The following is a 43013-nucleotide window of genomic DNA, read 5'->3' on the forward strand; positions in this document are numbered from 1 at the left end:
GCGATGGCGCTGGCGCTGAAGGCGGTGCCGGATGCCAATGCCTCATGGACCGAAAGCGCCATGGTCAAGCACAAGCATGCCGATGTCGGCGTCGCCGTATCGATCCCCGGCGGCCTGATCACGCCGATCATCCGCAAGGCCGACGAAAAGACGCTGTCCACCATCTCCAACGAGATGAAGGATCTGGCCAGCCGCGCCCGCAGCCGCAAGCTGAAGCCGGAAGAGTATCAGGGCGGCACCACGGCGGTGTCGAACCTCGGCATGTTCGGCATCAAGGACTTTGCCGCTGTCATCAACCCGCCGCATGCGACCATTCTGGCCGTTGGTGCCGGCGAGGAGCGGGCAGTGGTCAAGAATGGCGAGATCAGAATAGCCACCGTGATGTCGGTGACGCTGTCGACCGATCATCGCGCCGTCGACGGTGCGCTGGGTGCCGAACTGCTCGTCGCCTTCAAGCGACTGATCGAGAATCCGATGGGCATGCTGGTCTAGGAAGGGAGAGGGCGGTGCGGATAGTCTTCACCAGCCTCTTCGCTTTCATCATTTTCGGATTCGCCGGTGGTCTGGTCTCTCAGCTGCTTGCGGTCGCAAGCCATGCGCAGGAAGAATATATTCTTGCGCGGCTTTTTTCCGACGCACCGACGATCATCAACTGGCGGGCCCTTTGCGCGATTGTCCTGTTCGTGCTGATCAGGCTCGGCCTCATCGGCTGGACGTTCTCGCAGCCGATCAGAAGACGCGGTTTGATCAACGCACAGGTGGGCGCATGAAGACGGTTCTTTGCTACGGCGACTCGCTGACCTGGGGCTACAATGCCGAAGGTGGCCGCCATGCGCTGGAAGACCGGTGGCCGAGCGTGCTGCAGGCTGCGTTAGGCGCCGGCGTGCAAGTGATTGCCGATGGCCTCAACGGCCGCACCACGGCCTTCGACGATCATCTGGCCGGTGCGGACCGCAACGGTGCAAAACTGTTACCAACCGTCCTTACGACCCATGCGCCGATCGACCTGATCGTCTTCTTGCTCGGCGCCAACGACATGAAGCCGTGGATCCACGGCAATCCGGTCGCGGCCAAGCAAGGCATCCAGCGGCTGATCGACATCGTGCGCGGCCACGACTATCCGTTCGACTGGCCGGCGCCGCAGATCCTGATCGTTTCGCCGCCTGCGGTCAGCCGCACCGACAACGCCGAATTCAAGGAAATGTTCGCCGGCGGTGACGAGGCTTCGACGCGGCTGGCGCCGCTCTATGCCGCTCTCGCCGATGAGGCCGGCTGCGGCTTCTTCGACGCCGGCTCCGTGGCGCAAACCACCCCGCTCGACGGCGTCCACCTCGATGCCGAAAACACGCGAGAAATCGGCGAAGCGCTGACGCCGGTCGTGCGCGTCATGCTGGAATTGTGAAGGAGAAGTACCGTGGCTGAGAACTACGACGTCATCATCATTGGCTCCGGCCCCGGCGGTTACATCGCTGCCATTCGTGCAGCCCAGCTGGGCCTCAAGACGGCGATCGTCGAGCGCGAGCATCTCGCGGGCATCTGTTCGAACTGGGGTTGTATCCCGACCAAGGCGCTGCTGCGTTCCGCTGAAGTGATGCACTATGCCGAGCATGCGAAAAACTACGGGCTGAAGATTGAAGGCACCGTCAGGGCGGACCTGAAAGCTGTCGTCGACCGTTCGCGCGGCATTGCGCAACGCATGAACGCCGGTGTCGGCTTCCTGATGAAGAAGAACAAGGTCGATGTCATCTGGGGCGAAGCCAAGCTGACGAAAGCCAACGAGATCGTCGTCGCCAAATCTTCCAAGAAGCCGATGGAGCCGCAGGCGCCGCTGCCGAAGAACACCAAGGGCGAGGGCACTTACACTGCCAAGCACATCATTATCGCCACGGGGGCCAGGCCGCGCGCACTGCCTGGCATCGAGCCTGACGGCAAACTCATTTGGACGTATTTCGAGGCGATGGTGCCGCCGGAGATGCCGAAGTCGCTTCTGGTCATGGGATCGGGTGCCATCGGCATCGAATTCGCCTCATTCTACCGCACCATGGGTGTGGACGTGACCGTGGTTGAGGTTTTGCCGGCCGTCATGCCGGTCGAGGACGCCGAGATTTCCGCTTTCGCCAAAAAGCAGTTCGAAAAGCAGGGCATGAAGATTCTGCTCGAGGCGAAAGTGGCGAAAGTCGAGAAGGGCGCGAACTCGATTACCGCGCATGTTGAGCTCAAGGACGGCAAGGTCGAGAAGATCACCGCCGACCGGATGATCTCTGCTGTCGGCGTGCAGGGCAATATCGAAAATCTCGGTCTCGAAGCCCTCGGCGTGAAGACGGAACGAGGCTGCATCGTCATCGACGGCTATGGAAAGACCAATGTGGCGGGGCTCTACGCCATCGGTGATGTCGCCGGCCCGCCGATGCTGGCCCACAAGGCGGAGCACGAAGCAGTCATCTGCGTCGAGAAGATCGCTGGCTTGCCTAACGTCCATCCCATGGACAAACTGAAGATTCCTGGCTGCACATACTGCAATCCGCAGGTCGCCTCGGTTGGCCTGACGGAGGCCAAGGCCAAGGCCGAGGGCAAGGACATCCGTGTTGGACGCTTCCCGTTCGTCGCCAATGGCAAGGCCATCGCGCTTGGCGAGGATCAGGGGCTGGTCAAGACCATCTTCGACAAGAAGACTGGTCAGTTGCTCGGCGCGCACATGGTCGGCGCCGAAGTGACCGAATTGATCCAGGGCTTTGTCGTGGCGATGAACCTGGAGACAACCGAGGAAGAGCTGATGCACACCATTTTCCCGCACCCGACGCTGTCGGAGATGATGAAGGAAAGCGTGCTCGACGCCTATGGCCGCGCGCTAAACGCGTGATAAATTGAAAGCGCTGGTACAGATGGAACCCGGCGGCAAGGTACTTCGTTTGCGGATGCATTTTCACCCATCACACAAGGAGAAGGCATATGCACCTGAATGGCGTCGGCTGGATTGCAGCCATCATCATCGGTGGCCTGGCAGGCTGGTTCGCCGAAATGTTCATGAAGAGCAATACCGGCATCTTCATGAACATTGTTATGGGCATCGTTGGCGCGGTCGTGCTGAACGCCATTCTGCAGGCTATCAATTTTGGCCCGTTCGGCGTCGGCTGGATTGCGTATCTGATCACGGGCTTTATCGGTGCCTGCCTGCTGATCTGGGTCGGACGCCTGGTGCGCCGTTAGTCGATATCATTCCCGCTATGCGACAAAGGCTGTTGCGGCATGCGCCGCGGCGGCCTTTTTCTTTGTGTTGAAAAGTCTTAGATGACGTTATGACAGCGGACGCCTGACGGGCGGTCGCGAATGAACCAGGTTCCCCGATGGTCACTGTCCTCGATACGATCGCCAACGCCCCGCGCCCGCGGCATCCGGAAAAGGCACACAAGCCTGACCAGGACGTGCTGCGCAAGCCCGACTGGATCCGCGTCAAGGCGCCAATGTCGAAGGGCTATGCCGAAACGCGCGAAATCGTGAAATCGCACAAGCTGGTGACGGTCTGCGAAGAGGCCGGCTGCCCCAACATCGGCGAGTGCTGGGAAAAGAAGCACGCCACCTTCATGATCATGGGCGAGATCTGCACGCGCGCCTGCGCCTTCTGCAACGTCGCCACCGGCATTCCGACAGCACTCGATCCCGATGAGCCGGCCCGCGTCGCACACGCCGTCAAGCAGATGGGCCTGACCCATGTCGTCATCACCTCGGTCGACCGCGACGATCTCGCCGATGGCGGTGCGCAACATTTCGCCGAGGTCATCCGCGCCATCAGGGCGGCAACGCCGTCGACGACGATCGAAATCCTGACGCCCGACTTCCTGCGCAAGGACGGCGCGCTGGAGATCGTTGTGGCGGCCAAGCCCGACGTCTTCAACCACAATCTGGAGACCGTGCCGTCGAACTATCTGACGGTTCGGCCGGGCGCCCGCTATTTCCACTCGATCCGGCTGTTGCAGCGGGTCAAAGAACTCGATCCGTCGATCTTCACCAAATCCGGCATCATGGTCGGCCTGGGCGAAGAGCGGAACGAAATCCTGCAGCTGATGGACGATCTGCGTTCGGCCAATGTCGACTTCATGACCATCGGCCAGTACCTGCAGCCGTCGAAGAAGCACCATCCGGTGATCCGTTTCGTCACGCCGGAGGAATTCAAGTCCTTCGAGACGATCGGCCGGACCAAGGGTTTCCTGCTGGTGGCGTCGAGCCCGCTGACGCGCTCGTCGCATCATGCCGGCGACGATTTCGCCCGGTTGCGCGCGGCACGGGAAGCGCTTCTCAAGAAATCAGCTTAACTAGCTGGTTTCATGCCAAAATTCGAAGCCACCCGTCGCGTATCCCACACACCGGAGCAGATGTTCGCGCTGGTCGCCGATGTCGAATCCTATCCACAATTCCTGCCGCTTTGCGAAGCGCTGACGGTTCGCTCGCGCAAGGAGCGTGACGGACGCACTGTGCTCCTCGCCGACATGAGCATTGGCTACAAGGCGATCCGCGAAACCTTCACGACGCAGGTGTTGCTGAAGCCCGATGAGAACACCATCGACGTGAAGTACATAGACGGCCCGTTCAAATATCTGAGCAATGTCTGGCGTTTCGAACCGGACGGCGCCGGCTGCGCCGTCCGCTTCTTCATCGACTACGAGTTCAAGAGCCGCATTCTGGGCGCGGTGATGGGCACCATGTTCGACCGCGCCTTCCGCATGTTCGCCGAGGCGTTCGAGAAGCGCGCGGATGTCATTTATGGTGCAGCACCCTCGGCCTGAGGCTGGTCAAGCGCACGCAAACCCAATTCCAGTGCGTGCCGTACGGTTTCCTGGCGGATGAAATCGCGCCCCTTGTCGGGAAACAGTTTGTGCTCGGCGGTCACGCTCTGGCCACCCAGCCCGACGCCGAACCAGACCAGGCCGACAGGTTTTTCCGCAGAACCGCCGCCAGGTCCGGCAATGCCGGTGACCGCCAGGGTCAGTCCGGCGCGCGAACGGGCAAGCGCGCCTGTTGCCATTTCGATCGCCGTCTCGCGCGAAACCGCCCCATGCGCCTCGAGCGTGGCGGGGGAAACACCGAGCATGTCCATCTTGGCTTCGTTGGAATAGGTGATGAAGCCGCGATCGACCACGGCGGAGGATCCGGCGATGTCGGTGAGCGCGGCGATGATCATGCCGCCGGTGCAGCTTTCCGCCGTCGCCAGCATGATGCCGCGCTTCTGGCAGGCTTGCAGCAGGGCATTTGCCAGATCGGTGTTGCTCATTCCGGCACCTCGCCGGGAAACACCACGCTGGCGGTGGCAATCGCCGCAATGCCTTCCTCGCGCCCGACAAAACCGAGCTTCTCATTGGTTGTCGCCTTGATCGAGATACGATCCGGTGAAATTGCCAGCATCTGCGAAAGGGTTGCGGTCATCGCCTCGCGATGCGGGCCGACGCGCGGCGCTTCGCAGATCAGCGTGATATCGGCATTGGCGATGCGGCCGCCGCGTTCGCGCACCAGTTTTGCCGCATGTTCGACGAAGATCCGGGACGCAGCGCCCTTCCACTGCGGATCGGAGGGCGGAAAATGGGTGCCGATGTCGCCGGCGCCGCAAGTCGCCAGCAGCGCATCTGTCAGGGCGTGCAGGCCGACATCGGCGTCTGAATGGCCGGACAGTTTCTTGTCATGAGGAATGGCGACGCCACACAGGGTGACATGGTCGCCGGGCTCGAAGGCGTGGACGTCGTAGCCATTGCCGGTACGGATGTCGGGAAAGCGCACGCGTTCGCCGGAAAGCCGCTGGTCCGCCATCGTAATATCCCGTGCCCAGGTGAGTTTGACATTGTCCGGCGAGCCCGGAACGATCTTGACCGGAATATGCGCCCATTCGGCGATTGCGGCGTCGTCGGTAAAATCCATTTTCCCCAGATGATGGGCCTTCTCATGCGCGGCAAGGATGGGCCAGAAGGGAAAGCCCTGTGGCGTTTGCGCCGCGTGAAGGCCGCTGCGCGAAACGGTTTCCTCAACCACGCCGGCGGCCGACTCGCGCTTCAGCGTGTCGGCGACGGGCAAAGCGGGCAACGCTCCCTCCCGCTCGCCGATGGCGGCGATGGTGCGGTCAATCAACTCCGCATCGACGAACGGACGCACGGCGTCGTGGATCAGAACCTGCGCCGGCGCGTAGCCTCTCAGCGCAAGCAATCCGAGCCTGACGGACTCCTGCCTGGTCGCCCCACCCATGACGGCTGTGACTCGCTCAGCGTTGGCGCCCGCCGCCTGCCGGAACAGCTCGTGGTCGTCGGCATGGATGGCGACGACAATCTCGCTGGTCTGCGGGTGCGCCAGAAAAATCTCCAACGTGTGTGCGATGACGGCAAAGCCACCAATGTGTTGATATTGCTTCGGCCCGTTGGCCTGTCCAGCGCGCGCGCCACGGCCGGCTGCAACGATCACCACCGCGACCTTGCCATCAGCACTCGAAACGTGATTTTCACTTGCGTCAGTCATTGCGGATTGGTCCTAGCGCACGATCCCGAAAAGTGTAATCGGTTTTCGGAAAGATCGTGCGCCAAGTATGAAATTCCAAAGCGTCCTTTGCGCGTCCTGAGGGACGCGCGGCGCTTTGGCCGCAGCCAGTCCCGAAGGCCAGCATTTTCCCAATTGCGCCTTAATGTGGCGTCATTCCGCGTTGCACATTGCCGCGGTTCTGGCTAGAGAATGTGCAACGAATGAACATGCTTGGTTTTTGTGCATGGTTAACTTGACCAAATTGGCCGCGCCGCTTGACGTCGGCGGCGTGAAAATCCGCAATCGCGTGTTCCTCGCGCCGATGTCGGGCATTACGGACGAGCCGTTCCGGCAGCGTGCTCACGCGCATGGCGCGGGCCTGGTCGTGTCCGAAATGGTGGCCAGCGGCGAGCTTGCCAAGGGCAGGGCCGGCTTCAACCTGCGCATACGCCACTCCGGCCTGCCCGTCCATATGGTCCAGCTTGCTGGCCGCGATGCGGCGCACATGGCGGAAGGCGCGCGAATTGCCGCCGGCGAGGGCGCCGACATCATCGACATCAACATGGGCTGCCCGGCAAAGAAGGTCACCGGTGGCTATGCCGGTTCCGCATTGATGCTGGATCTCGACCATGCACTGTCGCTGATCGACGCTGTTGTCGGCGCGGTCGAGGTACCGGTGACGGTCAAGATGCGGCTGGGCTGGGACGAAGGCGAACTCAACGCGCCGATGCTGGCGCGCCGCGCCGAGCAGGCCGGCGTCAGGATGGTGACCGTGCACGGCCGCACGCGCTGCCAGTTCTATCAGGGCAAGGCCGACTGGCGCGCCATCGCCCGCGTCAAGGAAGCCGTGTCCATCCCGGTCGTCGCCAATGGCGATGTTTCTTCGCCAGAGGAAGCCGCTGCCATTCTCGAGCAGTCCGGCGCCGACGCTGTGATGGTCGGGCGCGCGCACTATGGCGCGCCCTGGATCGCCGGCGGCATCGCTGCTGCAGCGGCGGGCGAGGCTGCGACCAACGTCCCGCAGAGCCCGACGGCACGGGCCGACTATGTAGTCTCCCACTATGAGGACATGCTGGCGCTCTACGGCGTCGAGAGCGGCCTGCGCCAGGCGCGCAAGCATCTCGGCTGGTATCTCGATCGTCGTGCCGGCGGTGTCGCTGACGATAGTCGAAAGGCCATACTGACCGCATTCGAGCCCGCGCGCGTCATTGCCTTGCTGCAGGATGTGTTTTCGCGCGATCCGCAACCCTTGAACCTGCGGAGCGCCGCATGAACGCCGCCGCCGGCCAGGGCGCTGAAATGGCGGATGCCGCCCAGATCGTGCTCAACACCATCCGTCGTCCGGTGATCATGATCAGCGATGAGGGGTACATCACCTATGCCAACGCCGATGCCGAGGATTTCTTCCGCTCGAGTGCGACGATGCTGGCGCGCAACACGCTGTCAAAACTCATTCCCTTTGGCAGCCCGCTGCTGACGCTTGTCGACCAGGTGCGCGAGCGTCGGGCCCCGGTCAACGAGTACCGCGTCGACGTGTCGTCGCCGCGCCTCGGCATCGAGAAGGTCGTCGACCTCTATGTCGCGCCGGTGCCGGAATATCCGGGCTCCGTCGTGGTGATGTTCCAGGAACGGTCGATGGCCGACAAGATCGACCGGCAGATGACGCATCGCGGCGCGGCGCGCTCGGTCACCGGCCTGGCGGCCATGCTTGCCCATGAGATCAAGAACCCGCTCTCCGGCATCCGGGGTGCTGCCCAGTTGCTCGAACTGTCCGCTTCCGACGAGGACCGCGCGCTGACGCGGCTGATCACCGACGAGACGGACCGCATCGTGTCGCTGGTCGATCGCATGGAGGTGTTTTCCGACGAGCGGCCGATCGATCGCTATCCCGTCAACATCCATGTCGTGCTCGACCATGTGAAGGCGATTGCTAAGAACGGTTTTGCCAAGAGAATCAAGATAATGGAGGATTATGATCCTTCATTGCCTCCGGTGTTTGCCAACCGCGACCAGCTCATCCAGGTGTTCCTCAACCTGGTCAAGAACGCCGCCGAGGCGATCGGCAGCGACCCGCAGGGCGAGATCGTGCTGTCGACCGCCTTCCGGCCCGGCATCCGTGTTTCCGTGCCGGGTACGCAGGATCGCGTATCGCTGCCGCTGGAGTTCTGCGTGCGCGACAATGGCTCCGGCGTCTCGGAAGATATTTTGCCGATCCTGTTTGACCCGTTCATCACCACCAAGCCGAATGGCTCTGGGTTGGGTCTTGCGCTGGTCGCCAAGATCGTCGGCGAGCATGGCGGCATCATCGAATGCGAATCGACGCCGCGCGGGACCACATTCCGCATCCTGATGCCGGCCTGGAAAGAAGCGCCATACGGCGCCAATGAAGACGGTGAAGGAGACCGCAAATGACCGTTCGCGGCAATATTCTCGTCGCCGACGACGATGCGGCGATCCGCACCGTACTCAACCAGGCGCTTTCGCGCGTCGGCCACGAGGTGCGCGTCACCTCCAACGCTTCGACGCTGTGGCGATGGGTGGCGGCGGGCGAGGGCGATCTGGTCATCACCGATGTGGTGATGCCGGATGAAAACGCCTTCGACATGCTGCCGCGCATCAAGAAGGCGCGGCCGGAACTGCCGGTCATCGTCATGAGCGCCCAGAACACCTTCATGACGGCGATCCGCGCGTCCGAAACCGGAGCCTATGAATATCTGCCCAAGCCGTTCGACTTGACCGAGTTGCTCAACATCGTCAACCGGGCGCTTTCCGAGCCGCGGCGGCCGAAGATCGATGTGCGGCCGGAAGAGCAGCCCGACGCGATGCCGCTGGTCGGCCGCTCTGCAGCCATGCAGGACATCTATCGCATGCTGGCGCGCATGATGCAGACCGATCTGACGGTGATGATCTCGGGCGAATCCGGCACCGGCAAGGAGCTGGTGGCGCGCGCGCTGCATGAATATGGCCGCCGTCGTGGCGGGCCGTTCGTCGCCATCAACATGGCGGCGATCCCGCGCGATCTGATCGAATCGGAACTGTTCGGCCACGAGAAGGGCGCCTTCACCGGCGCGCAGAACCGCTCGACCGGCCGCTTCGAACAGGCCGAAGGCGGTACGCTGTTCCTCGACGAGATCGGCGACATGCCGATGGAAGCACAGACGCGCTTGCTGCGCGTCCTGCAGCAGGGCGAGTACACGACGGTTGGCGGACGCACGCCGATCAAGACCGACGTGCGCATCGTCGCCGCCACCAACAAGGATCTGCGCACGCTGATCAACCAGGGGCTCTTCCGCGAGGATCTTTTCTATCGCCTCAACGTCGTGCCGCTGAGGCTGCCCGCGCTGCGCGAGCGCTCCGAGGATGTGCCCGATCTCGTCCGCCATTTCTTCAAGCTCGGCGAGATGGAAGGCCTGCAGACCAAGCGCATCTCGTCCGGCGGCATCGAACTGATGAAGCGCTATCCGTGGCCGGGCAATGTGCGCGAATTGGAAAATCTGGTTCGCAGGCTGGCAGCGCTCTATTCGCAGGACGAGATTTCCGCCGAGATCATCGAGGCGGAACTCAAGACCGGCGAACGCCCGGTGGTGCCGGGTGGCGGCAACCTCATTCCCGACGACCTGTCGATCGGCCAGGCGGTCGAGCACTTCCTGCAGCGCTATTTCGCCTCGTTTGCCGGCGATTTACCACCTGCCGGGCTTTATCAGCGCATCCTGTCCGAGGTCGAGTTTCCGCTCGTCCTGGCCTCGATGACGGCAACCCGCGGCAATCAGATCAAGGCCGCGGAATTGTTGGGGCTCAACCGCAACACTCTGCGCAAGAAGATTCGCGAACTCGGCGTCAACGTCTACAAATCATCGCGGCAGGGCTGAGCCCTGATCTGAGCGTCGGGCTCTTTTCGGGGGACGGCTCGCGAAAGATTTCCGTCTCGGTCACACTTGTTGCATAATCGCCACAATGCGTTGCATACATCCGACGCATTCATGGCTCTAGACGGCGACATGGCTCCGCAGGCACCGACAACAAACCAACCGCTTTTCAGCGAACCCGGCACGCGTGACGGGCGCCGGCTGCTTGCGCTGCCGGGCGTGGTCGCGGTCGTGGGGGCGTTGGTGACGGCGGCGATCTCGTTCACCATCCTTGTCGGCGCGACGCCGATCACACCCAACGAATCGACGACGCTGGCGCTGATCGCCCTCAACGCGGCTTTCGTCCTGTTCCTTATCGCGCTGGTCGGACGTGAAGTGCACCGCATCCTCATGGCACGCCGGCACGGCAAGGCTGCCTCGCGGCTGCACGTGCGCATCGTCGCCATGTTCGCTCTGGTCGCCGCCATTCCCGCCATCATGGTGGCGATCATCGCGTCGATCACGCTCGACATCGGCCTCGACCGCTGGTTCGAGATCCGCACCAAGACGATCGTCAATTCGTCGCTGTCGATCGCCGACGCCTATGTCCAGGAAAATGCCCGCAATCTCCAGGGCACGACACTGTCGATGGCCTATGATCTCGATGCGTCGCGCACACTCTACGGCCTTGATCGCACTGGATTTCTCGACCTGATGACCAAGGAGGCCGTGGGCCGGTCGCTGGCCCATGCGGCGCTGATCAAGCCGGACGGCTCTTTTGTCATGAGCGCCAAGACCGATACGGATTTCGCCATGCCCGAGCCGCCGGAAGGCGCCGTGTCCAGCGCTGCCGACGGCAAGCCGGTGCTGATCGAGCCGAAAACGCGCAACATCATGGGCGCCATCGTGAAACTGCGCGAGATCGAAGGGCTCTATCTCTACACCATTCGCCTCGTTGATCCCGAAGTGATCAAGGCGCGGCAGATCGTCAGGTCCAACACCGACGAATATCGCGGCCTGGAAGACAACCGCCGCACCTCGCAGGTGGCCTTCGCGCTGCCCTATCTGTCGCTGACGCTGATCATCATCCTGTCCGCCATCTGGACCGGCATTGCGGTTGCCGACCGTCTGGTGCGGCCCATTCGCCAGCTTATCGGTGCCGCCGACGAGGTGGCGACCGGCAATCTCGACGTTGCGGTTCCCGTCAGGCCATCCGACGGCGATGTCGCTTCGCTCGGCGATACGTTCAACAAGATGCTTCTGGAGCTGAAATCACAGCGCAACGAGATCCTGTCGGCCAAGGACCTGATCGACGAACGGCGCCGCTTCTCGGAAGCCGTGCTTGCCGGCGTCACCGCAGGCGTCATCGGCGTCGATCCCTACGGCATCGTTACCATCGTCAACCGCTCGGCCGAGGCGATGCTGGCCATCTCCGCCAGCGCCGCCCTTGGACAGAACCTTTCCGCCGTGCTCCCGCATGTCGGCCGCGTCTTCGAGATCGGCCGCAAGTCCGGCAAGCCTGTCTATCGCGAGCAGGTGACCTTCTACCGCGCCGGCGCCGAACGGACCTTCAACGTGCAGATCACCATCGAGGCCGGCGATGACGGCTCGGAGGAAAAATCCTATGTCGTGACGGTCGACGACATCACCGACCTGGTTCAGGCACAGCGCTCCTCCGCCTGGGCCGACGTGGCGCGGCGCATCGCCCATGAGATCAAGAATCCGCTGACGCCGATTCAGCTGTCCGCCGAGCGCATCAAGCGACGCTTCGGCAAGGTCATCACCGAGGACCGCGAGATTTTCGATCAATGCACCGACACCATCATCCGGCAGGTCGAGGACATCGGCCGCATGGTCGACGAATTCTCCGCTTTCGCGCGCATGCCGAAGCCCGAGATGAAAGCCATCGATCTGCGCGAATCGTTGCGCGAGGCCTCGTTCCTGGTTGAAGTCAGCCGCGCCGACATTGCTTTCGAGCGCGTATTCGGCAACGAGCCGCTCAAGGGCACTTTCGACAGCCGGCTGATGGCGCAGGCTTTCGGCAATGTGATCAAGAACGCCGCCGAAGCGATCGACGGACTGGAACAGAAGGACGGTTCGCACGGCATAATCCGGATTCAAGCCGGGCGCCAGAATGGAGCGATTCGCATCGACGTCATCGACAATGGCAAAGGCCTGCCGCGTGAGAATCGCCAACGGCTGCTCGAGCCCTATATGACCACACGCGAGAAGGGCACCGGGCTCGGTCTCGCTATCGTCAAGAAGATCGTGGAGGACCATGGTGGCAGGCTGGAACTTCATGATGCCCCTGCCGATTTCCACAATGGGCGCGGCGCGATGATCAGCATCATCCTACCGCCTGCGGCCGCTGCGTCTCCACCACGCAGCGAGAGCAGGTCGGAAAACGAAAGAGAAACTGAAAAGGTCGGTAATGGCGTCTGATATTCTCATCGTCGATGACGAGGAAGACATCCGTGAACTCGTCGCGGGCATCCTGAGCGACGAAGGTCACGAAACCCGCACGGCATTCGATGCCGACAGCGCGCTGGCGGCGATTGCCGACCGGGCGCCGCGGCTGATTTTCCTCGACATCTGGCTGCAGGGCTCGCGCCTGGACGGGCTGGCTTTGCTCGACGAGATCAAGACGATGCACCCGACCTTGCCCGTGGTGATGATTTCCGGCCACGGCAACATCGAAACGGCGGTCTCCGCCATCCGGCGCGGCGCCTATGACTTCATCGAAAAACCGTTCAAGGCCGACAGGCTGATCCTCATTGCCGAGCGTGCGCTCGAGACCTCGAAATTGCGGCGCGAGGTTTCCGACCTCAAGCTGCGCAGCGGCGAAACTTTCGACCTAATCGGCATGTCGTCGGCGATGAGCCAGTTGCGCCAGACCATCGAGCGCGTCGCCCCGACCAACAGTCGCGTGATGATCATCGGCCCGTCGGGCTCGGGCAAGGAACTGGCCGCGCGCGCCATCCACACGCTGTCGGCACGCAAGACCGCACCGTTCGTGACGCTGAGCGCCGCCAACATCACGCCCGAGCGCATGGAGATCGAGCTGTTCGGCACCGAATCGAACGGCGTCGAGCGCAAGGTCGGCGCACTCGAGGAGGCTCATCGCGGCATCCTCTACATCGATGAGGTGGCCGACATGCCGCGCGAGACGCAGAACAAGATCCTGCGCGTGCTGGTCGAGCAGCAGTTCGAGCGGGTAGGGGGCACCAAGCGGGTCAAGGTCGATGTCCGCATCATTTCCTCAACCTCGCAGAACCTCGAGGCGATGATCGCCGACGGCCGTTTCCGCGAGGATCTTTATCATCGCCTGGCGGTGGTTCCGGTCATGGTTCCGGGACTGGCCGAGCGGCGCGAGGACATTCCCTATCTCGTCGACAATTTCATGAAGCAGATCGCGCGCCAGGCCGGCATCAAGCCGCGCCGCATCGGCGACGACGCGCTGGCCGTCCTGCAGGCGCACAATTGGCCGGGCAACGTTCGCCAGCTGCGCAACAATGTCGAGCGCCTGATGATCCTGGCGCGCGGTGATGACGTCGATGCGCCGATCACCGCGGACCTGTTGCCGGCCGAGATTGGCGATGTCATGCCACGCACCCCGAATCAATCCGATCAGCACATCATGGCGCTGCCGCTACGCGAGGCGCGTGAGCAGTTCGAGAAGGACTATCTCATCGCCCAGATCAACCGCTTCGGCGGCAACATCTCGAAAACCGCCGAGTTCATCGGCATGGAGCGCTCCGCTCTGCACCGCAAGCTGAAGTCGCTGGGCGTCTGACACGCAGCGCCGAGCCAGCCGGCCTGTACCAAGCATTTGCCGGTTACGGCGGCGGCGGAATCGCATAAGAAAGCCCCAAGAATTTCCTAGAGGTTGCCCATGCCGCGCATTGCCTATGTCAACGGGCGCTATGTCACGCACGCCGACGCCGCCGTGCATATCGAGGATCGCGGCTATCAGTTCGCCGACGGCGTCTACGAGGTGTGCGAAGTAGCGCGCGGCTTCATCGTCGACATGCCGCGCCACCTGGCCCGGCTGAACCGCTCGCTGACCGAATTGTCGATCGCCTGGCCAGTCACCTCTCACGTGCTGCCGCTCATCCTGCGCGAGGTGGTCAACCGCAATCATGTCGCCAACGGCCTGGTCTATGTCCAGGTGACGCGCGGCGTTGCCAGCCGCGACTTTGTCTTCCCTTCCGCCGACACCAAGCCGTCCCTGGTAGTGACCGCCAGGAAAGCCGATCCGGCGGCTGGAGCAAAGCGAGCCGAGACCGGTATCGCTGTCATCACCGTGCCGGAGAACCGCTGGGATCGCGTCGACATCAAGAGCGTCGGACTGCTGCCCAATGTATTGGCCAAGCAGAAGGCCAAGGAAGCGGGCGCCCAGGAAGCCTGGTTCGTCGACGGCGACGGCATGGTCAAGGAAGGCGGATCGTCCAACGCCTGGATCGTCACCAGGGACGGCGTCCTGGTTACCAGGCCGGCCGAGCATGGCATCCTGCGCGGCATCACCCGCACGACCATGTTTGAAGTGGCTGCCAAGCTCGGCCTGAAGATCGAGGAGCGCGGCTTTTCCGTCGCCGAGGCCAAGGCGGCACGCGAGGCGTTCATCAGTTCCGCAACGACAATTGCCATGCCGGTCGTGGCCATCGACGGCGATACGGTCGCCAATGGACACCCCGGCTCAATAACACTTTCGTTGCGGCAGGCCTTTTTTGACATTGCGGAAAAAAGTCCAGCCTGATAACCGCACAGGTGGAATGAACATCAATATATCTCGTTCTGCTTGTCGTTACTGACGACGAGACGGTGTTTGCGAGCTTGACATGCGCCCGTTAATTTGGCGCATTGGCTTGCAAATCGAAGGGGATCGGCGAAAGACAAGAACAATGGCGGAACGATCGCAAAACCTTCAGGACCTGTTCCTGAATTCAGTTCGCAAGAGCAAGAACCCACTCACCATCTTCCTCATCAACGGCGTCAAGCTGACCGGCGTGGTCACTTCGTTCGACAATTTCTGTGTGCTGCTGCGCCGTGACGGTCACTCCCAGCTCGTCTACAAGCACGCCATTTCCACGATCATGCCGAGCCAGCCGGTTCAGATGTTCGATGGCGAGGAAAGTCAGGGCGCCTGATTGGCACGTGAGAAAGACGCGGACGCCACTGTTCGCGGAAAACCAGCGCATCATCCCGGGACGGAAGCCAAGGGCCCGACCCGGGCCGTTGTCATTGTGCCCGTCCTGACCCGCCACCAGCGCAACGACGACGAGACCAACCGCCCACGGCTGATGCGTTCGGCTGACGCTCGCCACGACGAGGCCGTCGGTCTTGCCCGCGCCATCAATCTTGACCTGATCCACACGGCGGTGGTCACCGTCAATGATCCGCGCCCGGCGACGCTGCTGGGCAGCGGCAAGGTGGCCGAGTTCGCCGAAATCGTCAAAGAGGGTCACGCGGAGGTGGTCGTCGTCGACCATCCGCTGACCCCGGTGCAGCAGCGCAATCTCGAGAAAGAGCTGAACGCCAAGGTGCTGGACCGCACCGGGCTGATCCTTGAGATTTTTGGCGAGCGCGCGCGCACCAAGGAAGGCACGCTGCAGGTCGAGCTCGCCCATCTCAACTACCAGAAGGGCCGTCTAGTACGCAGCTGGACCCACCTTGAGCGCCAGCGCGGCGGCGCCGGCTTCCTCGGCGGCCCCGGCGAAACGCAGATCGAATCGGATCGGCGACAGCTGCAGGAAAAGATCATCAAGCTGAAGCACGAGTTGGAAACGGTGCGCCGCACGCGCGACCTGCACCGAGCCAAGCGCAGGAAGGTGCCGTTCCCGGTGGTGGCGATTGTCGGCTATACCAACGCCGGCAAGTCGACGCTGTTCAACCGACTGACCGGAGCGGATGTGCTGGCGCAGGACATGCTGTTCGCCACGCTCGATCCAACGCTGCGCCGCGTGCGCCTGCCGCATGGCACGCCGATCATCCTTTCGGACACGGTCGGCTTCATCTCGGACCTGCCGACGCATCTGGTCGCGGCTTTCCGCGCCACCCTGGAAGAGGTGGTCGAGGCCGATCTCGTCATCCACCTGCGCGACATTTCAGATCCCGATACCGCGGCGCAAGCCGAGGATGTCGAGCGTATCCTCGCCGACCTCGGTGTCGATGCCGGCGACGCCAAACGGGTCATAGAAGTGTGGAACAAGATCGACAGGCTCGACGAGGGCAACAGGAGCCGGCTGCTCGCCGATGGCGCCGACGCCAGCAAGGCGCCGCCCATTGCGGTGTCGGCGGTGACCGGCGAGGGAATCGATGCGCTGAAGGCGATCATCGAAACGCGGATGGCGGGTGAGCTTGAAGACCTGACGGTGACGATCGAGCCGGCACAGTTCGGCCTTGTCGACTGGCTTTATCGCAATGGCGATGTCCTTTCCCGAAGCGACAATGATGACGGTAGCGTCACCATCTCGCTCAAGGCAACACAAAGCGCCCGCGAAGAGATCGAAAGCAGATTGCGTCGCAAAAACAACGGCTAATGCATGTCGCCCAAAAGTGGTCCCGGTTTTGGGACTACGACATGCATAGACAAATCCAAAAGCAGGCTACTTCGCGGTTTTTGCTTCCTGCCACAGCGCTTCCATCTCGGCCAGATCAGCCTTTTCCAGCGTACTGCCGGACTTTTCCAGGGCCTGTTCGACATAATGGAAGCGTGAGCGGAATTTCTCGTTGGTGCCGCTCAGCGCTGCTTCCGAATCGAGCTTGAGGTGACGGCCGAGATTGACGACGGCAAACAGCATGTCGCCGAACTCGTCCTTGATCGAGGCTGTGTCGCCCTTGGCCAATGCCTCGCGCAGCTCGCCGATCTCTTCCTGGATCTTGTCGAGTATGGGCGCCGCCTCGCTCCAGTCGAAGCCGACGCGGGCGGCCTTCTCCTGAAGTTTCAGCGCCCGGGTCAGGGCGGGCAGGGCGACCGGCACGCTGTCCAGAAACCCCTTGCCGTTGTCTTCCGGGTCGAGACCGCGGGCGAGGCGGGCGCTTCGCTTCTCAGCCTTCTCTTCGGCCTTGATCTTTTCCCACATGCCCTTGGCCATGCCGGCGCTGCGGGCTTTTTCGTCGCCGAAGACATGCGGATGGCGACGGATCATCTTCGTTGTGATGGCTTGCACCACGTCAGGGAAGGCAAATTCGCCGGCTTCCTTGGCCATCTGGGCATGATAGACGACCTGCAGCAGAAGATCGCCGAGTTCGTCGCGCAGATCGTCGAGGTCGCCGCGCGCGATGGCGTCGGCCACCTCATAGGCTTCCTCGATCGTATAGGGCGCGATGGTCGAGAAATCCTGTTCGATGTCCCAAGGGCAGCCGGTCTTGGGCGCCCGCAGCGCCGCCATGATTTCGATCAGGCGCGAAATATCTTTCGATGGCGTCATGTGGTGGATGGTATCGCGCCGCCGGCCGCGCGGCCAACGCTGTCAGCCGGCGAGGGGGGCTTGTCCACAGGTGCTGGATACCCAGCCTGTCAGTCGAGCACAGAAACGATCGCCTTGGCGAGTTCGTCCATGCCGTCCTCGGGCAGACCGGCGACATTGATACGGCTGTCGCCGACCATGTAGACGCCGTGCTCGGCGCGCAGCCGCTCGACCTGCGCTTCCGTGAGGCCAAGGCGGGAAAACATGCCGCGATGGCTGGCAACGAAATCGAAGCGGTCGGAATTGGACTGCCGGCGCAACGCCTCGGCGAACTGGACGCGAAGCCTGAGCATGCGCAGGCGCATCTCTTCAAGCTCAGCCTCCCAGTCCGCACGCAAGGCGGCATCTTCCAGCACGATGCGCACCGCGGCAGCGCCATGGTCCGGCGGCATCGAATACATGGCGCGCGCCGCCGACAGCATCTGGCTCATCGCCACATCCGCCTGTGCGCCGTCCTTGGCCAGGATCATCGCCGCGCCGACACGGTCGCGGTAGACGGCGAAATTCTTCGAGCAGCTCGACGCGACGACCATTTCCGGAACTTTCGCGGCCAGCAGGCGCAAGCCGAGGGCGTCGGCCTCAAGGCCATCGCCAAAGCCTTGATAGGCGATGTCGACAAACGGCAGCAGCTCGCGCTCGACGACCAGATCGGTAACGGCAGCCCACTGGGCCGCATCCAGATTGGCGCCGGTCGGGTTGTGGCAGCAGCCATGCAGCAGCACGACGTCGCCGCTCTTTGCCGTCCGCAGCGCTGCCAGCATGTCGTCGGAACGAACGGCGCCCGAGGCCGCATCGAAATAGGGGTATTCGCGGATCTGCAGGCCGGCGGCGCGCATCACCGGCATGTGGTTCGGCCATGTCGGGTCCGACAGCCAGATGGTTGCATCGGAGCGTGTCCGCTTCAGCAGTTCCGCCACCAGCCGCAGCGCGCCGGAGCCGCCAGGCGCCTGTGCGGCGCGGATGCGCGTCATGTCGGCACCCGGACCGAAGGCGAGCTTGGCCATCACAGTGGTGAATCCGGTATCGCCGGCAAGGCCAAGATAGGTCTTGGTGTCCTGACCCTGTAGCAGCCGCTTTTCGGCTTCGCGCACCGCGCGCATGACCGGTGTCTTGCCGTCGCGATCCTTGTAGACGCCGACGCCGAGGTCGACCTTGTCGGGGCGCGGGTCGGCGCGATAAAGGCCTATCAGGGCCAGGATCTTGTCGGCTGGGGCGGGCTGCAAGGCTTCAAACATCGATACGGCTCCAATGGCGGCGGAGTGATACGCAAATCGGCCGCGTTTCGCCAGCGCTTTTCCTGCCGCCTCAGCCGATGCAAAGCTTGATGCCGGTGTCAGCAGCGGTTCAAAGGATGAGCAGAAGCGAACGATGTGCTCCAGCGAACCCAGCGAAAAATTTGGCAGGGCAGGGATTAAAATCCCCACATGCTCCGTAAACAGGACATGAAACCGTCGATGCCGCGCTTTGACATCATAGGACAGCTCGGTTCGCTGCGCCGCTACGCGCGCTCGCTGACGCGCGACAGCACGGACGCCGAGGATCTCGTGCAGGACGCGCTGGTGCGTGCCTATGAGCGGCGCGGCACCTTCCGCTCCGGTGGAAATCTGCGCGCTTGGCTGCTGTCGATCGTCCACAACGCCTTCATCGACAAAATGCGGTCCCGCAGGTCCGAAGCGGCGCGCGTCGAACAGGCCGGATACCTTGCCGAGGGCAGCACACCGGCGCCGCAGGAACATTCGGTGCGCCTGGCGCAGGTACGCGAAGCCTTTTTCAGCCTGCCGGAAGAACAGCGTTCAGCGCTGCACCTCGTTGCCATCGAAGGCCTTTCCTACAGCCAAGCCGCCGATGCAAGCGGCGTGCCGCTGGGTACGCTGATGTCACGCATTGGCAGGGCGCGCGCCGCACTGCGCGAGATGGAGGCGGCTCCCGCGAAGGCGAAAAACCATCTCAAGATCGTTGGAGGCCCGTCATGACAGCAACTGTCGATCCCGTGACGGATATCGACCTCGACGCCTATGTCGACGACCAGGTCGACGTCACCCGCCGCATCGAGGTCGAGGCTTTTCTGTCCGCTCGGCCGGAGGCCGCGGCACGCGTGATGTCGGATCTCAGAACCCGCGATGAACTGCGCGTGGCGCTTGCCGGCTCCAAGGGCATGGCGCGGCCCGCGACCGCCGATGCCGCGCGACGGCTGGAGAGGGCGCTTGCGCGCGGCCACATCTTCGGTGTGTTGCAGCGTGCTGCGGCGGTCGCCGCCTTCGTGGCCGCCGGTTGGCTGGCGAACGGCATAATCGGGCCGATGTCGGTGACCAAGGTCGTCGCCTCGCCGCAGTCGCCTGCCTATGTCGACGAGGCGGTGCGGGCCCACAGGACGACGCTGGTGCGCGAGAGCATGCCCTCGCAGCCGGAAGCGCCCAATTACAACGCCGGCGAGATCCGCGCCGCGACCGCCATCGTCATGCCGTCACTGCCGGCGGACTGGAAGGTCCGCGACGTGCAGATCTATCCGTCGCGCTTTGGCCCGAGCGTCGAGATGGCGGTCGAGACGAAGGACATGGGACTGGTGTCGCTGTTTGCGATCCGGCCCGGAACCTTCGACGTCGTCAAGCCGACCATCGCGCCATCGGGCGATATTTCCTCGGCTTATTTCCAGGTCGGCGAGGTCGCCTATGCGGTGGTCGGACGGAGCGAGGTCCACGACCTCGATCGCGCCGCCGAGACGCTCGCCAGAACGTTGTACTGACCGATCCACAAGGAGAACGCAAATGAACACCCCCAATCTGGGATACCGCGTCGGCGCCGGCGCCCAAACCGGAGCCATCTTCGACGAGGGCCTGCGCCAGCACATGCTGCGCGTCTACAACTACATGGGCGTTGGCCTGGTGGTCACCGGCCTGGTCGCCTTCATGATATCGTCGACGCCGGCGCTCTACGTGCCAATCTTCTCCAGCCCGCTGAAATGGGTGGTGATGCTGGCGCCGCTCGCCTTCGTCATGCTGTTCTCGTTCAAGATGCAGACCATGTCGGCGGCCAGCGCCCAGGCGATGTTCTGGGCTTTCTGCGCGGTCATGGGCCTGTCGCTCGCCTCCGTGTTCCTGGTCTTCACCGGAACCAGCATCGCGCGCACCTTCTTCATCGCCGCCACCATGTTCGGCGCCACCAGCCTCTACGGCTACACGACCAAGCGCGACCTGACCCAGTTCTCGTCGTTCATGATCATGGGCCTGATCGGCGTGGTGATCGCCAGCATCGTCAACATCTTCCTCGGCTCGACCGCGCTGCAGTTCGCCATCTCGGTGATCGGCATTGGCGTGTTCATCGGCCTGACCGCCTGGGACACGCAGACGATCAAGGAACAGTATGCCGAGAACTTCGACGCTGAATCGCGCCAGAAGCTCGCCGTCTTCGGCGCCTTCTCGCTCTATCTGAACTTCATCAACATCTTCCAGCTGTTGCTGAATTTCACCGGCGAACGCGAGTAATCCGGACCGTAGCAGGCAACGCTACGCATCTTGCCGTGGCCGGAGGGCAACCTCGGGCCACGGTTTTCTATTTGAGGCAGCACCTTTCATGCTGTGCCGTGGATCATTCATCGCGGCTGACCGAGACGCGATGTAGATCTGCCGCTCTTGAGTTCACACGTCGCCTTTTGCTAGCCTGCCGGCCACGCCCCACTCGCGAGGACGCATGGAACAGGACAGCCTGACGCTTCACGGTGACGGCATCTCGGCGACTGTCGTCGGGCAGGGCGCCGAACTGGTCTCCCTGCGCGGTGCCGACGGCACAGAGTTTCTGTGGCAGGCCGGCCCGGAATGGCGGCGTCACTCGCCGGTGCTGTTCCCGATCGTCGGGCGGCTGAAGGGCGACCAGTTGCATCATCAAGGCCAGACCTATCCGATGACGCAGCATGGGTTCGCGCGCGACAAGCCGTTTGCCTGGGCGCAGAGGGAGCCAGGGGCCTGCACGCTGGTCCTCACCGACGACGCCGATACCCGTGCGCACTACCCCTTCGCCTTTCGCCTGGCGGTGACCTACACATTGGACCGCCGTCAGCTTGATGTGACATTCGACATCACCAACACCGGCGATGAGCTGCTGCCGGCATCGATCGGGGCGCACCCGGCGTTCAATTGGCCCTTGCTGCAGGATCTGGCCAAGACGGATTGCCGGCTGACCTTTGCCGATGACGAGCCGGCGCCGATCCGCCGGCTGAAGGACGGCCTGCTGCTGAAAACACCACAGCCGACGCCTGTCGAAGGCAAAACTCTAGCGCTCTCCGAACGGTTGTTTGACGAGGACGCCGTGATCATGGACCAGCCAGCCAGCACCAGTGTGCGTTATGCCGCTGAGCGTGGTCCGGCCCTGGAGATGTCGTGGCAGGGATTTCGGGAATTGGGCATCTGGTCAAAGCCGGGTGGCGCGCCATTCCTGTGCATCGAACCCTGGCACGGCATCGCAAGCCCGGTGGATTTCGACGGCGATTTTGTCGACAAGCCGGGCCTGATGCTGATCGCACCTGCAGCAAAGCGCGTGCTGAGCTATCAGATACGGCTGCTGTGACGCCCTTGATCGGCAGATCCGCCCACACCGACGGTGCCCGATGAAGCTGTATTTCAGCCGCAATCCCAATCCTCGACTCGTGGTCGCTGTGGCACGCTATCTCGATGCGAAAGTCGACTTTGAATTCGCCTCGCCATTCGCTCCAGGGCAAGCGGAGAAATATCGCCCGCTAAATCCCAATCTCTCGCTGCCCATCCTTGTGGAAGATGGGAAAAGTCTTTGGGAGGCAGACGCCATAGCCTGCCGGCTGTCACGCGATGCGCATTCGGATTTCTGGCGCACCGGCGATGACGAACCCGAGATGATCCGGTGGCTCAGCTGGGGCAAGGAGCACTTCGCATTCGCTTGCGACACGGTGCATTTCGAACGTGGGACCAAACAGCGGTACGGCATAGGCCCGATCGATCAGGAGCGGGTGGAAGAGGGGCTAAGACATTTCCGCACGGCCGCTGCAATACTGGAGGCCGTGCTTGCCGAGCGGCAATGGCTGGTAGGGAATTCGGTTTCCTTTGCCGACTTCCGAATGGCGACCTTTCTGCCGTTCAACGATGTCGCCAGATTGCCGCTCGATGATTATCCCGCTGTCAGGCGCTGGTATCGTCGGCTTGAAGAGATCGACGCCTGGCGCGATCCGTTCAAAGGGTTGGATGCACCTGAATTGCCGCCGGTGCCGCGAGCGGCAGTTGCGGATCAGGGGTGAGGGGAACGCGAAGCGCCGCGCAGGAGGTCGCGGCCTACCAAGGCAATGACGTGCGGGAGATCGAATGAAAATTTATGTGCTGAACGTGGTGGAAGGACAGGAATGGGTCCTTCCTCGACAGGCGGACGACTACCAGCTGTTCTCGAGCCTGTGCGGCCAGAAGCAGACACGATGGCATCCGCCCCAGATGGAAATCCTGCGCCAACACGACGACGGCACGCTCCGGCACTATTCAGATTTTCCATGGCTTGGCGAGCACGTACTCATCCTGCGGGCGAGGGCGTTGAAGTTGCTTCGGCCAACCCTCGAACCGTACGGTGAATTCCTGTCGCTTCGTTCTGACCAGGCCATATCGCTCTGCGCTTGACGAAGAACGCTCAAAGATCGTTCGCTTCGACGATGGCGGGATAATGGTGATCGAAAGCCTCGTCCTTCGACCGGACGCAATCGGCGGTACCGAGATATTCAAGCTGCCCGAGCGTGCCGGCAGAGTACGAATATCCGAAATCTATCTGCAGGAGACGATCGTGCGCCGGATCGGGGAGCTTGGGCTCAAGGGCATTGCTTTCAACATGGTCTGGAGCGACGAGCCGGTCGGACAAGACAGGATCGAATATCCCTGTGTGGCAAAGGACATTTCACCCGCAAGCTCGCTCAACCGCCTTTGGGCCGGTCTACGGCGAAGAGCAGGGTTGTGATTTCAAACCTGCCGGACGACGGTGCCGATCACGTTGACGAGAAGGCGCGCGGCGGTCAGGGCTGACAGGCCGTCAATGTCGGCGGGGGGATAGAACTCCACCAGGTCGAATCCTGCGATCCTGGCCCGCCTGCCAAGGCCGGCGACCAGGTCGATCACCTGCGTGTAGGTGAGGCCGCCGGGCGTCCGCGCCGCCACGCCCGGCATGATGCTTGGATCGAGGCTGTCGCAGTCGAAGGTGACGACGACCCGCGCGCCTTCCGGAATATGCCGCAGTGCGGCTTCGACGCCCTGGGCGTGGACCTCGCGGGCGGTCACGAAGCGGCTGCCATAGCGCCGCGCCGCTTCGATTTCGGTGAGGCGCGCGCTGCCGACGCTGCGCAGGCCGACCTGCACGATGCCGGCGACATGCGGCATCTCACTCGCCCGGCGCATCGGGCTCGAATAGCCGTAGCGTTCGCCATCCACCTCGTCGCGCCAGTCGATATGGGCGTCGATCTGCAGGACCCAGACCGGCCCGTGATCGGCAAAGCTGGCGAGGAACGGAATGGTCGCAGAACAGTCGCCGCCGAGCAGGATCGGCACAGACGGCAACGCCAGGATGTCGCGCATTTTCGCCTCGATCCGACCCCGGTTGCCGGCATTGTCATGCATCGTGGTCGGGACGTCGCCGGCGTCGATGCAAGAGACCGGCTTGCCGTCGAACAGCGGGCCGCCGAGATCGAAATCCCAATGCTCGATGAGCGCGGCATCGTCCTGGCTCGCAGCGCGGATGGCGTCGGCGGCCAAGGCATGGCCGCTGCTGTCCTTGCCGGGATAGGTGCTGCCGTGGCCGGCTCCGAAGATCACCGCACGGGGCACCCGGCCGTCTGCGAGGCGGTCGGGTAAGCCGAGAAAGGGAGGCGAGGGGGGCATTTCTTGATAGGTCCTGATGATGGTTTAGCTGAAATTTCGGTGTTGCCGGCACCTATCGACCGGCCGCCTGGTGCCCTTCATCGGGCATTCCCGGCCGCCGGGAAAATGCTTCATGATTGCGCAAAGGTGAGGGTGCTATTCCTTCACCGCGCCGGTCATCGAGGAAACGTAGTGCTCGACAAAGAACGAATAGAGCACCACGACCGGCAAGGAGCCGATCAGCGCTCCCGCCATCAGTGCCCCCCATTCATAGACGTCGGAGCGGACAAGCTCCGTGAGCACCCCGACCGGTACTGTCTTGTTTTCGGACGATTGGATGAACGTCAGGGCATAGATGAACTCGTTCCATGAGAGGGTGAATGCGAATATGCCGGCTGAGATCAGGCCGGGCACCGACAGTGGCAGTACGATCTTGGTGAGGATCTGCCACCGGCTCGCCCCGTCAATCAGCGCGCATTCTTCCAGTTCGAACGGGATGGAACGGAAGTACCCCATCAGAAGCCAGGTGCAGAACGGGATCAGGAAGGTTGGGTAGGTGAGGATGAGCGCAAAGGGCGTGTCGTAGAGCCCAAGGTTGAACACCATCACAGACAGCGGGATGAACAGGATCGAAGGCGGCACAAGATAGGCCAGGAAGACTGCGAGACCGACCTGACGTGCCCCGGAAAACCGTAGCCGTTCGATCGCATAGGCCGCGAAAACTGCAGCCAGCAGCGACAGGAACGTGGCGGCTGTCGAGATGATGACCGTGTTGAGCAGCCAGCCCGGATAAGACGTGTCGAAGAGGAGATAGCGGATGTGCTCCAAGGTCGGGTGCACGACCCAGAACGGATTGAAATTTGCATAGTCGGTCATTTCGAGATTGGGCTTAACAGCCGTGATCGTCATCCAGTAAAACGGAAACAGCAGCACGATGACGAACACCAGCAACGGCAGATAGACCGTCACCACGCGGCGCGGCAGACTCTGAAGGTAACCCATGCCGCCTTCGTCGAGTTCCGGACGTTTCTTTTTTGCAATCGCGGTCATTGTCAGTCTCCGCCGCCCTGCTGCCATTTGCGGCGTTGCAGGCCGAAATAGCTGAACAGGATCGCTGCAAGCAGGAATGGGATCATGGCGACCGCGATTGCAGCGCCCTCGCCAAGCTGGCCTCCGGAAATGCCGCGCTGAAACGACAATGTCGCCATCAGATGGGTAGCATTCACCGGTCCGCCGCGGGTCAGCACATAGATCAACTGGAAATCGGTGAAGGTGAACAGCACGGAGAAGGTCATGGTGATGGCGATGATCGGCGTCAGCAGCGGCAGCGTCACATAGCGGAACAATTGCCAGCGGCTGGCACCGTCAAGCGTCGCGGCCTCGTAGAGCGACTGCGGAATCGTCTGCAAGCCTGCAAGCAGTGTGATCGCCACGAAAGGAATGCCGCGCCAGACATTGGCGGCGATGACCGACGCCCGCGCGTTCGTCGGATCGCCGAGGAAATTGATGCGATGGTCAATAAGGCCCATCTGCTGCAGCGCCCAGGACAGGATCGAGAACTGCGCATCGTAGATCCACCAGAAGGCGATGGCCGACAGCACCGTCGGCACTACCCACGGCAGCAGGACAATCGCGCGGAAGAACGATTTGAAGGGCAGGTTTTGATTGAGAATGAGAGCCAGCCAGAGGCCAAGCGCGAATTTCAGGATCGAGGCGCTGATCGTGTAGAGCAAGGTGTTGAAGACGGAGAGCCAGAAGACGGCGTCGCTCCAAAGATATTCGTAGTTCTCGAGGCCGATGAAGATGCCGGGGCGGCCGATGCGTGCATCGGTGAAGCCAAGCCAGACGCCGAGGCCGAGCGGATAGGTCAGGAAGACAAGTAGCAGTGCCGCCGCCGGCAGCATGAAGCCGAAGCCAAGCGCGTTCCGGCTTTCGGCCAGTGACGAGAGGCTCCGCGAGAGGATCGACGGACGCGGCTGAACGGCAGCAGAAGGCACGGCCATGGGTTGGCTCCTCACGAAGTCTGGTGCATCGCGACCCGAGTGGCCGCCACGCGAATCCGGAACTTGGCCGGGCAGCGCGCTCGCGGGCTGCCCGGCTGCGCTGTGATCAGACGCGATAGTACCGGTTTGCTCGCTTCTCGGCCTCTTCCATCGCCTCTTGCGGCGTCGCCTGTCCTGTCACGGCCTTGGCGAACATGTCGACCAGGACATAATCGGCCATGGTCGCTGCCGAAGCATAACCGAGCGGCCCGGCATAGCCGTTGGGACGCAGCGTCGCCGAGGCTTTCGCATAAGCGGCATTGTTCGGGTCGGCCGTCCACACCGGATTGTTGTCGAAGGCTTTGAGTGTCTGGCAGCAGTAGCCCGCCGAGGAAGTGATCCAGTCCGACATTTGCGGATCCTCGAACATGAACTGCAGATAGGCTTTGGCCGCGTTGGGGTAGGGCGTGTAGTCGAAAATGACGGCCGTGGTCACCTGGAACAGTTCGACGGATTTGCCGACAGGGCCGATCGGCAGGTTGGTCGTGCGTATGTCCTTGGCGATTTCAGCCAGCTTGGGATCCTTGTCCTTGTTGATCTTGGCCGTGTTGTAGGCGGAAATTCCATTGGCGATCACCCCCAGTTCGCCGGCCAGGAAGGCGCGGTTGTTGTTGACGTCGAGCCAGCTTTCGGTGCCGGGGATGAAGGTCTTGTAGAGCTCCTGCGCGTATTCGATCGCCTTGAGGGTCTCCGGGCTGTTGATCGCCACCTTTCCGCCTTCGTCGACCATCTGACCGCCATGGCTCCAGAGCAGCCAGTGAGCGTAGTTGTTACCGTCGCCGACGCCATGGCCGTGCGTGAAGCCGGCGGGATGTCCCTTCGCCTGCAAGGCCTTGCAGAGTTCGAGGAAGCCTGCGGTGTCCTTCGGAAACTCCGAGAAGCCAGCTTCCTTCACCCAGCTCTCCCGATAGACGATGGCATTGCCGATGGTGGCCAGGGGCAGGCCGAGGAATTTGCCCTCCCGTGTTGCATACTGCTTTGGACCGTCGTGCCAGCCGCCATATTTCGCGCCCAGATACTCACCCAACTCCGACACATCGTGAAGCTTGTCGGGATATTGATGCGGGTCGTCGAACCAGACGAACATGAGGTCCGGACCGGAGCCGACATTGGCGGCGACCGCCGCCTTGGGGCGAATGTCCTCCCAGCTTTCCTTGTCGACGCGAACCTGGACGCCTGTAGCCTCGGTGAACCGCTTGGTATTGGCCAGCCATTGGTCCTCATCGCCCTGCACGAACGGCGACCAACGCAGCAGCCGCAGCTTTGCGCCTTCCTCGGGCTTATATGTCAATCCCTGTTGGGCGAAGGCGGGAGAGCCGACGAACCGGCTTCCCAAGACACCCGCCGCGGCGCCAGCGGTGGTGCGGATCACGTCACGTCTGGTGAATTTCATGCTCGTTTCCTCCTGTTTATTGTCCTTGCCGTGAAGTCCTACTGCTCGGTGCGTGTTTCGAATCGCTGTCCGGTTTCGCCGTGGAAGAGATGGATGAGGCCGGGATCGGCCGTAAGCCGGATGGTTTCGCCCGGCGTGAAGGAATGGCGTTCCCGGAAATTCGCGACGATCTCTTCGCCGCTGGCTGTCCGGCCGATGAGCTGCACTTCGGACCCTGTTGGCTCGACCACTGCGACGGTGACCGGAATGCCCTGGTGGTCGGACAGCCGCAAATGCTCCGGCCGTATTCCCAGCACCACCGGCTCGCCATTGCCGATGGAAAGTGCCGAGGCCAGCGGGATTGAAATCCCCCCGGAGCCTCGAAAGGACGGCGAGCCGTCGGTGGCGATTTCGCCCCTGAGCAAATTCATGGCCGGCGAGCCGATAAAGCTGGCGACAAAAAGATTGTTCGGCCGGTCATAGAGTTCCAGTGGCGGGCCGATCTGCTCGACGATGCCGTCGTGCATGACGACGATCTTGTCGGCCATGGTCATGGCTTCGATCTGGTCGTGAGTGACATAGACTGTCGTGGTCTTCAGGCGCTGGTGCAATTCCTTGATCTCGGCACGCATCTGCACTCGGAGCTTGGCGTCGAGATTGGATAGCGGCTCGTCGAAGAGGAAGACAGCCGGATCGCGCACGATCGCTCGACCCATGGCGACGCGCTGGCGCTGGCCGCCGGAAAGCTGCCGCGGATAGCGCGACAGCAGCGGCACTAGTCCAAGGATTTCGGCCGCGCGCTGAACGCCGGCATCGCTTTCGGCTTTCGAAACACCCTTGAGCATGAGCGAGAATGCCATGTTCTCGGCGACGGTCATGTGCGGGTAGAGCGCGTAGTTCTGGAAGACCATGGCGACGTCGCGTTCTTTTGGCGCCACGTTGTTGACGACCCGCTCGCCAATCGCAATCTGGCCGCGCGAAATCTTTTCCAGGCCGGCGATCATCCTGAGAAGGGTCGACTTTCCGCAGCCCGACGGCCCGACCAGAGTGACGAACTCGCCGTCTTTTATATCCACGCTGACGCCGTGGAGAATCTCGACGGTCCCGAACGACTTGTAGACATCGCCAATCGCGACAGACGCCATCGATTTCCTCCCGACAGATTCCTGCGACGTCGTCGAAGGGAACCGCTTTCTATCTGGCCCGCGACAGCTCCCAAGCTCCTCCCTGGTCACGCGCGATGATGAAACGGTAGCGCTACCAGACCTGCCTGTAAAGGCAAACGCCTGCCGAAAGTAGCATCATGAATCAAGCAGGTGAACCAGAGTGCGATGCGGTGACGGCCACCGATGGCAAGCAAGAGTTCATTGTCCGGGAGAGAGGCCATCGATCCCAATCGTCATCCAACAGCAGGCGGGAACGTTCGATTGTCGGGCAGCGTTCGCTGAAATGCTCAAGACGCTGCCGCGAGGTGACCCTGTTGTCGTCCGAGAGGTCGAAGCTGGCCCGGGTGAGGGTGGCGCCCATCACATAGTTCCAGAGCGACCATATCGCGACGTTCAGATCTGCCTCCCTCGCTAGCGGTGCCGGGCATTCAGCAAAGCGGAAGCGACATTCCTACTTTGCAAAAGTGGGACATTTTAACTTTGGGCCACATCAGAAAGTCGCATAAGATAGATTATGGAACTTACGCATTAGCCAAGAACTGGAAATTGCCGCTGATTTTCATAGGCTTGAGCCAATTGTCGCGTATTGCCTTGAGCGGATAGCCAACGCTAGGCTGTCGAAATGAAGATGGCAAACAGCGACATCGAAGCGGCCGTCGACGTGTTCGTGCATGGCTACAGCGCCGACAGAAGCCGAACCTTTCCTTACGAGGCCAGCCGCGTCGGACCGTTGTGGCTGATGCGCGACGCCGAGCGCAAGAATCCTCGCGACTACCGCGGCGAGGAATGGGTCGTCCATGACGTCGCCGCTCCAGAGGCCGATGCCATCGTGCGGCAACATGCACGGTCGGGCTTTGCCATTTCCGTTGTGATCGCGAACGAGGATCCGGACGGGCCGACACGAGCCGCCTACAAAGCTCTCGGCTATCGGCTGCTTCGGACCGAAGGCTTTTTCGTCCACCGATTGCGCCAGATTCCGAGTCCGCCGGCGGTTGCTTCGGTCGAACGCGTGCAGACAGCCGAACGGGCGGCGCAGTTGGGAAAGATCATCCGCAGGCTGCCGATCGCGGACGATTTGCTCGGCGATAGTGCGCCGTTCCGCCAGTATGTGGCAGTCGATGGCGCCGATATCGTTGGGCGCGTGCGCAGCTTGGATGCCGTGGGAGCCACGTGGTGTTCGAGCATGTATGTCGAGCCTTCGCACCGGCGTCGCGGCATTGGCCAGGCTTTGATGTCGAAAATGTTGCACGACGATCGGGCGCGTGGGTCGAGGTACTCGGTGCTGGCTGCAACCCACGCCGGGGCGCTGCTTTATCCCCGGATGGGCTACGAGCGGATCGGAACGCTGCTAATATTTGCACCAAGGAGTCGAAAGCCCTCATGAAGGTCTATTCGCATCACACTGAATCATAAGGGATTTCGATCACCATTCCATCATAGGCCGGTTCGACGTTGGCTGGTGTCTCGGCCATCACCGTGGCGTAGTCGAGCGGCACGTGCATATGCGTCAGCACGGCGTGTGTTGGCGCCAATCGCTCGATCCAGTCCAACGCTTGCCCAAGTGACAGGTGACTTGGATGCATCCGGTACTGCAGCGCGTCGATGATCAACACGTCGAGGCCGCGCAGCCGTTCGACGGTGGCCTCCGGAAAGCCACTGATGTCAGGGCAATAGGCTAGCGCGCCGATGCGAAAGCCGAGCGATATGATATCGCCATGGATTTGCGGCAACGGCTCGAGGGTGAGGGCACCCCCCTCTCCTTCGATGACCACCGGCCTGGCGTGGTCGATGAGATGCGGCCGGACGATCGGCGGATAGGAACTGCCTTGCGGCGTCTCGAAACAATATCCGAACGCCTCCCGCAGCCGAAGCATTGTCGCGGTGTCGGCGTGGATGTCGATCAGCTGGCGCTGATCCTGAACGAAACCGCGCAGGTCGTCGATGCCGTGGATATGGTCGGCATGAGGGTGCGTATAGACGACCGCATCGATGCGTTTGACGCAGGCCATCAGCATTTGCTGCCGAAAATCCGGTCCTGTGTCGATGACGACAATCGTGCGGATGCCGTTCGCCGCGATCCGCTCGACCAGGACAGCGGTGCGCATGCGCCGGTTCTTCGGGTTGTGCGGGTCGCAATTGCCCCAGTCGCCAGTGATGCGCGGCGTGCCTGGCGACGAGCCGCAGCCGAGAATGGTGAGGCGCAGGCGGTCAGGCATCGTTCAGGCACTTTGCTCGGGCCAAACACTTTGCTCGGGAGGTCGCGGCATCTTGCCGAACAGGCGGAAGAAATTGTTCGTCGTCAGATCAGCGATTTCAGCCTCGCCGACACCGATTGTTTCGGCCAGCACCCTGGCGGTATGGGCGACATAGGCCGGTTCGTTGCGCTTGCCGCGAAATGGCACGGGCGCCAGGTAGGGCGCGTCGGTTTCGACCAGCAGGCGGTCGTGCGGCACATCGGCGGCAATGGCGCGCAACTCTGCCGAATTCTTGAAGGTGAGAATGCCTGAGAACGACACGTAGCCGCCGAGAGCGACGCCCACCTCGGCAAGTCGGCGCCCGGAGGAAAAGCAATGCAGGATGAAGGGGAAGGCGCCCTTCCCTGTTTCGTCCTCGAGAATATTAGCCATATCGGCATCGGCATCGCGTGAATGGATGACCAGGGGCAGCCCCGTTTCGCGTGCGGCGGCGATGTGATTGCGAAACGCTTGCGCCTGTGCATCGCGTGGCGCCTTGTCGTAGAAATAGTCGAGACCGGCCTCGCCGATCGCCACCACCTTCGGGTGGGCAGCCAGCCGCACCAGATCGGCTGACGTTACGTCCAGCTCTTCCGCGGCATTGTGCGGATGGGTGCCGACCGAACAGTATACCTCATCGAAAGTATCTGCGATTTCAAGGATTTGCTGAAATCGCTTCACTCGAGTTGAGATCGTCACCATGCGAGCGACACCGGCCGCCTTGGCGCGGGCGACGATAGCCGCCCTCTCCTCGGCGAAATCTGGAAAATCCAGATGGCAGTGGCTGTCGACGAGCATCAGACGTTCGCGTCCGGCTGTTCGACGTAACGCGGAAACACCCCTTCCGGCACGGGCAACGCAGTGCCTGGCACCAGCGCATGGTCGGCGTGGACATGCGCGAAATCGCGCCTATCCGCCGGGACCGCCAGCAGATCGAGCAGTTTGTTGGCCGAGCCCGGGACGAAGGGCTGACACAGCACCGCCACGCGACGCACGACCTCGGCGGTCGTCCACAGCACGGTTTCCATGCGCGCCGGATTGGTCTTCTTCAGCGCCCATGGTGCCTCGCCGGCGAAGTATCGGTCGGCTTCCGCCACCACCCCGAAGATCGACGCGAGCGCCAGATGGATAGCCTGCTCGGCCATCGCCTTGCGCGCGGTGTCGAGCGCGGCGACGGCCTGGTCCAGGATCGCGCTGTCGGCATCCGTCAGCTCGCCGCGTTGCGGCACCACGCCGCCGCAGTTCTTGGCGATCATCGACAGCGATCGCTGCGCCAGATTGCCGAGACCATTGGCAAGGTCGGCATTGGTACGGTTGACGATCGCCTCATGGCTGTAGCTGCCATCGTTGCCGAACGGCACCTCGCGCAGGAAGAAATAGCGCACCTGGTCGAGACCGTAGTGCTCGACCATGGCGAATGGATCGACGACGTTGCCAACCGATTTCGACATTTTCTCGCCGCGGTTGAACAGGAAGCCATGCGCGAAAACGCGCTTTGGCAACTCGATACCGGCCGACATCAGAAAGGCCGGCCAATAGACCGCATGGAAGCGGACAATGTCCTTGCCGATGATGTGCGTGGCCGGCCAATAGCGCCACTGCTCGGCCTTTGTGTCGGGATAGCCGGCGGCGGTGATGTAATTGGTCAAGGCGTCGACCCAGACATACATCACATGCTTGTCGTCGCCTGGCACCGGCACGCCCCATTTGAAGGTCGTACGCGAGATCGACAGATCCTTCAGCCCGGACTTGACGAAGCTCAGCACCTCGTTGCGGCGCTCAGTCGGACCGACAAAGTCGGGCTGGCTCTCATAAAGTGCCAGCAATTTGTCCTGATAGGCGGAAAGCCGGAAGAAGTAGCTTTCTTCCTCGTTCCATTCGACGGGCGAGCCAAGCGGTTCGCGACGCACGCCGTCGTCGCCGACGGTCGTCTCACCTTCGTCGAAATAGGCTTCCTGGCGAACCGAGTACCAGCCGCTATAGCGGTCGAGATAGATGTCGCCATTGGCGGCCATCGCCTTCCAGATCGCCTGGCAGGATTCATAGTGGCGCGGCTCCGTCGTGCGAATGTACTCGTCATTCGAGCCGCCCATCGCCTCGGTCATGGCACGGAAAATCGCCGAATTGCGGTCGGCCAGCGCCAGAGGCGTTATGCCTTCCTTCTCGGCCGTCTGCTGCATCTTGAGGCCATGTTCGTCCGTGCCGGTCAGGAAGAACACGTCCTTGCCGTCCAGACGCTGGAAGCGAGCCAACGCGTCGGTTGCAATGACCGTATAGGCGTGACCGATATGCGGCTTGCCGTTCGGATAGAAGATCGGGGTGGTGATGTAGAATGTGTCGCGTGACATGAATGGACCGTCATGAATGTCTGAATGGAAAGGCGTGGCGGTGGATATCGCATCGGAACGGCGATTGCCATCCCGTGGCCAATGCATGCCGCCCAAAAGTGGCCCCGGTTTTGAGGGCAACGGCATGCATCGAAAAGGCCGTCACATTCGCATTGCAGAGTTCAGGCGCTCGATCATGGTCAAAGCGTGCTGCTTCTTGTCGAGATTGTAGGTATCGGTCTCAGATATAGCGTCCAGTGCCTCATGCCAAGTGTCCGACAGCGTTTTGGCCCGAGCGAGATCGCCCGCCAGCGCTGCCTGGCTTGCCGCGTCCGACAACAGGTCCAGTGCCCGGCGGTTGAAGATATCGAACTGGATCGCCTGGTCGCGGCCGGCCACGGCTTCGGCAAGACGAAACGCGCCGCCGACATCGCTCTTTCTTCCCGCCACCAGGGCGTCGAGCGTCGAGGCGATCTCCAGCCCGCCATACTGCGTCAACAGGATCGCGTTGCGGGCGCTGCCTCCTGCCCGCTCGGCCAGTGCCGCGCGCGCCGCTGGGTCGTCCGGCGGCGGCGGTCCCGCCGTTTCCAGCACCGCCATCAGCTCTTCGGCGTCGAGCGGCGTCAATCGCACCACCTGGCAGCGCGACCGGATCGTCGGCAGCAGACTGCCCGGTGCATGGACGATCAGGATGAACAAGGTTCGTGCCGGCGGCTCTTCAAGATTCTTCAGCAAGGCATTGGCGGCATTGGCGTTCATGTCGTCGGCCGGGTCGACGATGACGACCCGGTAGCTGCCATCATGCGAGGTCAGCGACAGGAAGCGGTTGACCTTGCGAATTTCATCGACAGTGACGACCGTCTTGAAGCTCTTGGTCTTGTCGTTCAGCGGCCGGGTCAGATGCAGCACGCCGGGATGCGCCCCGGTGGCGATCTGGCGAAACAGCGACGAAGCCGGATCGGGAGTGGCAAGGCTTTCCGGCGCCTGCGCGAAATCCGGATGCTTCAGGAGATGGTGAGCAAGATGGAAGGCCAGCGTCGCCTTGCCGATGCCGACCGGTCCGGAGAAGATCAGCGCATGCGGCAGCTTTCCCGCGCGGTAGGCGGCGGTGAGCATGGCCGCGGCTTGGCTGTGCCCGACCAGACGCGGCGTTTCGGATGGCTCGGGCACGCCGTCCAGCGTGTCGTGCTGTTCGGGTGCGATGCGCTCAAAAATCATGCCGGTGTCGCCTGCCTGTCGCGAGCCGGCGTTCTCGCTTCCAGCGCCGCGAAGACGGCGGCGGTAACGACATTTTCGACCACGTCGGGATCGGCGGCCGCATCGACCACGATACAGCGTTCCGGCTCGGCCGCGGCGATCGCCAGGAACGCCTCGCGGCGGGCCTCGTGGATCGCCAGCGTCTCCTTTTCGAAGCGGTCGGCGACTGCCTCGGTACCGCGCCGCAGCGTTGCGCGCCTCAGGCCTTCCGCCGGATCGATGTCGAAGATCAGCGTCATGTCCGGCATCATGCCGTTGATGGCAACCTGCTCCAGCGTATCCATGAACACCGGATCGATCCCGCCGGTGACGCCCTGGTAGACGCGCGAGGAATCGAGGAAGCGGTCACAAAGCACGATGGAGCCGCGCTCGACCGCCGGCCGGATGACCTGTTCGACATGGTCGGACCGCGCGGCGGCGAAAAGCAGCGCTTCCATCTTCGGCCCGAACGGTTCGGCGGCGCCCGAAAGCAGCACGTGCCTGACCGCTTCGGCGCCCAGCGAGCCGCCCGGTTCGCGGGTAAGGAGGACGTCGTATTTCTTGGCGCGCATCTTCCTGGCCAGCCGCTCGATCTGCGTCGACTTGCCTGCTCCTTCGCCGCCTTCGAAGGTGATGAAAAATCCACGTGCCAACCGAGAGGCCTTCTTGTCCTTGCCTGAATGGGATTGTCGCGCTCTAGATAGTCCCCGTTCGACGAAACGTCCATGTCGTCGATTTTTTGCCTTTATGCACGTCGTTCCCCCAAAAACCGGGGCCACTTTTGAGCGACATGCATTAGCGCAGCCAGCCGACCGCCAGTTCCTTGACGGCATCGAGCGCACGCTGCGGCAGCGTGCCGACGCCGATCGATTCGGCGGCGAAAAGCGGCGTCTCCTGACTGAGCGTGTCGCCGATCCAGACGCGCAGCGCGCCCACCGGCTGCCCCTCCTCCACCGGTGCCGCGACCGGGCCGTTGTAAACAATCCTGGCCGTCAGCTTGTCGCGGTTGGTGATCGGCAGGAAGATGTCGATCGGACCCTTGGCCTTCAGCGTCACCCCGGACTTCGCACCGCCAAAAACCTGGGCCTCGCCGACCACTTCGTCCTTGGCGAAGATTTCGGTCTTCTCGAAGGAGCGGACGCCCCAGTCGAGCAGCTTTCGCGCCTCCTCGGCGCGCTCCTTGTCGTTCGCCAGCCCGCTCATCGCCGCGATCACCCGCGTGCCGTTGTGGCTGACCGAACCGACGATGCCGAAACCCGACACCTCACTCGCGCCGACCGCCAGGCCATCGGCGCCGATGTCCATCGCCAGCAGCGGATTGCGGTTCCTCTGCGAGATCTTGTTCCAGGTAAAATCCTTCTGACCGTAGTAGCGGTAAAGGTCCGGATAGTCGCGCCACAGGTGCACGGCGAGCAGTGCCAGTTCACGCACGGTCGTCTGCTGGCCATCCGCAGGCAGGCCGGTGGAATTGACGAAAGTCGATGTCTTGAGGCCGATCTGGCGGGCGCGTTCGGTCATCTGCGCGGCAAAATTGTCTTCGGATCCGGACATGCCTTCGGCGATGACGATGCAGCCGTCATTGGCCGCCTGCACGGTCACACCCTGGATCAGGTCATCGAGCCGGATCGAGGACTTGAGCTTGGCAAACATCGTCGATGTTCCCGAAGGCGCGCCACCCTTGCGCCAGGCGTTTTCACTGACCACGAACGTGTCGTCGAGCTTCAGGCGGCCGGACTTGATGGCGTTGAAAACCACTTCCATGGTCATCAGCTTGGCCATCGAGGCCGGCTGTATCGGCTTGTCGGCATCCTTCGAAAACAGCACCGTCCCGGTCTCTGCGTCGATCATGAAGACCTGCGCGGCCTTGGTCTCGAACAGCTGCGCACGGGCCGGAGCCTGGGAAAACAGCAGCAGGCCAAAAATCAGAAGCCCGGCGAGAGGCGGGAGCAAGCGCAATTGCATGATGTTCGACCCGTTGGCCGGCACGGCCGGCAAGCCCGCGAAAAGTATCAGGCTTTTTGCGCGGCGGATCAACCGCGCAGCGGAAATCCGACCCGGCTTATGGTCAGTTGCGCACAGCCAGCGCATCGGGCGCGCCATGCGACCATGCCGCCTGCAACAAATCATCCAGATTGCGGTGGCCATCGGGATAAAGATTGACCGAATACCAATCCTCGCCATCGAGTTCCGAGCGCTGGATCTCGATCTTGCCGTACGCGGCGAGTTGAGCGGCAACGCGCTTGGCATCCGCTGCATCCTCGAACGAACCGGCAGCGACGTAGTCGGTGGACGGACCGGCCGACGGCGGCTGGCGCTTCCACGATTGAAGCACGTCGGCCGGCGACATGCCGTCGCCACCCAGCGCGGCGAAAGCATTGGAGGCGCGTTCCACCCGCTCGTCCGCATAGGACAGCGAGGCCACGGCAAACGGCGATTGCGGCGGCAGGCTGATTTCCGGGCGTTCCGGCACGATCGGGCCGAAATCGGGCAGCGCCAGATCGCCGTAGGCCGGCGTTTGCGCCGACATGACCGGCTGGACGGCGCCGGAATCAGTCAACTGACCCGGAAACGGCACGGCGGCAGTGCCTGCAGGCAGGCTTGGCGACGGCCCGTTCATGGCGACCATGACGCCGGTCGGCAGTCCGTCCGACGGATCCGGCGCCCTGTTGCCGGGGTGGTAGGAGGCCATCAGATACTGGTCGTCATCGCCGTCGAGCGGTGCACGGCCGACATATTCGACCTTCACTTGAGCGGTGCCAATGTTGGCATAATCAAGCATTTGCGCGGCGCGCTCCGACACATCGATAATGCGGCCTTCGTGATACGGGCCGCGATCATTGACGCGAACGATGACCGAACTGCCGGTTTTGAGATTGGTGACGCGGGCATAGCTTGGCAGCGGCATGGTTGGGTGCGCCGCCGTCAGGTGGGTCATGTCATAGACTTCGCCGTTGGCGGTAAGCCGGCCGTGGAAGGCGTCACCATACCAGGAGGCCAGGCCGACCTTGGCGTAGCGCTTGTCCTCCTTCGGGTAATACCACTTGCCGCGGACCTGGTAGGGCTTGCCGAGCTGATCCCTTCCGCCGCCGCGTTGTATGCGCCCGTTCTGGGAGAACACACGCGGGCTTGCCTTCACGCCATATTCGGATTCGGCGAAGTATTCCTTGGAGCGGGTCTTCTTGTAGACCATCGCTTTCGGCTCAGGCTGCGACGCGCAGGCGGCCAGCAAGGCTGCCGAGGCGGCCAACAACGCGACTGTAGCAGCGCGACGAAGACGCGGGTGCGTCACAGCCTGCATTTTCCTGATGTCCCCTTCAGTCTCAACTCAACACGCCGCGTTCACCATCAGAGGAGCCAAAAACACTCACCCGACAAAATACCAACGACGTCTAGAACCCCGATCCTTTGTGCGCAGGAATTGTTTATCACGGTATTAATCGATTGTGGCCTTAACCGGGCAAGATTGTGACGCCCTCACCGTGCCGAGCACCCTGAAAAGTCGCCGCTTTTCGTTCCATCATGCGACGGTGATTTCCTGAACCTGCCACAGAGCGCGCCTGGCCTCGCCTGCTCCGGGTCATGGCTGCCGGTTGACGGAGATGGCGAATCTGGGGAAATCCTGGCGAGATGGTCATCATGGTTTCTCACCGGTAACCCCCTGCAAAAAGGAAAAGCCCGCTGCCGAGAGGTGGCGGGCCAATTCTGCAAATTTGCAGCTTTTTCTTCGGTAGGTGTCCGACTGCTCCCGCTCGGTGTCGGCATTAGTCTGGCCGAAAAAGGCCTGGAAGCCGAAGCCGCCATCAATTATAGCCAGTTCGAAAACCACGGACTGGTGTCATACCCTAAGCGCGGATTATAATGATCCAGGAAGTTTGCGCCCCCATTTGATGGTCGCGCAACAACGGTGCGTGTCGATTTACAACCCGGTTTCGGGGCCGGCTTGCTGCCAGCCTTCATATGAGCTGCAGAACACGAGGTTGCAGCCTGAGCGGTGGCCACCTTTTTCTTCTCTTTCGCTACAGCTGCTCCGGTGGCGGCCAATACCATTGCTATGCCTAAGACAACGAGTTTCATTGAATCGCCCTCACCGTGCACAATCCGAAATGATTGCGCCTAGCTAACGTGACGTCAACGACATTTTGTCCGCAACGACGGCGAATAGTGCCAGTAAAAAAAGCCCGCCACGGTAAGGCAGCGGGTCACCTAACCCAAGTTGGCGGATTTTCAGTGCCGGCCCGTGGGTGCGTCAAGGAACGCCTCGAAGGCCGCAGTCGCCTTGTCCGCAGGCGTTTCCGTAGAGTTGCAGCCCGTACCCTTCAAACCCTGCGCAGCTTCGATCACTGCCTTGCGGCTGTTGCCGTGTTTTAGGATCAACTCCTAAGTCAGGTCCGGAGACAAACCGTTCTCCGAGGCGAAATACCCGACCTGATGGTCGTGAATATCGTCCTGCCTGCGCTTGTCGCCGGCCATTTGAACCGTCGCTCTGCAGTCTGATGCTGCCGTCGGGAAATGGCCGGTGCAGGGGATGCTTGGGTGAAGCGGGCCGCACCGGCCATTGCGGGTCAGTGTTTTGGGATCCCCCCCGCATTGCCGAAGCTAAATGCATATTAGCAATAGCTCAACTAAGACTGAAGTCCCTAAGTCCCTCAACCGAACGTTGGCTTCCAGTCGCGATTGCGCGCCCGCTGTTGGCCTTCGTAGTAGGAACGAATGTGAAGAACATTGGCCGGCGGTCGCGTCCCGAAGCCTTGCAATCCGAGCAAGCGAATAGCCCGACCAGCTCTTGTTGCATGGAACCATGACCCGGCCCGAGACGGTCAATCAGCGCCTGGATGTCGAGCTTTGTCGACTTGCAGCACATGGCATGCCCGCAGTTGACATAGACGGTTTCCCTCACACATGAGTGGGCGCGCGTTCTCGGCAAGACATCCCTGCCCCGCATCCGATTCCATGACCTTCGGCACCCCACGCGACACAGATGCTTTCAGCCGGCGTTCACCCCAAGATTGCAAGCGAGCGTCTGGGCCATTCGCACATCGGGATAACGTTAGACATCTACTCCCACGTTATGCCCGGCATGCAGGCGGATGCAGCGGAGCAAGTTGACGTTGCGCTTCAGGCCGCTATAAGCGTCGAGCGTAAAGGCAAATAGTTGCAAAGTGCGTTGCAAGCGGCTTTTTCAAGTCCACTGCAAATAGACAAAAGCGCAATGATTGCAATTAGTTGGAGGAATGGCCGAGCGGTTTAAGGCACCGGTCTTGAAAACCGGCGTGGGTGCAAGCTCACCGTGGGTTCGAATCCCACTTCCTCCGCCACTCTTCCGAGCCAGAACCGCACTTTTCCGCCATTTGCGAGCTGCTCCTCGATCGCAACGCCGTCGACAACGAGGCCGAGGTTGCGGCCGTGCTCGGCGGTGAGGCTCGGCCGGCCATGCGGCTCGCCAAGTTGGTCGAAATTTTTGAGGAGTTGGAAAGCCAGAACCTGCTGGCCATGTCGCCGAACCAGATCAAGAAATGGCGCGACCCCAAGAAGCGGGCTCTCGCCAAAGCCCGGCACTAGTCACAGCTCGAATTGAACGGCGCCGTCAAACGTACTGCACGGGCGGTTCGTTTCTCCCACCCGTGCGAGTCAGGATGTGCCTATTTCTGACCGCCCAAGGTATTCACATTGGCGCAGAATCCGGTGTGAGGCTGCTGGACTTGCCGTTTGCAGGACGACTTCACCGCCTCCTGTTTTTCGACCGGGATGGCGAAGGAGACCACCTTGAATTACTCCATAGGCTTCAGAGTCGTCATTGAGGAATCGGTGAAAAACGGTTCCATCGTGTCCGGCTCATCCAGTGCACCAGCCCATACCGGGCCAGGAATCGCCGACAGTAAAAGTATCGCTCCAATACACACCCTCTTCAATTTCGTATTTCCTATAGCCATGTTCTTTTTCGACATCGGTGATTGCCTATCTTTCAGATTGGAACACAGGTGCGTATCTGGACTTACCAATCCTTGCTACGGAAGCCCGATCAGACGGTCGCGAGGAGCAATTTAGTGTGCATCTCCTCAAGCAATCCCAGGATGGGACTGTAACTTGAATGCGTTAGGCACGCTTCTCCGCCGATGGTTGCCACACCTACAGACTGCATATCTTCGAAATCAGGCAGAATACATGGTCCCCACACACGCTGCAGCCTCAGCGGGCCATACTGTATGGGGAAAGGAAGGACTCCAAGATTGGTCAGCACGGCCTCATGGGCAAACGCAACGGACGCGAAGCCTGCCGCCCCTGCCACGTCCGGCCCGCTGCTGATGAAATCCCGCACAGCGGACAAGGCCGCATGGAGACCCGATCGTGTCTTGGCAGGGGCAATCTCAGCGCCCATGCGACGGGCTAAGTCCCAGAACGCGTCCGTTTCCAATCCGAAGCTGCTTGAGGCTGAGCCGAGATAGTTTCCGCAGTGTTCTCCGGCATTGAGGACCGGCCGCATATTGACCGGCGACCAGACCCGGATTGGGATGGTGCTCCAGGCGGTGGACAACTTGCGTGCTGCGAAGGTCAATGCAGTCGCCAAAGCACAATGGACCGTAGTGGATTCGGCCCTGGCCCGGGCGCGTAACTGCGCGGTCAGCTGCTGCGGTAGAGAAAGGCTGCTTACGAAAGGATTGGAGCCATCCCGAAGATGATAGCCCTTGGGCACGGGAGGAAGAGCGTCAGCCGCTGGAGCATACTGGGTGGGTATCGGCTCCGGTGGACCCGCATCGAAAAGTTCGTCCTCGGATGGGGTCTGTGGCAAGGTTGGGGGAGGATTCCCCGCCAACGTGGAAAGGATATCTCGTATTGCGTACGCCAGCGAAAAGCCGTCTGCGATCGAATGGTGGGCCGCGAGAGTGATCGCCGCCGCGCCGTCAGCATGTATCAGGACGGCTCTGATGAGAGGCGAATCCTTTTCGGAGAATGGGGCTCCGAGTTCGGCGGCGACCTCAGCCTGCCAGCTGCGGCCAGGATCGCCCTCAACGATCCTCAACGGGATCCTGGCATTCTTGCGTTGCCGAAAAAACGGACCCTCTTCTGCAGCTTCGATCGCCGCAGACATCAAGGCGTTACGGCGTTGCAGGGCATCGAGAGCGGTTCTCCATGCCGCCACGTCGGTCTTGCCGACAACGTGACCGGTCATGGTGAAGTGCAGCGGGCGGTGCTTGTCGATCAGCCAGAATAAGTGCTCAAGCGCGCCGAGTTTCCGATCGGTGTGGACGTGGCCATGCTGCATCACGCTCCCCATATGTCCCTCCCTGTCTCCCGATTTGGCCATTTGATGCTCGGCGACTGATCAATCCCACGGACCAGCCCAAGGTCAATCTGCACGGGCGTGCGCGCTGCGGGTTCAGTCGTTGTGGGTAAGGTCTCAGAAAGCGGAACGTCCTGCAACGCGGTGCCGGCACAATCCGGTCGCGGCATCGGTTGGTGGAAGAACTCTGGGAGGCGCGTAAAGCGATCCCCAAGCGCCCAGCCAACTCACAGTCTGATTTCCGGTTGGTGTCACGGGTCACGGTCGCCGTCATACCGGAGATCAAGGGAATGCCGTTGGGCACTTTATCGATGGCTACACGGATAGGAATGCGTAGGACCAGTCCGGTCTTGAAGGGCTGCATGTTCGAAAGGCTCCTGATCGCTTGCGGCGACCCCGCAACGATTGATTGGGGAATGATTCGTGGTCGCGGCACTCGGCTAGAACAGCCAGGCTGACAACAAGCTGACAGTGAAAATTTGGATGGGCGGCCCATCTGCGGCGCGGATGCAGTTGTCAGCCATTTGTCAGGTTGGATTGGTTATGCCGCACCAATGGCGGTCACAGGCCGTCGGACAGGACCGATGGAAATCCCACCCACAGGCGCGACATCCTCGCGCAACCTTCCGAATGGAGCCATCATGTATCGCACTCTCGTTCTCGCCGCTCTCGCCGGCATGATCGCAGGACCGGCGCTCGC

The 43013-nt window shown here is 62.0% G+C and carries 41 protein-coding genes, 1 tRNA gene and 2 pseudogenes; 24 read left to right on the top strand and 20 right to left on the bottom strand.

The features are described 5' to 3' along the window. The 7 genes and pseudogenes from ASD12_RS35385 to ASD12_RS17800 all read left to right on the top strand — a co-directional run. Positions 1-492: pseudogene (locus ASD12_RS35385) on the top strand (2-oxo acid dehydrogenase subunit E2); the annotation flags it as partial. Between the two features lie 14 nt (positions 493-506). Then, complete coding sequence (locus ASD12_RS17775; RefSeq protein WP_056588699.1) at positions 507-770, top strand: hypothetical protein; 264 nt, start codon at positions 507-509, stop codon at positions 768-770. Then, entirely contained in the window at positions 767-1402 is a 636-nt protein-coding gene (locus ASD12_RS17780; protein ID WP_056588702.1) for an SGNH/GDSL hydrolase family protein, read from the top strand. Before ASD12_RS17775 ends, ASD12_RS17780 begins: the two co-directional genes overlap by 4 nt. 12 nt (positions 1403-1414) lie before the next feature. Beyond that, positions 1415-2860, top strand: a complete 1446-nt coding sequence (gene lpdA / locus ASD12_RS17785; protein WP_056588704.1) for a dihydrolipoyl dehydrogenase — start codon at positions 1415-1417, stop codon at positions 2858-2860. A gap of 89 nt (positions 2861-2949) precedes the next feature. Beyond that, the gene (locus ASD12_RS17790; protein WP_056588706.1) at positions 2950-3207 is read left to right on the top strand and encodes a GlsB/YeaQ/YmgE family stress response membrane protein; all 258 of its coding nucleotides are present in this window, start codon (positions 2950-2952) and stop codon (positions 3205-3207) included. Positions 3208-3344: 137 nt separating this feature from the next. Then, on the top strand, positions 3345-4310 hold the full coding sequence (lipA, locus tag ASD12_RS17795) for a lipoyl synthase (RefSeq protein ID WP_056588709.1): 966 nt from the start codon (positions 3345-3347) through the stop codon (positions 4308-4310). A gap of 12 nt (positions 4311-4322) precedes the next feature. Next, positions 4323-4781 (top strand): type II toxin-antitoxin system RatA family toxin, encoded by a 459-nt coding sequence (locus ASD12_RS17800; protein ID WP_056588712.1) that lies wholly within the window; start codon positions 4323-4325, stop codon positions 4779-4781. Here the strand turns inward: ASD12_RS17800 and ASD12_RS17805 are convergent. Both ASD12_RS17805 and ASD12_RS17810 read right to left on the bottom strand, forming a co-directional pair. Next, positions 4757-5266: a CinA family protein gene (locus tag ASD12_RS17805; RefSeq protein ID WP_056588716.1), complete on the bottom strand. Its 510-nt coding sequence runs from the start codon at positions 5264-5266 to the stop codon at positions 4757-4759. The two genes, ASD12_RS17800 and ASD12_RS17805, sit on opposite strands and share 25 nt — an antisense overlap. After that, positions 5263-6492, bottom strand: a complete 1230-nt coding sequence (locus ASD12_RS17810) for a bifunctional 2-C-methyl-D-erythritol 4-phosphate cytidylyltransferase/2-C-methyl-D-erythritol 2,4-cyclodiphosphate synthase (RefSeq protein WP_056588719.1) — start codon at positions 6490-6492, stop codon at positions 5263-5265. The genes ASD12_RS17805 and ASD12_RS17810 overlap by 4 nt, the downstream gene beginning before the upstream one ends. 244 nt (positions 6493-6736) lie before the next feature. Between ASD12_RS17810 and dusB the strand changes: the two genes are divergently transcribed. The 8 genes from dusB (at position 6737) to hflX (ending at position 16876) form a co-directional block, all read left to right on the top strand. Beyond that, positions 6737-7765 carry a tRNA dihydrouridine synthase DusB gene (gene dusB, locus ASD12_RS17815; protein WP_056588722.1) on the top strand — a complete coding sequence of 343 codons (1029 nt, stop codon included), beginning with the start codon at positions 6737-6739 and terminating at the stop codon, positions 7763-7765. Then, complete coding sequence (locus ASD12_RS17820) at positions 7762-8904, top strand: nitrogen regulation protein NR(II) (protein ID WP_056588725.1); 1143 nt, start codon at positions 7762-7764, stop codon at positions 8902-8904. The genes dusB and ASD12_RS17820 overlap by 4 nt, the downstream gene beginning before the upstream one ends. After that, entirely contained in the window at positions 8901-10361 is a 1461-nt protein-coding gene (gene ntrC / locus ASD12_RS17825) for a nitrogen regulation protein NR(I) (RefSeq protein ID WP_056588728.1), read from the top strand. Before ASD12_RS17820 ends, ntrC begins: the two co-directional genes overlap by 4 nt. A gap of 129 nt (positions 10362-10490) precedes the next feature. After that, positions 10491-12779 (top strand): PAS domain-containing sensor histidine kinase, encoded by a 2289-nt coding sequence (locus tag ASD12_RS17830; protein WP_056588731.1) that lies wholly within the window; start codon positions 10491-10493, stop codon positions 12777-12779. Next, entirely contained in the window at positions 12769-14130 is a 1362-nt protein-coding gene (locus tag ASD12_RS17835; RefSeq protein ID WP_056588733.1) for a sigma-54 dependent transcriptional regulator, read from the top strand. The genes ASD12_RS17830 and ASD12_RS17835 overlap by 11 nt, the downstream gene beginning before the upstream one ends. 99 nt (positions 14131-14229) lie before the next feature. Further along, entirely contained in the window at positions 14230-15093 is an 864-nt protein-coding gene (locus tag ASD12_RS17840) for a D-amino-acid transaminase (protein ID WP_056588736.1), read from the top strand. 145 nt (positions 15094-15238) lie between these two features. After that, entirely contained in the window at positions 15239-15484 is a 246-nt protein-coding gene (gene hfq, locus ASD12_RS17845) for an RNA chaperone Hfq (protein ID WP_006202172.1), read from the top strand. After that, positions 15485-16876 carry a GTPase HflX gene (gene hflX / locus ASD12_RS17850; protein ID WP_056588739.1) on the top strand — a complete coding sequence of 464 codons (1392 nt, stop codon included), beginning with the start codon at positions 15485-15487 and terminating at the stop codon, positions 16874-16876. Positions 16877-16942: 66 nt separating this feature from the next. Here hflX and mazG read toward each other — a convergent pair whose 3' ends face one another. Continuing rightward, complete coding sequence (mazG, locus tag ASD12_RS17855; protein WP_056588742.1) at positions 16943-17767, bottom strand: nucleoside triphosphate pyrophosphohydrolase; 825 nt, start codon at positions 17765-17767, stop codon at positions 16943-16945. A gap of 89 nt (positions 17768-17856) precedes the next feature. Beyond that, complete coding sequence (locus tag ASD12_RS17860) at positions 17857-19041, bottom strand: amino acid aminotransferase (RefSeq protein WP_056588814.1); 1185 nt, start codon at positions 19039-19041, stop codon at positions 17857-17859. 189 nt (positions 19042-19230) lie between these two features. On the opposite strand from ASD12_RS17860, the gene ASD12_RS17865 reads away from it, so the two are divergent. The 6 genes from ASD12_RS17865 (at position 19231) to ASD12_RS35390 (ending at position 23433) form a co-directional block, all read left to right on the top strand. Then, a complete protein-coding gene (locus tag ASD12_RS17865; RefSeq protein WP_082525508.1) occupies positions 19231-19779 on the top strand; it encodes a sigma-70 family RNA polymerase sigma factor in 549 nt (182 codons plus the stop codon). After that, positions 19776-20549, top strand: coding sequence for an anti-sigma factor (locus ASD12_RS17870; RefSeq protein WP_056588747.1), 774 nt, complete (start codon positions 19776-19778; stop codon positions 20547-20549). Before ASD12_RS17865 ends, ASD12_RS17870 begins: the two co-directional genes overlap by 4 nt. 22 nt (positions 20550-20571) lie before the next feature. Further along, positions 20572-21288: a Bax inhibitor-1/YccA family protein gene (locus ASD12_RS17875; protein ID WP_056588750.1), complete on the top strand. Its 717-nt coding sequence runs from the start codon at positions 20572-20574 to the stop codon at positions 21286-21288. 205 nt (positions 21289-21493) lie between these two features. Then, positions 21494-22366: an aldose 1-epimerase family protein gene (locus ASD12_RS17880; RefSeq protein WP_056588753.1), complete on the top strand. Its 873-nt coding sequence runs from the start codon at positions 21494-21496 to the stop codon at positions 22364-22366. A gap of 40 nt (positions 22367-22406) precedes the next feature. Continuing rightward, positions 22407-23066, top strand: a complete 660-nt coding sequence (locus tag ASD12_RS17885; RefSeq protein ID WP_056588756.1) for a glutathione S-transferase family protein — start codon at positions 22407-22409, stop codon at positions 23064-23066. Positions 23067-23130: 64 nt separating this feature from the next. Further along, complete coding sequence (locus tag ASD12_RS35390) at positions 23131-23433, top strand: hypothetical protein (RefSeq protein WP_244482882.1); 303 nt, start codon at positions 23131-23133, stop codon at positions 23431-23433. A gap of 10 nt (positions 23434-23443) precedes the next feature. Here ASD12_RS35390 and ASD12_RS35395 read toward each other — a convergent pair whose 3' ends face one another. From ASD12_RS35395 to ASD12_RS33255, 7 genes and pseudogenes are all read right to left on the bottom strand, one after another. Further along, on the bottom strand, positions 23444-23668 hold the full coding sequence (locus ASD12_RS35395) for a hypothetical protein (RefSeq protein ID WP_244482883.1): 225 nt from the start codon (positions 23666-23668) through the stop codon (positions 23444-23446). Between the two features lie 98 nt (positions 23669-23766). Further along, on the bottom strand, positions 23767-24678 hold the full coding sequence (locus tag ASD12_RS17895; RefSeq protein ID WP_056588760.1) for an agmatinase: 912 nt from the start codon (positions 24676-24678) through the stop codon (positions 23767-23769). A gap of 135 nt (positions 24679-24813) precedes the next feature. Beyond that, on the bottom strand, positions 24814-25707 hold the full coding sequence (locus tag ASD12_RS17900) for a carbohydrate ABC transporter permease (protein WP_056588763.1): 894 nt from the start codon (positions 25705-25707) through the stop codon (positions 24814-24816). 2 nt (positions 25708-25709) lie between these two features. Next, on the bottom strand, positions 25710-26660 hold the full coding sequence (locus ASD12_RS17905; RefSeq protein WP_056588765.1) for a sugar ABC transporter permease: 951 nt from the start codon (positions 26658-26660) through the stop codon (positions 25710-25712). A 106-nt stretch (positions 26661-26766) separates the two neighbouring features. Beyond that, complete coding sequence (locus tag ASD12_RS17910) at positions 26767-28092, bottom strand: ABC transporter substrate-binding protein (RefSeq protein WP_056588767.1); 1326 nt, start codon at positions 28090-28092, stop codon at positions 26767-26769. A 38-nt stretch (positions 28093-28130) separates the two neighbouring features. After that, entirely contained in the window at positions 28131-29216 is a 1086-nt protein-coding gene (gene ugpC / locus ASD12_RS17915; protein WP_056588770.1) for a sn-glycerol-3-phosphate ABC transporter ATP-binding protein UgpC, read from the bottom strand. Positions 29217-29379: 163 nt separating this feature from the next. Continuing rightward, positions 29380-29643, bottom strand: a pseudogene (locus ASD12_RS33255) (hypothetical protein); the annotation flags it as partial. Positions 29644-29976: 333 nt separating this feature from the next. Between ASD12_RS33255 and ASD12_RS17920 the strand changes: the two are divergent. After that, positions 29977-30621 (top strand): GNAT family N-acetyltransferase, encoded by a 645-nt coding sequence (locus tag ASD12_RS17920; protein WP_244482884.1) that lies wholly within the window; start codon positions 29977-29979, stop codon positions 30619-30621. A 13-nt stretch (positions 30622-30634) separates the two neighbouring features. On the opposite strand, the gene ASD12_RS17925 is transcribed toward ASD12_RS17920, so the two are convergent. The 8 genes from ASD12_RS17925 to ASD12_RS17960 all read right to left on the bottom strand — a co-directional run bounded on the left by ASD12_RS17925 (position 30635) and on the right by ASD12_RS17960 (position 38860). Then, entirely contained in the window at positions 30635-31453 is an 819-nt protein-coding gene (locus ASD12_RS17925) for an MBL fold metallo-hydrolase (protein ID WP_056588777.1), read from the bottom strand. Between the two features lie 3 nt (positions 31454-31456). Beyond that, complete coding sequence (locus ASD12_RS17930; protein WP_056588780.1) at positions 31457-32269, bottom strand: TatD family hydrolase; 813 nt, start codon at positions 32267-32269, stop codon at positions 31457-31459. Continuing rightward, positions 32269-33819: a methionine--tRNA ligase gene (gene metG / locus ASD12_RS17935; RefSeq protein WP_056588820.1), complete on the bottom strand. Its 1551-nt coding sequence runs from the start codon at positions 33817-33819 to the stop codon at positions 32269-32271. Before metG ends, ASD12_RS17930 begins: the two co-directional genes overlap by 1 nt. Positions 33820-33960: 141 nt before the next feature. Further along, positions 33961-35016, bottom strand: a complete 1056-nt coding sequence (locus tag ASD12_RS17940; RefSeq protein ID WP_056588782.1) for a DNA polymerase III subunit delta' — start codon at positions 35014-35016, stop codon at positions 33961-33963. Further along, positions 35013-35687 (bottom strand): dTMP kinase, encoded by a 675-nt coding sequence (gene tmk, locus ASD12_RS17945; RefSeq protein WP_056588784.1) that lies wholly within the window; start codon positions 35685-35687, stop codon positions 35013-35015. Before tmk ends, ASD12_RS17940 begins: the two co-directional genes overlap by 4 nt. A gap of 142 nt (positions 35688-35829) precedes the next feature. Further along, entirely contained in the window at positions 35830-36996 is a 1167-nt protein-coding gene (locus ASD12_RS17950) for a D-alanyl-D-alanine carboxypeptidase family protein (RefSeq protein WP_056588824.1), read from the bottom strand. Positions 36997-37099: 103 nt separating this feature from the next. Next, positions 37100-38332, bottom strand: coding sequence for a septal ring lytic transglycosylase RlpA family protein (locus tag ASD12_RS17955; protein WP_056588787.1), 1233 nt, complete (start codon positions 38330-38332; stop codon positions 37100-37102). A gap of 336 nt (positions 38333-38668) precedes the next feature. Beyond that, positions 38669-38860 (bottom strand): hypothetical protein, encoded by a 192-nt coding sequence (locus tag ASD12_RS17960; protein WP_056588790.1) that lies wholly within the window; start codon positions 38858-38860, stop codon positions 38669-38671. Between the two features lie 1399 nt (positions 38861-40259). Here ASD12_RS17960 and ASD12_RS17975 point away from each other — a divergent pair. Both ASD12_RS17975 and ASD12_RS33260 read left to right on the top strand, forming a co-directional pair. After that, a tRNA-Ser gene (locus tag ASD12_RS17975) sits at positions 40260-40349 on the top strand. After that, complete coding sequence (locus ASD12_RS33260; RefSeq protein ID WP_082525510.1) at positions 40309-40593, top strand: hypothetical protein; 285 nt, start codon at positions 40309-40311, stop codon at positions 40591-40593. Before ASD12_RS17975 ends, ASD12_RS33260 begins: the two co-directional genes overlap by 41 nt. Before the next feature lie 460 nt (positions 40594-41053). Here the strand turns inward: ASD12_RS33260 and ASD12_RS17985 are convergent, their stop codons facing one another. Further along, positions 41054-42307, bottom strand: a complete 1254-nt coding sequence (locus ASD12_RS17985; RefSeq protein ID WP_056588796.1) for a condensation domain-containing protein — start codon at positions 42305-42307, stop codon at positions 41054-41056. Between the last annotated feature and the right edge of the window lie 706 nt (positions 42308-43013).

Origin of the sequence: Mesorhizobium sp. Root102, assembly GCF_001425625.1 — a bacterium.
Taxonomy (GTDB): domain Bacteria; phylum Pseudomonadota; class Alphaproteobacteria; order Rhizobiales; family Rhizobiaceae; genus Mesorhizobium.

Coding starts and splice junctions, on each gene's coding strand:
- ASD12_RS17780 (WP_056588702.1), top strand. CDS start 767: ATGAAGACGGTTCTTTGCTACGGCGACTCGCTGACCTGGGGCTACAAT.
- ASD12_RS17790 (WP_056588706.1), top strand. CDS start 2,950: ATGCACCTGAATGGCGTCGGCTGGATTGCAGCCATCATCATCGGTGGC.
- lipA (WP_056588709.1), top strand. CDS start 3,345: ATGGTCACTGTCCTCGATACGATCGCCAACGCCCCGCGCCCGCGGCAT.
- ASD12_RS17800 (WP_056588712.1), top strand. CDS start 4,323: ATGCCAAAATTCGAAGCCACCCGTCGCGTATCCCACACACCGGAGCAG.
- ASD12_RS17805 (WP_056588716.1), bottom strand. CDS start 5,266: ATGAGCAACACCGATCTGGCAAATGCCCTGCTGCAAGCCTGCCAGAAG.
- ASD12_RS17810 (WP_056588719.1), bottom strand. CDS start 6,492: ATGACTGACGCAAGTGAAAATCACGTTTCGAGTGCTGATGGCAAGGTC.
- dusB (WP_056588722.1), top strand. CDS start 6,737: ATGGTTAACTTGACCAAATTGGCCGCGCCGCTTGACGTCGGCGGCGTG.
- ASD12_RS17820 (WP_056588725.1), top strand. CDS start 7,762: ATGAACGCCGCCGCCGGCCAGGGCGCTGAAATGGCGGATGCCGCCCAG.
- ntrC (WP_056588728.1), top strand. CDS start 8,901: ATGACCGTTCGCGGCAATATTCTCGTCGCCGACGACGATGCGGCGATC.
- ASD12_RS17830 (WP_056588731.1), top strand. CDS start 10,491: ATGGCTCCGCAGGCACCGACAACAAACCAACCGCTTTTCAGCGAACCC.
- ASD12_RS17835 (WP_056588733.1), top strand. CDS start 12,769: ATGGCGTCTGATATTCTCATCGTCGATGACGAGGAAGACATCCGTGAA.
- ASD12_RS17840 (WP_056588736.1), top strand. CDS start 14,230: ATGCCGCGCATTGCCTATGTCAACGGGCGCTATGTCACGCACGCCGAC.
- hfq (WP_006202172.1), top strand. CDS start 15,239: ATGGCGGAACGATCGCAAAACCTTCAGGACCTGTTCCTGAATTCAGTT.
- mazG (WP_056588742.1), bottom strand. CDS start 17,767: ATGACGCCATCGAAAGATATTTCGCGCCTGATCGAAATCATGGCGGCG.
- ASD12_RS17860 (WP_056588814.1), bottom strand. CDS start 19,041: ATGTTTGAAGCCTTGCAGCCCGCCCCAGCCGACAAGATCCTGGCCCTG.
- ASD12_RS17865 (WP_082525508.1), top strand. CDS start 19,231: ATGCTCCGTAAACAGGACATGAAACCGTCGATGCCGCGCTTTGACATC.
- ASD12_RS17870 (WP_056588747.1), top strand. CDS start 19,776: ATGACAGCAACTGTCGATCCCGTGACGGATATCGACCTCGACGCCTAT.
- ASD12_RS17875 (WP_056588750.1), top strand. CDS start 20,572: ATGAACACCCCCAATCTGGGATACCGCGTCGGCGCCGGCGCCCAAACC.
- ASD12_RS17880 (WP_056588753.1), top strand. CDS start 21,494: ATGGAACAGGACAGCCTGACGCTTCACGGTGACGGCATCTCGGCGACT.
- ASD12_RS17885 (WP_056588756.1), top strand. CDS start 22,407: ATGAAGCTGTATTTCAGCCGCAATCCCAATCCTCGACTCGTGGTCGCT.
- ASD12_RS35390 (WP_244482882.1), top strand. CDS start 23,131: ATGAAAATTTATGTGCTGAACGTGGTGGAAGGACAGGAATGGGTCCTT.
- ASD12_RS17895 (WP_056588760.1), bottom strand. CDS start 24,678: ATGCCCCCCTCGCCTCCCTTTCTCGGCTTACCCGACCGCCTCGCAGAC.
- ASD12_RS17900 (WP_056588763.1), bottom strand. CDS start 25,707: ATGACCGCGATTGCAAAAAAGAAACGTCCGGAACTCGACGAAGGCGGC.
- ASD12_RS17905 (WP_056588765.1), bottom strand. CDS start 26,660: ATGGCCGTGCCTTCTGCTGCCGTTCAGCCGCGTCCGTCGATCCTCTCG.
- ASD12_RS17910 (WP_056588767.1), bottom strand. CDS start 28,092: ATGAAATTCACCAGACGTGACGTGATCCGCACCACCGCTGGCGCCGCG.
- ugpC (WP_056588770.1), bottom strand. CDS start 29,216: ATGGCGTCTGTCGCGATTGGCGATGTCTACAAGTCGTTCGGGACCGTC.
- ASD12_RS17920 (WP_244482884.1), top strand. CDS start 29,977: ATGCGCGACGCCGAGCGCAAGAATCCTCGCGACTACCGCGGCGAGGAA.
- ASD12_RS17925 (WP_056588777.1), bottom strand. CDS start 31,453: ATGCCTGACCGCCTGCGCCTCACCATTCTCGGCTGCGGCTCGTCGCCA.
- ASD12_RS17930 (WP_056588780.1), bottom strand. CDS start 32,269: ATGCTCGTCGACAGCCACTGCCATCTGGATTTTCCAGATTTCGCCGAG.
- metG (WP_056588820.1), bottom strand. CDS start 33,819: ATGTCACGCGACACATTCTACATCACCACCCCGATCTTCTATCCGAAC.
- ASD12_RS17940 (WP_056588782.1), bottom strand. CDS start 35,016: ATGATTTTTGAGCGCATCGCACCCGAACAGCACGACACGCTGGACGGC.
- ASD12_RS17950 (WP_056588824.1), bottom strand. CDS start 36,996: ATGCAATTGCGCTTGCTCCCGCCTCTCGCCGGGCTTCTGATTTTTGGC.
- ASD12_RS17955 (WP_056588787.1), bottom strand. CDS start 38,332: ATGCAGGCTGTGACGCACCCGCGTCTTCGTCGCGCTGCTACAGTCGCG.
- ASD12_RS17985 (WP_056588796.1), bottom strand. CDS start 42,307: ATGGGGAGCGTGATGCAGCATGGCCACGTCCACACCGATCGGAAACTC.